This window comes from Nocardioides panacis, from assembly GCF_019039255.1.
Taxonomy (GTDB): Bacteria; Actinomycetota; Actinomycetes; order Propionibacteriales; family Nocardioidaceae; genus Nocardioides_B; species Nocardioides_B panacis.
Window position 1 is genome coordinate 3,274,018 of record NZ_CP077062.1, and the last position, 54,975, is coordinate 3,328,992.

The following is a 54,975-nucleotide window of genomic DNA, read 5'->3' on the forward strand; positions in this document are numbered from 1 at the left end:
CGAAGACGGTCTTCACGTTCGCGTCGGACACCACCAGGACCTGCGCGGAGTCGGGGTCCAGGCTGGCCACGGCCGAGCTGAGCACCTCCCCCTTGGAGGTCATCTTGGCCTGCTTGACCGAGGTCACGATGTCGCTCATCGCCTTGTCGAACTCGCCCTTGAACTTCGGCGACAGCAGGGGCGTGATGCCGGCCTGGTACTCGTCGACGGAGGCGACGTCGTAGTTGTTGACCTGGACCGCGAACCGCTCCGCGGCCCGGACCACGTCGGACCGGGCGTCCTGGTCGGCCTGCACCTGCTCGGACCTGGGACGCAGGCTGGCCACCTCCACGACGACGGCGACGAGCGCGAGCACCGCGACGACGGCCAGGAAGGCGGCCACGGCGCGGCGCAGGCCGGGGCTGGAGCCCTGGTCGGGGCGTGGCTGTGCAGCGGGGTCCTGCGGGGTGTGGTCGGTCAAGCTGTCACTCCTGCCCGGCCAGCGGCTGCATCAGCAGCCACTTCCAGGACTGTTCTCCCATGAGGGCCGCGGCGCCGCCGGTGTAGGTCACGTCGCCGCTCGGGTTGCGGTCGGTGTACTTCAGCTTCCCCGTGCCGCGATCGTACGACCCGACGACCGGGGCCCGGTACGACGGTCCCGCACGGCGGGGGGTGTTCTGCGCCCCGCGCGCGTTGCTCTGGCTCGCGGGCTCGGTGCACCGCGCGTCCTCGTTCATCGGCAGGTCGCCACGGTCGCTGTTCGGGTCGCGCTGACGGGTGGTGTAGCCGGCCTTGCAGACCTTCGGGTCCTGCTGCAGGATCAGGCCGAAGTGGGCGTCGTACAGGCCGGTGGAGCTGTCCTTGGCGACCACCGTGTAGCCGCCGGCCACCACGTAGGGGTAGACGACCAGGATCATCTCGGTGCCGTCGAGGTGCCGGCCGGTGACCTCGCCGGTGGTCACCAGGTTGTTGATCAGCTGGCCGAGGTCGACCTTGTTCTCCTCCAGGAACGACCGCAGCTGGTTCGCGGTGGCGCTGCCGTTCTCGATCACCGTGCGCAGGTCCGCGTCGCTGTTCGCGACGGTGGTGGAGAACAGCGCCAGGTCGCGGGAGAAGCTCTTGATCGCCGAGGTCTTGTCGATCTGGGTGGACAGCACGGTGTTGCTGTCCTCGAGCAGCGCCGTGGTGATGTCGAAGTTGTCGTTCGCGGCCCGGATGAACGAGTCGGAGGTGTCCACGATCCGGCCGAGGTCGGGTCCGGTGCCCTTGAAGGCGGCGCCGAGCTCGTCGACGACCGTGGTCAGGGACTTCTTGTTCACCGAGTTGACCGTCGTGTCGAGGTCGGTCAGCAGCTTGGTGGTCTCGATCGGCGTCCGGGTCATCGCGTTCGGGATCTCCGACCCGTCCCCGAGGTAGGGCTGCTGCTTGGTCTCCGGCTGCAGGTCGACGTACTGCTCGCCGACCGCGGACCGGTTGGCGACGACCGCCTTCGTGCGGCGCGGGATGTCCTCGTACTTCTTCTCGATGTTGAGCACCACGTCGACGCCCCGGTCGGTCAGCCTCATGTCGCTGACCTGCCCGACCGTGACCCCGCGGTAGGCGACCTCGGCCCCGGTGAAGATGCCGCCGGACTCGGTGAAGTGCGCCGTGACCGCGTAGGACTTGTCGAAGACCAGACGGTCCAGACGCGCGTAGCGGGCGCCCACGAAGGACACGCCGATCATCGTGATCAGCGCGAAGATGACGAGCTGGATCTTGGTCCGCCTGGTGATCATCGCTGCACCATCCCCCACACGAGAAGGGCCCCGAGATCGGAGTCCGCGCCGGTCGTCCTGCCTGCAGCACCGCTGCCCGAGCCGCTGCCGGCGCCGAACCCGGGCCGGTTGAGCAGCCCGCCGACGTTGGGCAGGCTCGGCGTCGGCAGCGGCACGCCCGGGACCGTCGGCACCGGGACCGGCAGCGGGGTCGACGGCTGCTGGCGCAGCCGGCACACGAGACTGTCCTTGTAGCGGGGGTCGGCGCAGGCCGCGTCCAGGTTCGCGACGCCGCGGCAGGCCGCGCTCGTCGGGTCACCCGAGGCGAGGCACCGGTCGAGCTGGGTCAGGATCGGTCCGGTCGGGAGCTGGCCGCAGATGTCCGGGAACTGCTTGGGCACGTTGTCGCAGACCGACGTCACCAGGCCCTGGGTGCAGTCGCCGAGCTTGCCGGCGGCCAGCTTGTTCACGCAGGCCAGGGCGGCGTCGAGGGCGTCGCCGCAGAGCTTCTTGCCGAGCTCCGGGACGATCTGGCAGACGACCGTGGGGTCCACCGGCAGCTTGAGGCTCCCGAGGTCGAGGTCGAGCTGCGCCGACAGGTTGGTGTAGTCGCCCATGTGCAGGTTGCGGGCCTGGGCCGGGTTCGTGCCGACCACAGCGTCCACGAACGGGTAGGTGAGGAACACCTGCAGCGCCTTGGGCAGGGAGTCGCCGGCCTCGGCCAGCTTGGTCAGGGTCGGGGTCAGCGACCGCAGGCTGTCGACGGTGGCCGTCTTGGAGTCCCGGATCACCTGGGTGCCCACCGCGCTGAGGTCGCTGAGCGCCTTGAGCATCTTCACCAGGTCGTCGCGCTGCCGGTTGATGGAGGCCACCGCGCGGGGCAGCTGGTCCAGTGCCCGGGTGATCGCGGGCTTCTGCTTGTTCAGCGAGATCGCGAGCCGGTTGAGGCTCTCGATGGCCCGGATGATCTGGCCCTTGTTGGTGTCCAGCTGGCCCATGAACACGTCGAGCTGGGAGAGCACCGAGCGGACGTCGCTCTCGCGGCCCCCGAGAGCCTTGTTGAGCTCGGTCGAGATGGTCTTGAGCTGGGCCACCCCACCGCCGTTGAGCAGCAGGGAGAGGGCGCCGAGGACCTCCTCGACCTCGGGGTTCCGGCCGCTGTGCGCCAGCGGGATGGTGTCCCCGTCGCCGAGGCGGCCGCTGGAGGCACCGGTGGCCGGGGCGGCCAGGGAGACGAACTTCTCGCCCAGCAGGCTGGTCTGCCGGATGGTGGCCTCGGCGTTGTCCGGCAGCTTCACGCTCTTGCGCAGCAGCACCGTGACGACGGCGTGGTAGCCGTCGACCTCGATGGTGTCGACCTTGCCGACCGTCACGTCGTCGACCTTGACCGACGTCTGCGGGACCAGGTCCATCACGTCGCGGAACTCGACGGTCACGGAGTAGGGGTCGTCGCCCAGGTCCGCGCCGCCGGGCAGCGGCAGGCTGTAGACGGAGAAGTCGCAGCCGGTGAGCAGCAGCGCACCGACCACGGCGAGGGTCGCCCACCGCACCACGCGGGTGGCGGCCCGCACGGTCCGGCCCGGCGTCGTCCGCGCGGTCACGACCGGACCTCCAGGATCCCGCCGAGCGACCGGTCCACGCGTTCGACGTCCGTGGGCCTGGCGGCGCTGGCACTGCCGCCGCCCAGCGGCGCCGACCGGGGCAGGATGTCGCGCAGCTGGGAGCAGGCCTTGCCCGCGTCGCTGTTCGCGCCGGCGGAGATGATCCCGCACAGCGCGCCGAGCGGGTCACCGGTGATCTTGCTGATGTTCTCGCCCACGTTCGTGCGCGTGTCCAGGGTGCCGGTCGCCGGGTTGTAGGTGTGGAACAGGTTGCTCAGCGCGGTCGGCGCGACCTGCAGGATCTCGTCGAGCGCACCGCGCTGCTTGACCAGCACCTTCGAGACCCGGTTGAGCCCCTTGATGTTGCGCGAGAGCGCGCCGCGGTTCTCCCTCACGAAGCCCTCCACGGCCTTCATCGCCACGCCCAGGTTGCGCAGCGCGGCGGCCAGGTCGCCCCGCTCGTCCTTGAGCAGGTCGGCGGCCGAGGCCAGCGAGTCGTTGAACCGGCGCACGGTGCCGTCGTTCCTGGACAGCGCGCCCACGAACCGCTCGATCTCCCGCGCGGTGCCGAACAGCTCTTCCTTGTTGTTGTCGAGCGTCGTGGTGAGCCGGCTGAAGTCCGCGATGGTCTGGTGGAACTTCTCGCCCTGACCCTCGAAGTTGCTCGCGGTCGAGTCCAGCAGGTGGGTCAGCGCGCCCTTGCTGTTGGCGCCGTCGGGCCCCAGGGCCACGGTCAGGTCGTCGATGCTCTGGTAGATCTCGTCGAGCTCGAGCGGCGTCGAGGTGGACGCGGTGGTGAGCACCGCGCCGTCCGCGAGCACCTTGTCCCCCTTGCCCATCACCGGGGTGAGCTGGATGAACCGGTCGCCCACGATCGCCGGCGAGATGATCAGCGCCTTGGCGTCGGCGGGGACGTCGTACTTCGCGTCGTACCACATCTTCACGGTCACGTCGGTGCCCGCGGGGCGCACCGTCTCGACCTTGCCGACGGGGACGCCGAGGATCCGCACGTCGGATCCCTCGTAGAGGGAGACCGTGCGCGGGAACGACGCGGTGAGGTACTTCTTCTGCTGGCTGGGGAGGGCCACGATGACCAGGGCGGTCACCACGGCCAGCACGGCCACGACCGAGAGGACCCGGGTGAGCCCGCCCCTGCTCGAGAGCATGCTCGCCATCTCAGCCTCCCAGCTTGAGGTTGGGGACGGGCGGGAGGTTCTGGATGTAGGTGTCGAACCAGGGGCCGTTGCCGAGCGTGTTGGCGAAGACCCGGTAGAACGGCGCCATCAGCCGGAGGCTGTTGTCGAGGTTCTGCTGGTTCTTGTTGAGCACGTCGACCACGTTGCCGAGGTGGTCCAGGGCCGGCTTGAGGTCGGCGCGGGTGTCCCGCACCAGGCCGGTCAGCTGGATCGAGAGCTGGCTGGTCGCGACGAGCAGGTTGTGCACCGAGTCCCGGCGGGCGGCCAGCGCCCGGAACAGCTTGTCGCCCTCGCGCATCAGCACCACGATGTCGCTGCTGCGGTCGCCGAGCACCGTGGACACCTTCTTGGTGTTGCGCAGCAGGGTGTTCAGCTGCTGGTCGCGGGCGGCGATGTTGCGCGAGAGGTCGGACAGGCCGCCCAACGCGGAGCGGAACTCCTCCGGGGTGTTCGCGGTGAGCTGGCCCAGCGTGTTCAGCGAGCGGGCCAGCCGGTCGGTGTCGATGGACTCGGAGCGCTCGGCCAGGCCGGAGAACGCCTCGACGACGTCGTAGGGCGACGTGGTCCGCTGCACCGGGATCTCGGCGCCCTTCTTCAGCTGGCCGCGGCCGGACGGCTCGAGGCCGAGGTACATGGCGCCCAGCAGCGTCTTGACCTTGATCGCGGCGGCGGTGTCCCGCCCGAAGTCCACGCCCTTCTGGACCTTGAACGTGACCCGGACGTGGTCGCCGGCCAGGTCCACGGTCTGCACCTTGCCCACCCGGACGCCGGCGATGCGCACCTCGTCGTTGGCCTTGAGGCCGCCGGCCTCGGAGAACGCCGCGTAGTAGGTGTCGCCGCCGCCGATCAGCGGCAGGTCCTCGGCCTTGAAGGCGGCGAGGATGAACGCGACGATCACGGCGAGGCTGACCGCGCCGATGACCACCGGGTTCTTCTCGCGGAACGGAACGCTCATCCGAGATCACACCTTGGCGAGTTGATGGCGTAGTCGAGCGGGAGCTCCTTGATGGGCGAGCCCGCCGGGAACTTGACCGCTCCCTTGAAGTTGCAGAGGTAGAAGTTGAAGAAGGAGCCGTACGTCGCCGTACGCCCGACCTTGGTGAGCTTGATCGGCAGCACCTGCAGGGCCCGGTCGATCTCGGCCTTGTTGCGGTCCAGGTTGCCCGCCACGTTCTTGAGCTGCCCGACGTCGGCGGTCAAGGAGGGACGGATGTCGGTGACCAGCCCGGAGGTCTGCACCGCCAGCGCGGAGATCGAGTCCAGCGAGCCGAGGATCGCCTGCCGGTCGTCGGAGAGGCCGGAGACGAACTGGCGCAGCTTGATCAGCAGGTCGGACAGCTGGGCGTCCCGGTTGCCGATGGTCACCATCACCTGGTTGAGGTTCTCGATCAGCGAACCGATCACCTTGTCGCGGCTGGCCAGCGTGCTGGTCACCGAGGCGGTGTGCGAGAGCAGGCTCTCGAGGGTGCCGCCCTCGCCCTGGAAGACCGTGACGATCTCGTAGGACAGCTTGTTGATGTCCGCCGGCGACAGCGCCGCGAACAGCGGCTTGAAGCCGTTGAACAGCACGGTCAGGTCGAGTGCCGGGTTGGTCCGCGCGAGCGGGATGGTGTCGCCCTCCTTGAGGACGTCCGGCCCGCCGACGCCCTGGGCCAGGGAGATGTAGCGCTGGCCGACGAGGTTGCGGTAGCGGATCGTCGCGTTGGTGGCGTCGGTGAGCTTCTGGTCCTCGTCCACCTTGAAGGTGACCAGGGCCCGGGTGCGGTCGACGATGTCGACCCCCTTCACGCTGCCGACCTTGACGCCCGCCACCCGGACGTCGTCGCCCTTGGTCACCCCGGTGGCGTCGCTGAACACCGCCTTGTAGTCCTTGCTCGCGGCGAAGGAGATGTTGCCGATGGTGACCACGAGGAAGCCGGTGGCGATCGTGGTGACCAGGATGAAGATCAGCAGGCGTACGGCGTCCCCGGCGGTCTTCTTGTCCAGCAGGCTCATCGGACGCTCACCTCCGTCCCACGCACGATCGGTGCGAGCAGCAGGGAGGCCAGGTCGGGCACGTCATCTTCGGAGACTCCCATCACCGGGGCGGCGAACGCGTTGACGAGGGACCGCTCGGAGGCGGTGCCGGCGTAGCCGGAGGACGGGTCCACGGCGGGGGCGCTGCGCGGCCGGAACTTGCCGTGGCCACCGCTCACCCCGTCGTCGACCGCGGAGATCGGCGGCTGCGGGTTGAGCGTCTTCTGGTCGTACGGCGGGTTCGGCAGCATCTCGCAGTGCGGGCCGTTGTGGGCGCCGTACTTCGGGGTGTCCGCCGCGGTGTAGCCCGTCGGGGAGTTCGGCAGCACCTCGAGGTTGATGTGCAGCGTGTAGTTCCGGTAGGCCTGCTCCATGTGGGGGGTCCAGTTGACCATCCCCTGCAGGAGGCAGGGGTACTCCGGGGCGTACTTCGCCAGCAGCGGGAGCTGGGCCTGGCCCTGCCGGCTCAACCGGATGATGTTCGACCCGTTCTGCTCCAGGAAGTCCTTGCTCGTCGAGGAGAGCCCGGCCACGTCGTCGAACAACGCCTGCACCTTCGCCTCCTTCTCCACGAACGTGTGGCCGGTCTTCACGCTGTTGCGCAGCACCGTCGCCAGCTCCGGCACCACCGAGGCGTACGTGTCCGACACCGTCGCCAGCTTCCCCAGGTCATCGACCAGCAACGGGATCTTCGGGTTCATCCGCTTCAGGTAGTCATCGAGCACCACCAGGCTCGAACCCACCTTGTCGCCGCGGCCCTCCAACGCGTCGGCCAACGCCGTCAACGTGTAGTTCAGCTGCGCCGGCTGCACCGTGCGCAGCAACGGGTAGATGTCGGAGAGCACCTTCTCCACCTCGATCGCCACCCGCGACTCCGAGATCACGTCCCCCGCCCGGATGCTCCGCGCCGAGGGCCGCGCCGGCACCTGCAACGCGACGTACTTCTCACCGAACAACGTCTTCGGCACGATCCGCGCCGACACGTTCTCCGGGATCAGGTGGGCCTGCGCCGGGTCGATGGCGAGGGACAGCGTGGCGCCCTCCCCGTCGGACTCGATGCGGCGGACCTCGCCGACCAGCAGCCCGCGGATCTTCACGTCCGCCAGGGCCGGCAGCTGCAGGCCGACCTTGGAGGTGGTCAGCCGGACCGGCACGTAGTCGACGAACTTCTGGGTGAAGATCGCGTAGGTGACGTAGACGAACAGCAGCAGCATCACCAGGAAGCCGACACCGAAGAGCTTGTTGCGGCCCGCCAGGCCGCCCGTGCGTGCGCTCATCCGAGGCTCACCCGCGAGCCGCGGGCCAGCGGCCCGAACAGCAGGGTCGCGACGTCGGGGACCCGCTGGGCGGGCACCCCGAGGGCCGGGGCGGCGAGGGAGCCGACGACGTCCCGCTCGGAGGCGGTGCCGGCGTAGCCGGAGGACAGGTCGAGGCGCGGGGCCGCGCGCTTCTTGCCGAGGGGGGAGCTCACGCCATCCTTCAGGGGGGAACGAGGGAGTCGGGGGGCAGGTTGCCCTGGCCGTAGACGCCGTGGACCGCGGCCTGGCACTGGTCCAGCGGCACGCGGTTCTCGCCGCGCTCGGCGTAGACCGGCTGGTCGGCCGCGGTGTAGCCGCGGGGCTGGCGCGGGAGCGGCTCGAGGTTGATGTGCAGCGTGTAGCCGCGGAAGGCCTGGGCCTCGAGCGGGATGGCACCGACGATGCCGCCGAGCAGGCAGGGGTACTCCGGGGCGTACTTCTCGAACAGCGGGAGCTGGGCCTGGCCCTGCCGGCTCAACCGGATGATGTTCGACCCGTTCTGCTCCAGGAAGTCCTTGCTCGTCGAGGAGAGCCCGGCCACGTCGTCGAACAACGCCTGCACCTTCGCCTCCTTCTCCACGAACGTGTGACCGGTCTTCACGCTGTTGCGCAGCACCGTCGCCAGCTCCGGCACCACCGAGGCGTACGTGTCCGACACCGTCGCCAGCTTCCCCAGGTCATCGACCAGCAACGGGATCTTCGGGTTCATCCGCTTCAGGTAGTCATCGAGCACCACCAGGCTCGAACCCACCTTGTCGCCGCGGCCCTCCAACGCGTCGGCCAACGCCGTCAACGTGTAGTTCAGCTGCGCCGGCTGCACCGTGCGCAGCAACGGGTAGATGTCGGAGAGCACCTTCTCCACCTCGATCGCCACCCGCGACTCCGAGATCACGTCCCCCGCCCGGATGCTCCGCGCCGAGGGCCGCGCCGGCACCTGCAACGCGACGTACTTCTCACCGAACAACGTCTTCGGCACGATCCGCGCCGACACGTTCTCCGGGATCGTCCGCCGCTCGCCCGGGTAGAGGCCCAGGCGCAGGTCGACGCCGTCGCCGTCCCGCCGCACCGTTGTCCCGAGCACCTCCCCCACCTGGACGCCTCGGATCTTCACGTCCGCCCGGGACGGCAGCTGCAGTCCGAGGTGCGAGGCGCGCAGCGTGACGTCGTCGTACGACGCGAAGGACTTGTCGAAGATCGCGTAGGTGAGCCCGCCGAGCACGACGACCAGCACCACGAACCCCGCCCCGAGGGCGCGGTTGCGGAGACCTCCGAGGAGGCCGCCGGTGCGGCTCACGTGCTGGCTCATGGTGCTACCCCGCCAGCCTGACGGTGGTGGTGGTGCCCCAGATGGCCATCGACAGGAAGAGGTCGATGACGTTGATCGCGACGATCGAGGTGCGCACGGCGCGGCCCACGGCCACGCCCACGCCGGCCGGCCCGCCCGAGGCGTTGTAGCCGTGGTAGCAGTGGATCAGGATCACCACGACGGAGAAGATCAGCACCTTGCCGAACGACCAGAGCACGTCCCCGGGCGGCAGGAACTGGTTGAAGTAGTGGTCGTAGGTGCCGGTGCTCTGCCCGAAGAACTGGGTGACGGTCAGCCGGGTCGCGAAGTACGACGACAGCAGCCCGACGACGTACAGCGGGGTCACGGCGACCAGCCCCGCGATGATCCGGGTGGTGACCAGGAACGGCAGCGACGGGATCGCCATCACCTCGAGGGCGTCGACCTCCTCGGAGATCCGCATCGCGCCGAGCTGCGCGGTGAAGCCGCAGCCCACGGTCGCCGCGAGCGCGATGCCGGCGACGAGCGGGGAGATCTCGCGGGTGTTGAAGTACGCGGAGACGAACCCCGAGAACGCGGCCGTGCCGATCTGGTTGAGCGCGGCGTAGCCCTGGAGGCCGACCTCGGTGCCGGTGAAGAACGCCAGGCCGGTGATCACCCCGACCGTGCCGCCGATCACTGCGAGCGCGCCGGAGCCCAGCGTCACCTCGGCGAGCAGCCGGAGGATCTCCTTCTTGTAGCGCCGGATCGTCCGCGGCGTCCAGGCGAGCGCGCGCACGTAGAACGCGAGCTCGGCGCCCAGGTTGTCCAGGAAGCCGAGGGGCTTCTGGTAGACCGCTTTCACGTTGGCCATGTCCGCTCCCTCAGCCTGTCTTCGGTGGGACGAGCTGGAAGTAGATCGCGCTCATCACGAAGTTCGAGACGAACAGCAGCATGAAGGTGATGACCACCGACTCGTTGACGGCGTCGCCGACGCCCTTGGGACCGCCCCCGGCGTTCATGCCCTTGTAGGACGCGACGATGGCGGCGATCAGGCCGAACACCAGTGCCTTGACCATGCCCTGGTAGAGGTCCGGGAGCTGGGCGAGCGCGGTGAAGCTCGCTAGGTAGGCACCCGGTGTGCCGTCCTGCAGCACCACGTTGAAGACGTAGCCGCCGGCCACGCCGACGACGCTGACCAGGCCGTTGAGGAAGACCGCGACCACCATGCAGGCCAGCACGCGGGGTACGACGAGCCGCTGGATCGGGTCGATGCCCAGCACCATCATGGCGTCGAGCTCCTCGCGGATCTTGCGGGCGCCGAGGTCCGCGGCGATCGCCGAGCCGCCGGCGCCGGCGATCAGCAGGGACGTCGCGATCGGTCCCGCCTCCCGGACCACGGCGAGCACCGCCGCCGAGCCGGTGAAGGACTGGGCGCCGAACTGCTTGATCAGCCCGCCGACCTGGAGCGCGATGACCGCTCCGAACGGGATGGCGACCAGCGCGGTCGGCACGATCGTGACCGAGGCGATGAACCAGGCCTGCTGCAGGAACTCGCGCAGCTGGAAGGGCCGCCGGAACAGCCCCCGGAAGACGTCGAGGCCGAAGGCGAAGAGCTTGCCGGCGGTGCCGATGGGCGCGAGGACGCGCGAGGACGTCAGGGAGGACATCTCAGAAGGCTCCCGGGGCCATGGACATGTTCTCGTCGAACGACCCGGGGGGCGGCGTGACGCCGTTCTCCCGGCACCACAGGCCGGGCTCGCGCTGGCTGCGGCGGTGGATGCCGTTGGACGGGTCGAGCTGCATCGGGATCGGGGGCAGCGGGGGCAGCTCCTGGCCCTTCTCGCTCTCGAGCTCGTCGGCGTCCTTCTCCTCGCTCATCCCGATCGGCCCGATCATCTGGGCGTTCAGGAACTGCCGCACGACCGGCTCCTCGGAGGACAGCAGCATCTCGCGGGGGCCGAACATCGCCAGGTGCTTGTGGTAGAGCAGGCCGATGTTGTCCGGCACGGTCCGGGCGGTGTTCACGTCGTGGGTGACGATCAGCATGGTGGCGTCGATCTGCGCGTTGAGGTCGACGATGAGCTGGTTGAGGAACGACGTACGGACGGGGTCGAGGCCGGAGTCCGGCTCGTCGAAGAGCACGATCTCCGGGTCCAGCACCAGCGCGCGGGCCAGCCCGGCCCGCTTGCGCATGCCGCCGGAGATCTCGCCGGGGAGCTTGTCCTCGGCCCCGACCAGGCCGACCAGCTCCATCTTCTCCATCACCACGGCGCGGATGTCGGACTCGGTCTTGCGGGTGTGCTCGCGCAGCGGGAAGGCGACGTTGTCGTAGAGGTTCATCGAGCCGAACATCGCGCCGTCCTGGAACAGCACGCCGAACAGCTTGCGGATCTCGTAGAGGTCCTTCTCCGAGCAGGAGGCGATGTCGGTGCCCTCGATGACGACGCTGCCGTAGTCCGGCTTGAGCAGACCGATCAGCGTCTTGAGCAGCACCGACTTGCCGGTGCCGGAGGGGCCGAGCATCACGCAGATCTCGCCGGCCGGGACGGTGAGGGAGACGTCCTTCCAGATCAGCGAACGGCCGAAGGACTTGGTGAGGTCCTGGACCTTGATTTCGACGCCCACGAACGCCCTCCCTGTCTGTGTCCCGCGGGACACGCCGTGCCCAGGCGCGAACGCCACGAATGTGCCCGGGATTACCAACGAGTAAACAATGGGGAGGTTACGGCACGAACTGTGACGAGCAACACTTCGTGTCACCCCGTGTTCGGACATCTGGACCAGTGCGGCGCCGGACGTGGGCGCGGCGGGTCCGGACATGCAGGACGGCGGCCCTCCCCGAGGGGAGGACCGCCGTCCGGTGCTGCGGGTGCGCGGCCGGTTCCGGAGGTGCAGGTCCGGCTCGCGCGGATGGTTACTGGAGCAGCGTCACTTGACCGAGACGCTCGCGCCGGCGCCCTCGAGGGAAGCCTTGGCCTTCTCGGCGGCCTCCTTGGTGACCTTCTCCAGGACGGCCTTCGGAGCGGCCTCGACCAGCTCCTTGGCCTCCTTGAGACCGAGGCTCGTGAGGGCGCGCACCTCCTTGATGACGTTGATCTTCTTCTCGCCGGCAGCCTCGAGGACGACGTCGAACTCGTCCTGCTCGAACGCCTCCTCGGCGGCACCGGCGCCACCGGCGGCCGGGGCGGCAGCCACGGCGACGGGGGCGGCGGCGGTCACGCCGAAGGTCTCTTCGAACTGCTTCACGAACTCGCTCAGCTCGAGGAGGGTCATCTCCTTGAACGCGTCGAGCAGCTCGTCGGTGGTGAGCTTCGCCATGGTGGCGTTTCCTTCCGGTTTGCTGACCCGCACGGTCGCGCGGGTCTGACTGGTTGAGGGGGGTGAGCCGAAGCTCAGGCCTCGGTGGTCTCCGTGCTGGTCTCCGTGCTGGTGTCCGTGCTGGACTCCGCGTCGGCCTCGGCCGCGGCGGGTGCCTCGGCCTCGGTGCTCTCGGCGGCTGCGTCGGCCGGGGCCTCCGCAGACTCGGACTCCTCGGCGACGGCCGGCGTGCCGGCTCCGCCCCGGAGGACCGACGGGTCCTGCTCCGCCTTGGCCTGCAGCGCACCCGCGAGGCGGGCAGCCTGCGCGAGGGGCGCGTTGAGCAGGTAGACGGCCTGGCTGAGCGACGCCAGCATGCCGCCGGCGAGCTTGGCGAGGAGGACCTCGCGCGACTCGAGGTCGGCCAGCTTGGCGATCTCCTTCGCGTCGAGCGGCTTGCCGTCGAGGACGCCGCCCTTGATCACGAGAGAGGGGTTTGCCTTGGCAAAGTCACGCAGGCCCTTGGCCGCCTCGACCACGTCACCGCTGATGAAGGCGATGGCGGTGGGTCCGACGAGGAGGTCGTCGAAGCCTTCGACGCCCGCCTCCGTCGCGGCGATCTTGGTCAGCGTGTTCTTGACCACGGCGTAGTTGGCGTTCTCGCCGAGGGCTCGCCGCAGGTCCTGCAGCTGCTTCCACGGTGAGACCGCGGTACTCGGTCAGCACAGCACCCGCAGACTCCTGGAATGACTCCACGAGGTCTGCGACGTCGGCTGTCTTGTCTGGCCGCGCCATGGGTCTCCTTCCGGATCGGTCACTGATCAGTGGTTGATCAACGATGAGTCCGGAGACCGCCGTACGTCCTGAAGGGCCCGACTGGAGCCTGGAACGACGAACGCCCCGGCGCAGGCGCACGGGGCGGTCCCGACAAGATGCGGGCATCTCGACGAGTTCACTCGGTGTCACCTGCGCAGGCCGCCCGCTGAGCGGGACCTTCAGTCGACTTGCTCGATCCGTGGAACACGGAGCGGGCACGCCGACGACCGGCGGTCTCTGGTTTCAGCGGCCAATCTACGCGACCCCCGCCCGGGGCGCCAAATCCGCGCCCGGAGGGGTACCGGGCGGTCCGACCCGGGCCGTCCCGTTCGGAGGGTTTCGCGGCGAATCCCCTCCCCCGGTCCGGGCGCGGTGCTCCAATGATCGCGTGGATCTCTCCCTGGAACCCCTGAGCGACGTCCTGGAGAAGGCCGAGCACGCGGCCCGGGCCGGCGCGCACCCGATGTCGCGCGTGTGGCCCACCGGGTTCGACCTGCTCGACCAGACGCTGGCCGGCGGCATGCGCTCCGGCGAGCTGGTGCTCCTCGGCGGCCCCCAGGGCCTGGGCAAGACCACCTGGGTGCTCCAGGTGGCCCGCAACACCGCCCGCTCCGGGCGCCCGGTCGTGGTGTTCTCCTTCGAGCACGACACCCAGACGCTGCTGGTCCGCCTGGTCGCCCTCGAGGCCGGCCAGCTCGGCGGGCTCGCGGCTCCCAACGTCGCCCGGATCCGGGCCAGCTTCGAGTCCTCGGACGGCCGGACCGGCTCGCTCGCCGACCGGCTCAAGGACACCGAGGGTGGCGTCCAGGCGCTCGACGTCGTCCAGGAGTACGCCGACCGGCTGCACCTGCACCGCTCCACCGGCGCGAGCACGTCGCTGGAGGTGATCACCGCGGCCGTCGACCAGGTCCGCGCGCACACCGGCGAGGCGCCCCTGGTGATCGTCGACTACCTGCAGAAGGTGCACTCCCCGATCGCCGACCAGGAGGAGCGGATCACCGCGGTCACCGAGGGCCTCAAGGACCTCGCGCTGGACCGGGACGTCCCGATCCTGGCGGTGGTGGCCGCCGACAAGGAGGGCCTCACCGCGGGCCGGCGGATGCGGGTCAACAACATGCGCGGCTCCTCGGCGCTGGCCTACGAGGCGGACACCGTCCTGCTGCTGAACAACAAGTACGACGTCGTGGCGCGCCACCACCTCGTCTACAGCACGGCCAACGTGGAGAAGTTCCGCAACTGGACCGTGGTCAGCGTCGAGAAGAACCGCAACGGCCGCACCGGGCAGGACTTCGAGTTCCTCAAGCGCTTCGACCAGTGCCGCTTCGAGACGGCCGGCCGCTCGGTCGTCGAGCAGCTGGTCGACGACCGCATCTACCTGGAGTGACGCCGGAGTGCAGCGACCCGGCGGGTCTGGCGGAGGTTCTCCGCCGGACGCGCCGGGTCGTGGGTTCTGCGGGCGCCAGAAGCGCCGGGTGGGTCAGTCCTCGTTCTCGACCGCGACGTTCTTGACGCGGTTGGGGTCGACCTGGATGCCGGGGCCCATGGTCGTCGAGAGGGTGACCTTCCTCAGGTAGCGGCCCTTGGAGCTGGCCGGCTTGAGCCGCAGCACCTCCTCGAGCGCCGCGGCGTAGTTCTCCGCGAGCTGGGCCTCGGAGAAGGAGGCCTTGCCGATGATGAAGTGCAGGTTGGCGTGCCGGTCGACGCGGAACTCGATCTTGCCGCCCTTGATGTCCGTGACGGCCTTGGCCACGTCGGGGGTGACCGTGCCGGTCTTCGGGTTCGGCATGAGGCCGCGGGGGCCGAGCACGCGGCCCAGGCGGCCGACCTTGCCCATCATGTCCGGGGTGGCGACGACGGCGTCGAAGTCGAGCCAGCCGCCGTTCACCTTCTCGATGAGCTCGTCGCCACCGACGAAGTCGGCGCCCGCCTCGCGAGCCGCGTCCGCCTTCTCGGCGTTGGCGAAGACCAGGACCCTGGCGGTCTTGCCGGTGCCGTGCGGGAGGTTCACGGTGCCGCGGACCATCTGGTCCGCCTTGCGGGGGTCGACGCCGAGGCGCATGGCCACGTCGACGGTCTCGTCGAACTTCTTCTTGCTGCCGGCCTTGGCGATCTTGATCGCCTCGAACGGGGCGTAGGGGAGGTCCTTGTCGAACGTCTCCGCCACCGCGCGGTAGGTCTTGCTGCGCTGCATGTCTGGTTCCTTCTGTTCTCGTGTTTCCAGAGTGTGGTCAACGGGCGCTCAGCTGCCCTGCCACGGTTCTTGGTGCTGCTGGGCCGACTCGGTCAGTCGGTCGTGATGCCCATCGAGCGGGCGGTGCCCTCGACGATTTTCATCGCCGCGTCGATGTCGTTGGCGTTGAGGTCCGGCAGCTTGGTCGTGGCGATCTCGCGCACCTGGTCCTTGGTCAGCTTGCCGACCTTCTCCTTGTGCGGGACGCCCGAGCCCTTCTGCAGGCCTGCAGCCTTCTTGATCAGCTCGGCGGCCGGCGGGGTCTTCGTGATGAACGTGAACGACCGGTCCTCGAAGATGGTGATCTCGACCGGGATGACGTTCCCGCGCATCGGTTCCGTCTGCGCGTTGTAGGCCTTGCAGAACTCCATGATGTTCACGCCGTGGGGACCGAGAGCGGTACCCACCGGCGGAGCAGGAGTTGCCGCCCCGGCCTGCAGCTGCACCTTGACCAGGGCAGCGATCTTCTTCTTGGGAGGCATGTTTCCTTGGGTCCTTACGTGGTTGTAGCTGGGTGTTTCGCGAGCTTCGTGAGGATCTCGGTCAGACCTTCTGGATCTGGCTGAAGCTCAGCTCGACCGGGGTCTCCCGGCCGAAGATCTCGACGAGGGCCTTGACCCTCTGGGACTCCGCGTTGATCTCGGTGATCGTCGCGTGCAGCGTGGCGAACGGGCCGTCGACCACCATGACCGAGTCGGACACGTCGAAGTCCGCGACCTCGACCTTCTTCTTCGGCGCGCCGGTACGGCCGCCGCCCTGGTCGGGCGCTGCGGCCTCGGCCTCGGCCTGGACGGCCGGGGCGAGCATGCTCTCGACCTCGTCGAGGCTCAGCGGCACCGGCTGGTGGCTGTGGCCGACGAAGCCGGTGACGGACGGCGTGTGGCGTACGGCGGCCCAGGACTCGTCCGTGAGGTCCATCCGGACCAGGACGTAGCCGGGCAGCACGGTGCGCCGGACCAGCTTGCGCTGGCCGTTCTTGATCTCCGCGACCTCTTCGGTCGGGACGATCACCTCGTGGATGTAGTCCTCCATGTTCAGGGACGTGATCCGGTTCTCGAGGTTCGCCTTCACCCGGTTCTCCATGCCGGAGTAGGTGTGCACCACGAACCAGTCGCCGACCTTGGCGCGCAGCGCCTCGCGGAACTCGGCGAGCACGTCGGACGGGGCGTCGTCGTCAGACTCCGCGGCGTCGGACTCGGAGGCCTCGTCGGTCCCGGACTCGGAGGCCTCGTCGGCATCGGACTCGGAGGCCTCGTCGGTCTCGGACGCGGACCCGGCGTCGTCGGTCTCAGCGACCGCGGCGTCCGTCTCGGAGTCGGCCGGGGCGTCCGTCTCGGAGTCGGCCGCTGCGTCCGCGGCGACCTCCTCGTCGGTGGGCAGGTCGTCGGGAAGGTCCGTCGACGCGTCCGTGGACGGGTCGACGACCGACTGCTCGGCGGCATCGGTCGAGGTAGCTCCCTGGAGCTCTTCGTCGTACTGCTGCGACACGGTTACTCAGTCACCTTCATCGTTGTGGGTCCTGCCTGGTGGTGCGGGCCGGAGGACCCGGTGTTGGCTAGCCGAAGACCTTGAAGACCAGCCGGCCGAACGCGAGGTCGAGCAGCGACACGATCGTCATGACTACGAGCACGAACACCAGGACCACGAGGAAGTACGTGATCAGCTGCTGCTGCGTCGGCCAGACGACCTTGCGGAGCTCGGCGACGATCTGGCGGTAGAACGTGGTCGGGGTCGTCCGCTTGCCGCTCGACGAGGTCGAGCCCACGGGGCGGCTCTGCGTCACGGTCCTCCACCTTTCGTTCCGTCCGGATCCGGTGTGCCCGGATCCGTTGGCTGGTCGGCCACCCGCCCGGATCCGGTCCGCGCGGGGTCTTGCAGGGCACGAGGGACTTGAACCCCCAACCTTCGGTTTTGGAGACCGATGCTCTGCCAGTTGAGCTAGTGCCCTCCGGGGGACCTCGTCCAGATGCGGGCATGCCGATCAAGGGTGAGATCCACCAAACGTGAAGCATACGGGCCGGTCCCAGGCGAAGTCGAACCGAGTGTGGACCCGGCAGGCACGAGACGGCGGGCAGTGCGAGCATAGGTTCATGAGCGAAGCCCTCCCCAGCACCGGTGCCGGCTCCGGCACCCGCCGCCGCATCTCCGCCCGCATCGGCGGCATCGCCGAGTCCGCGACCCTCGCGGTCGACGCCAAGGCCAAGGCCCTCAAGGCCGCCGGGCGCCCCGTGATCGGGTTCGGCGCCGGCGAGCCGGACTTCCCGACCCCCGACTACATCGTCGAGGCGGCCGTGGAGGCCTGCCGCGACCCCCGCAACCACCGCTACACGCCGGCGGGCGGCCTGCCGGAGCTCAAGAAGGCGATCGTGGACAAGACGCTGCGGGACTCCGGGTACACCGTGACCCCCGCCCAGGTGCTGGTCACCAACGGCGGCAAGCAGGCGATCTACGAGGCCTTCGCGACGATCCTCGACCCCGGCGACGAGGTGCTGCTGCCGGCGCCGTACTGGACGACCTACCCCGAGGCGATCCGGCTCGCGGGCGGCGTGCCGGTCGAGATCCTGGCCGACGAGACCCAGGGCTACAAGGTCACCGTCGACCAGCTCGAGGCCGCGCTGACCGACCGCACGAAGGCGATGCTGTTCTGCTCGCCGTCGAACCCGACCGGTGCGGTCGACGGCCCCGAGGAGGTCGAGGCGATCGGCCGCTGGCTGCTCGACCAGGGCCTGTGGGTGGTCACCGACGAGATCTACGAGCACCTCACCTACGGCGACACCGTCACCACCTCCCTGCCCGTCGTGGTCCCCGAGCTCGCGGACCGCTGCATCGTGGTCAACGGGGTCGCGAAGACCTACGCGATGACCGGGTGGCGGGTGGGCTGGCTGCTCGGTCCCGCCGACGTCGTCAAGGCCGCCACGAACCTGCAGTCGCACCAGACCTCCAACGTCAACAACGTCGCGCAGCGCGCCGCGATCGCGGCCCTGGAGGGCGACCTGACCGCGGTCGCCGAGATGCGCGAGGCGTTCGACCGGCGGCGCCGGACGATGGTCCGGATGCTCAACGAGATCCCCGGGGTCGAGTGCCCCGAGCCGACCGGCGCGTTCTACGCCTACCCCTCGGTCAAGGGCGTCCTCGGCCGCGAGATCGAGGGCCGGACCGCGAGCACCTCGGCCGAGCTGGCCGAGATCATCCTGGAGCAGGCGGAGGTCGCCGTCGTGCCGGGCGAGGCGTTCGGCGCACCGGGCTACCTGCGGCTGTCCTACGCGCTCGGGGACGAGGACCTGGTCGAGGGCGTGGCCCGGATCCAGAAGCTGCTCGGCTGAGTGGTCTCCCTTCGAGACGCCTCGCTCCTCGGCTCCTCGGGACGAGCGACAGCCACCACCCGGGCTGACGCGGCCCCCGCACGGGACCTGCGGACGCTGCCCAAGGCGCACCTGCACCTGCACTTCACCGGCTCGATGCGCCACGAGACGCTCGTCGAGCTGGCCGCCCGGGACGGGATCGTGCTGCCGGACGCCCTGGTGGAGGACTGGCCGCCGCGGCTGTCGGCCGCTGACGAGAAGGGCTGGTTCCGCTTCCAGCGGCTCTACGACGTGGCCCGCTCGGTGCTGCGGACCCCGGACGACGTCCGCCGGCTGGTCCGCGAGGCGGCCGAGGACGACGTGGCCGACGGCGGCCGGTGGCTGGAGATCCAGGTCGACCCGAGCGGGTACGCCGCGCTCTTCGGCGGGATCACCGCGTTCACCGACCTGGTGCTCGACGCCGTGCGGGACGCCTCCCGCAGCACCGGGCTGGGCATCGCGGTGGTGATCGCGGCGAACCGCACCCGGCACCCGCTCGACGCGCGCACCCTGGCCCGGCTGGCCGCGCAGTACGCCGACCGGGGCGTGGTCGGCTTCGGCCTGTCCAACGACGAGCGGCGCGGGACGACCTCCGACTTCGCGGCGGCGTTCGCGATCGCCGACCGGGCCGGGCTGCTGCTCGCCCCGCACGGCGGCGAGCTGCTCGGCCCGGACAGCGTGCGGGCCTGCCTCGACGACCTGCACGCCGGCCGCCTCGGGCACGGCGTCCGGGTAGCGGAGGACCCGCGGCTGCTGGACCGGGTCGTGGCCCGGGGCGTCGCGCTCGAGGTGTGCCCGGTGTCCAACGTCGCGCTCGGCGTCTACAGCGACCTGACCTCGGTGCCGCTGCCCACCCTGCTGGAGGCCGGCGCCACCGTCGCGCTCGGCGCCGACGACCCGCTGCTGTTCGGGTCCCGGCTGGCCTCGCAGTACGCCACCATGCGGGCCGCGCACGACCTCTCCGACGAGACCCTCGCCGAGCTCGCCCGGATGTCGCTGCGCGCCTCGCAGGCACCGCTCGACGTCCGGACCGCGGCGCTCGCCGACATCGACGTGTGGCTCTCGTCGGCAGGTGCCGGCGCCCCCTAGGCTGACCGCATGACGAACTCACCGGGGGACGGCCAGCCGCCGCAGGACCCGAACCAGCCACCGTCGGGCGAGCAGCCGGGCTACTGGCAGCAGCAGTCCGGCCAGCCGGGCCAGGACCCGTACGCCCAGCCGCCCTCCGGCCAGCAGCCCTACGGCCAGGTGCCCCCGGCGCCCTACGGACAGGCGCCGGGCTACCCGATGGCCTACGCCCCGGACCACCCGAGGGCGACCACCTCGCTGATCCTGGGCATCCTCGGCATCGTGATCTGCGGGATCATCGCGCCGTTCGCCTGGCGGATGGGCAAGCGCACGGTCGACGAGATCGACGCCTCGCACGGGCAGCTCGGCGGACGCGGGTCGGCGCAGGCCGGCTACATCCTGGGGATCGTCGGCACGATCCTGCTCGGCCTGGGCCTGCTGGTCGTGCTGGGCGCGATCGTGCTCGGGGTGCTCGGCACGGTGAGCAGCTCGTCCACGACGTACTGACGGCCCGGCCGGCGGCTCAGCCGGGCAGCGAGCAGCCGACCAGGGTGGGCTCGTTGACCAGCCACACCCCGAAGGCGTCGTGCACGCCGCGCCGGACCTCGCCGGCCAGCGCCAGCAGGTCCTCGGTGCGGGCACTCCCCCGGTTGGTGAGCGCCAGCGTGTGCTTGGTGGACAGCGACACCCGGTCGTTGCCGTAGCCCTTGGTGAAGCCGGCGTGCTCGATCAGCCAGGCGGCACTGGTCTTGACGGTGCCGTCCGGCTGCTCCCACCGCGGCGCGCCCTCGGGCAGGGCCGTCCCGGGCGCCAGGAACGGGTTGGTGAAGAACGACCCGGCGCTCCAGGTGTCGTGGTCCCCGTCGGCGAGCACCATGCCCTTGCCGCGACGCAGGCCGAGGACCGCCTCGCGCACCGCCGCCAGCGGGGCCCGGGCGCCCACCTCGACCCCGAGGGTGCGGGCCAGCTCGGCGTAGCGCACCGGCGCGGAGAGGTCGCCGAGCCGGAGCTGGAAGGTCACGTCGAGCACGACGTGCCGGTCCGGGTCCTGCTTGAACCGGCTGGTGCGGTAGCCGAAGCCGCAGTCGGCGGCCGCGAACGTGCGCTGCACCCGGTCCACGCGGTCCCAGCAGCGCACCGACGCGACCGTGTCGGCGACCTCCTGGCCGTAGGCGCCGACGTTCTGCACCGGGGTGGCCCCGACGCTGCCGGGGATGCCCGAGAGCGCCTCCACGCCGACCCAGCCCTCGCGCACCGCACGCTCTACGAACGGGTCCCAGGGCTCGCCGGCCGCGACGGTCACCATCGCCCCGCCGCACAGGTCGCCCGCCGCGGTCACGCCGCGGGTCGCGACGTGCACGACGGTGCCGTCGAAGCCGCCGTCGCCGACCACGAGGTTGCTGCCGCCCGCGACGAGCAGCACCGGCGTGCCGGCCTCGTCCCCGCGGCGTACGGCGGCCAGCAGCTCGTCCTCGGTGGTCGCACGCACCAGCTCGCGGGCGGGTCCCCCGAGCCGCAGGGTGGTCAGGCCGGACAGGTCAGACACCCAGGACTGCCTTCGGCATGCCGAGCACCTTCTGGTCCCCGCAGGTGACCTCCAGGGCGATCTGCACGCCCTCGTCGGTGACGTTCTTGACGGTGCCGCGCACGACCACCTCGACGCCGTGCTCGTCGTCGGGCACCACGACGGGCTTGGTGAACTTGCAGCCGAGCTCGCGGACCCGGCCGGGGCCGCCGGCCCAGGTGTCCAGGGCCCGCGCCGCGAGGGCGAGGGTGTACATCCCGTGGGCGATGACGCCGGGCAGGCCGACCGAGGTGGCCACCCGGTCCGACCAGTGGATCGGGTTGCGGTCGCCGCTGGCGCCGGCGTAGCGGACCAGGTCGGCGCGGGTCACGGTGTAGGTCTGGGCCGGCAGCTCGGTGCCGGTCTCGAGGCCGGCCAGGGGGGTGCTCATGCGTCCTCCCCCCGGTGCATCAGCGTCGCGAAGGCGGTGCACACCGGCCGGCCCTCGGCGTCCACGATCTCGCTGCGGGTGCCGATGATGTCGGCGCCGCTGATCTGCCGCAGCGTGTCGACGGTCAGCGTCGCGGTCAGCTCGTCGCCGGCGACCACCGGGCGGGTGTAGGTGAACCGCTGCTCGGCGTGCACCACGCGGTGCAGCGAGATGCCCACCGACGGGTCCTCCATCAGCGCGGTCATCGCCCCGAACGCCACGACGATCGGGAACGTCGCGGGCGCCGCTCCTCCGTCGTACGTCGACCCGGTGGCGTGCGCGAACTCCACGAGGCGCTCGCGGGTGACGACGTACGGCTCGGTCGGCGGGAAGGTCCGCCCGGCCAGGGATGCCTCGACTGTCATGGCGGAGAATCTACTCGGCCCCACACGCGAAACGGCCCCGGGAGACCCGGGGCCGTTCGGCGAAGCGAGGGGAGAGACGCGTCAGCGCGTCTCGCGGTGCACGGTGTGCCTGCGGTCGCGGGGGCAGAACTTCTTCATCTCCATGCGGTCCGGGTCGTTGCGCCGGTTCTTCTTGGTGATGTAGTTGCGCTCCTTGCACTCCACGCAGGCCAAGGTGATCTTGGGGCGAACGTCTGAGCTCTTGCTGGCCACGGGACTGCCTCTACTTTCGGAACTACGGTCAATGCGTCTGACGACGTGCGGTACAAGTCTGCCCTACCACACCAGCGAACGTCGAACCCGGTCGGATCGTGCAGTAGCGGGGGCGGGGGTCGAACCCGCGACACCACGATTATGAGTCGTGTGCTCTAACCACCTGAGCTACCCCGCCTCAGGAAACGGACCCCCCACCCTCGCGGGTGGGGGTCCACAACCCAGAGCCCCTTTACGGAATCGAACCGTAGACCTTCTCCTTACCATGGAGACGCTCTGCCGACTGAGCTAAAGGGGCAAGCAGCAAGGAAGGATACACACGCCGCGAGCCGATCATGAAATCGGTTCTCCGGCTGTGCTCCGGGCCACTCCCGCGGGGTCCGGCGGCCCCCGGCATGATGGCCGGTGTGCAGCCCTTCTACGTCCCTGACGGCCCCGCCACGTTCACCTCCACGCCCTCCACGGCCGGCCCCTGGGGCCCGGACAGCCAGCACGGCGGGCCCCCGGCGGCGCTGCTGACCCGGGCGGTCGAGCGGCTCGAGCGGGCCGGCGCCGCACGCGTCGTGGGCCGGTTCACCCTGGAGCTGCTCGGGCCGGTGCCGGTCGGCCCGCTGCGCGTCGAGGCGTCCGTCGTGCGCCCCGGACGGACGGTGGAGATGTGCGAGGCGACGGCGTACGACGTGCGCCGCGACCGGCCCGTCGCCCGGGCCACCGCCTGGATGTTCCCGGCGCACGAGGACGGCCCCGTCCAGCAGGGCGAGCCGCGCCCGCACTCCCCCGCGGACGGCGTCCCCAAGCCGCCGCCGGAGTCCTGGTCCGGTGGCTACCTCGACGCCGTCGACTGGCGCTGGATCAGCGGCGCCGTCACCGAGCCGGGCCCGGGGGTGGTGTGGATGCGCCCGACGGTCGGGCTCGTCGAGGGTGAGCCGCTCGGCCCGGTGCAGCGGCTGATGGCCTGCGTGGACTCGGCCTCCGGCGTCTCGGCGGCGCTCGACCCCGCGGAGTGGAACTTCCTGAACACCGAGCTGACCGTGCACGTGCTGCGCCCGCCCGTCGGGGAGTGGGTGTGCGTCGAGGCGGAGACCTCGCTGGGGTCCGGCAGCGTCGGCGTCGCCACCTCCCGGGTGTACGACGCCCAGGGCCTCGTCGCGAGGTCGGCGCAGGCGCTGCTGGTCGTGCGTCGCTGAGGGCTCAGAAGGTCCAGGTGGCGACGAAGTAGCTGACCCCGAACGGGTCGTCGCGGTAGGTCATCTCCGCGACCGGCGTCGACCCGCCGGCCGCCGCGACCGCCCCGAGCAGCCGCAGGGCGGTGCTGCCGCCCACCATCAGCTCCGCGGCGAGGCCGGCGTCCAGGTCGCGCAGCGCGGCGGCGTCCCCGCCGGCCAGGGCTGCGGCGACCGCGTCGTCGAACCCGAACGCCCGCTCGTCGAGGTACCCCGGGGCCTTCTCGCCGCGCCGCGCGCTGCCGTCGCCGAGCACCAGCAGCACCGTGCCGTCCGGTCGGTCGCCGAGCCGCTCGGCCAGGGCCGCCACCGGGTCGGGGCCGGCGTGCCACCTCGCCGCGACCAGCTCGACGGGGCCGTCCCAGCCGGCCTCCTCGAGCAGCCTCCGGCCGACCCCGAGGGACGCCGGCAGCCCGGGGCGGGTCGGGTGCGTGCCTGTCGTGCCGAAGCGGCGGACGTCGACGGGGAGGTCCGCGGACCAGTCGCCGGCCTCGTCGTGGCCGCCGACGACGACCACCGCGGAGGCGCCGGCCACCGCGGCCTTCACCGCGCCGACCGCGGCCTCGCGGAGCGCCGCCACCGGGTCCTGGGCACCGCCGAGCTCCCGCAGCAGCAGCGGCGGGTGCGGCACCAGCACGGCGGCGGAGATCACAGGCCGACAGTAGCCGTGCGGCCGGCGGGGCTCAGGCGAGCCCGCGGACGACCCGGGACGGGGGGCGCGTGCCGCGGATGCTGGCGACCATGTCGAGCACCTGCCGGGTCGGGGCGACGTCGTGCACGCGGTAGACCTGCGCGCCGTGCCAGGCGCTGACGGCGGTGGCCGCCAGGGTGCCGACCAGCCGCTCGTCGAGGCCGGCGTCGAGGGTCTCCCCCACGAAGTCCTTGTGGGACAGGGAGACCAGCACCGGCCAGCCGGTCGCGACCATCTCGTCCAGCCGCCGGGTGAGCTCGAGCGAGTGCCAGGTGTTCTTGTCGAAGTCGTGTGCCGGGTCGATCAGCACGCTCTCGCGGCCCACCCCGAGCGAGACGGCCCGCTCGGCGAGCGTGACCGTGTCCCGGATCGCGGCGGCCACCACGTCGTCGTACGACGGGCGGTGCGGGGGGTGCGCGGGGTGGCGCCGTTGGTGTGCGTGCAGACGAGGGCCGCGCCGTGCTCGGCGGCCACCTCGGCCAGCGCCGGGTCGAACCCGCCCCACGCGTCGTTCAGCAGGTCGGCGCCGACCCGGCAGACCTCGCGGCCGACCTCGGCCCGCCAGGTGTCCACGCTGATCACCACGTCGGGGTGCTCCTCGCGCACGGCGGCCACGAACGGCACCGTGCGCCGGATCTCCTCCGCGACGTCGACGACCTCGCCGGGCCCGGCTTTCACCCCGCCGATGTCGACGATCTCGGCGCCCTCGGCGACCACCGCCCGCACCCGCTCGAGCGCCTTGTCCTCGGCGTAGGTCGCACCGCGGTCGTAGAACGAGTCGCGCGTCCGGTTGACGATCGCCATCACCAGCAGGTCGGTGTCCGCGAAGGTCCGGTGTCCGAGCGTCAGCACGCTGGCGAGGCTACCCGGGTCGGGCTAGTCAGAAGGGATCACGACAGACCGCGACCGGTCGGGCGATCCTGACCTCGGGGGTCCGGGCGTGCTGCCCGAGAGGAGCGGAGCCATGAGATCGGTCTACCGGGTGCTGGCGTTCGTCGTCGCAGCCGAGGTGGTCGTGCAGGCCGCGGCCATCGCGTTCGCGGTCTACGGCCTGGGCAAGTGGGTCGACGACGGCGGCAGGCTCGACAAGGCGCTGCTGGCGCGCGAGGACAGCGCCGTCGGCGGGGCGGCCGGCTTCGCGGTCCACGGGGCGAACGGGACGATGCTGGTGCCGCTGGTGGCGCTCGTCCTGCTCGTGGTGTCCTTCTTCGCCGGGGTGCCCGGCGGGGTGAGGTGGGCCGGCGTCGTCTTCGCCCTGGTGGTGGTCCAGGCGGCGCTGGGCTTCCTCGGGCAGGGCGTGCCGGCGCTCGGTGCCCTGCACGGCGCCAACGCGCTGGTGCTGTTCGGTGTCGCGGTGATGGCCGGGAAGCGGGTCGGCTCGACGACGGTGCCCGAGCAGCTCGGCGCCACGCGCGGCTGAGGGCGATCGCCGCCACCGAGGCCTCCGCGGGGGTGCTCCTCCTGGCCGAACCGTTCCGTCCCGCGGGACGCGACGAAGGTCTGCACGCGCCCGTCCGCCAGGGTGCGGCACCGGGACATCCGTCCCCACCTATCTCCCTCCCGGGGACCGCGCCAAACCAGCCGGGAATGCGGGGGCGGGTCCGTCGGTTGTGAGATGTAGTTGAATCTTGAACAAGACTAGGTCGGGAGCACGACATGCAGTTCGGCATCTTCACCGTCGGGGACGTCACCACGGACCCCACCACCGGCGCCACCCCCAGCGAGCACGAGCGCATCAAGGCCACCATCGCGATCGCGAAGAAGGCCGAGGAGGTCGGGCTGGACGTGTTCGCCACGGGTGAGCACCACAACCCGCCGTTCGTCCCGTCCGCGCCCACGACCACGCTGGCCTACATCGCCGCGCAGACCGAGCGGCTGCTGCTGTCGACCGCGACCACGCTGATCACCACGACCGACCCGGTGCGGATCGCCGAGGACTACGCGACCCTGCAGCACCTCTCGGACGGCCGCGTCGACCTGATGATGGGGCGCGGCAACACCGGCCCGGTCTACCCGTGGTTCGGCAAGGACATCCGCGACGGCATCCCGCTGGCCATCGAGAACTACCACCTGCTGCGCCGGCTCTGGCGCGAGGAGGTCGTGAGCTGGGAGGGGAAGTACCGCACCCCGCTGCAGGGCTTCACCGCGACGCCCCGTCCCCTCGACGACCTCCCACCGTTCGTCTGGCACGGCTCGATCCGCTCCCCCGAGATCGCCGAGCAGGCGGCGTACTACGGGGACGGGTTCTTCGCGAACCACATCTTCTGGCCGGCCTCGCACACCCGGCAGATGGTCGACCTCTACCGCCGCCGCTTCGAGCACTACGGGCACGGGTCCGCCGACCAGGCCATCGTCGGCCTCGGCGGCCAGGTGTTCATGCGCAAGAACAGCCAGGACGCCGTCCGCGAGTTCCGGCCGTACTTCGACAACGCGCCGGTCTACGGCCACGGGCCGTCGCTGGAGGACTTCACCTCCCAGACGCCGCTGACCGTCGGCAGCCCGCAGGAGGTCATCGAGCGCACCCTCGGCTTCCGGGAGTACGCCGGGGACTACCAGCGCCAGCTGTTCCTGATGGACCACGCGGGGCTGCCCCTCACGACCGTGCTGGAGCAGCTCGACATCCTCGGCGAGGAGGTCGTGCCCGTGCTGCGCAAGGAGTTCGCGGCGCTGCGCCCGGCGCACGTCCCGGACGCCCCCACCCACGCCTCGATGCTCGCCGCCCGCACCGCCACCCAGGAGGTCTCCGCATGACCGGCCGCACGATCGTCGTGGTCACCGCAGGGCTGAGCCAGCCGTCGTCGTCGCGGCTGCTGGCCGACCAGCTCGCCACCGCGACCGACCGGGCCCTGCGCCTGGGCGGCGTCGAGGTCGACGTGGTGACCCTGGAGCTGCGCGACCTCGCGCACGCGCTGACCGACCACCTGCTCACCGGGTTCCCGTCCGGCGCGCTGGCCGAGGCCCTGCGGGCGGTGCGCGACGCCGACGCCCTGATCGCCGTGACGCCGATCTTCAGCGCGTCGTACAGCGGGCTGTTCAAGACGTTCTTCGACGTCCTGGAGGACGGCACCCTCGAGGGCAAGCCGGTGCTGCTCGGCGCCACCGCCGGCACCGCCCGGCACTCGCTGGCCCTGGAGTTCGCGGCCCGCCCGCTGCTCGCCTACCTGCGCGCCGACGTCGTGCCGACCGCCGTGTTCGCGGCCAGCGAGGACTTCGGGTCGACCGGGCCCGGCGGCGGGCTGTCCGAGCGGGTCGAGCGGGCCGGGCGCGAGCTGGCCGACCGGGTGCTGGGCCGGCAGCCCGGCACGCGCGTCGACCCGTTCACGAACCCCACGCCGTTCGCGGACCTGCTCGGCCCCCACGCCGGTTGAGGTGCGGGCACGGCGCGGTCCTGACCGCCCCGGGTTTCCCGCACGCCCGTCGAGGTACTGCCCCACTGACGACGAATCGACCCTGGAAGGGGACGCATGAGTGAGCACGGCTACGTCGAGGACGACTTCGCCCGCGACACCGACTACATCGAGGACCGGATCACCGCGGACGGCCGGGACGGCTGGCCGGTCGAGGCGGACCGCTACCGGCTCGTCGTCTCCCGGGCCTGCCCCTGGGCCAACCGCGCGATCATCGTGCGCCGGCTGCTCGGCCTGGAGGACGTGCTCGGCATGGGCGTGTGCGGACCGACCCACGACGAGCGGAGCTGGACCTTCGACCTGGACCTCGACGGCCGCGACCCGGTGCTCGGCATCGAGCGGCTCCAGGACGCCTTCCTCGCCCGGTTCCCGGACTACCCCAAGGGCATCACGGTCCCCGCGATCGTCGACGTGCCGACCGGAAAGGTCGTCACCAACGACTTCCCGCAGATGACGTTGGACCTGTCGCTGGAGTGGACCGCGCACCACCGGGACGGCGCCCCGTCGCTGTACCCCGAGGCGCTGCGCGAGGAGATCGACGAGGTCAACGCGTGGGTCTACACCGACGTGAACAACGGCGTCTACCGCTGCGGCTTCGCCGGCCGGCAGGCGTCGTACGAGCGGGCCTACGACCGGCTGTTCGGGGCGCTGGACCGGCTCGAGGAGCGGCTGACGGACCGGCGCTACCTCGTCGGCGACACGATCACCGAGGCCGACGTACGCCTGTTCACCACGCTGGTGCGCTTCGACCCCGTCTACCACGGCCACTTCAAGGCGAACCGCAACAAGCTCGTCGAGATGCCGGCGCTGTGGGGCTACGCCCGCGACCTGTTCCAGACGCGCGGGTTCGGCGACACCGTCGACTTCGAGCACATCAAGCGGCACTACTACGTCGTGCACTCCGACATCAACCCCACCCGGATCGTGCCGAAGGGGCCGGACCTGGCCGGCTGGCTCACCCCGCACGGCCGCGAGGCTCTGGGTGGCCGTCCGTTCGGGGACGGGACACCGCCGCCGGCGCCGCGGAAGGACGAGCGGGTCCCGTCCGAGCACCGCGCCGCCTGAGCCGCCACACCACCAGCGCGGCGACCACCAGCACGACGGCGACCGCGGCACCGCCCTGGCCGAGGTAGTGCGCCACCCGCTGGTACGACGAGCCGGCGACGTACCCCGCGACGACGCAGCCGAGGCCCCAGACCAGGCCACCGGCCGCGTTGTAGGCCAGGAACCGCCGGTAGCGCATGCCGCTGAGCCCGGCGAGGCCCGGGGTGACGGCGCGCAGGAACGCGGTGAACCGGCCGACGAAGATCGCCGAGGCGCCGCGTCCGTCGAGGAAGCCGCGGGCGCTGTCGACCCGGCCCTCGTAGCGGCTGAACGCCCGGGTGCGCAGCAGCCGCGGACCGAAGCGCTTGCCGACCTCGTAGCCGACCGAGTCGCCGACGATCGCGGCGACGACCACCACCACGGCCAGCGCCACGACCGGCACCCGGCCGGTCGAGGCGAGGAACCCGGCGAGCAGCACGGCGGTCTCGCCCGGGAGCACGAAGCCCAGGAACACGGCGGCCTCACCGAAGACCAGGCAGCCGACCGCCGCGAGCACGACCAGGGCCGGTACGTGCGTCAGGAAGTCGAGGAACCCGGTCACGTCCTCACGCTAGTCCGGGCACCTGAACACAGCATGAAGGCGGTCTTGGGGCCGGTGGCAGACTCCCGGTCATGTCCCTGCGCACCTCGACCGTCGACATCGAGACCCCCCGACGGCACCGCCGACGCCTACCTCGCCGCTCCCGAGGGCGACGGCCACCACCCCGGCGTGATCCTCTACATGGACGCGTTCGGCCCGCGCCCACGGCTCGAGGAGATGGCGGACCGGTTGGCGGCGGAGGGCTACGTCGTCCTCGTCCCGCACGTGTTCTACCGGCAGGGCCGGGCGCCGCTGATCGACACGTCCTCGCTGCAGGACCCGGACGCCCGTCGCGAGCTGTTCGCGCAGATCGGTCCCTGGATGGCCGCACTGACCCCGGAGCTGGCGATGCGGGACGCGGACGCCTACGTCGACTTCCTGCGCTCCCACGACCAGGTCGGCAACGGCCCGATCGGCGTCACCGGCTACTGCATGGGCGGGGCCCTGGCGCTGCGCACCGCGGCCGAGCACCCCGGCGACGTCGGCGCCGCCGCCGCGTTCCACCCGGCCCGGCTCGCCACCGACGCCCCGGACAGCGCGCACCTGCTGGCGGACCGCCTGACGGCCGAGGTGTACGTCGCCGCCGCCGACCAGGACCAGGGCATGCCGCCCGAGCAGCAGGAGCGGCTCGACGCGGCCCTCACCGCGGCCGGCGTCACGCACACCTGCGAGCAGTACGACGGCGCCGCGCACGGCTTCCACGATGTCCGACACGGCCGCCTACGACGAGCAGGCGACCGAGCGGCACTGGGCGGCCCTGACCGACCTGTTCCGGCGCGCGTTGCAGGAGTAAGCCACCAGGGCCGTGGGTACCAGTGCGGCCATGGCTACGAGCAAGCTCCTGCGCACCAAGGACGTCGACGACGTCATCCGGCAGAACGACGACCCGGTCGGCGGTGAGGCGCACCACACCCGGCTCAGCAAGCGGCTCACGGCGTGGGACCTGATGGGCTTCGGGATCGGGATCGTGATCGGCACCGGCATCTTCACGCTGACCGGGATCCAGGCGAAGAACAACGCCGGCCCGGCGATCGTGGTCTCGTTCGCCATCGCGGGCGTGGTCAGCCTGCTCGCGGCGCTCTGCTACGCCGAGCTCGCGGCCGCCGTACCGACTGCCGGCAGCTCCTACACCTACGCCTACACGACGATCGGCGAGATCTTCGCCTGGATCATCGCCTGGGACCTGATCCTGGAGTTCGCGCTCGGCGCCGCGGTGGTGTCGCGGGGGTGGTCGGGCTACCTCCAGGACGCGATGAACCTGCCCACCACGTTCTTCGGCGAGGAGTCGAGCATCAACCTCGGGGCGATGGCGATCGCGCTGGTGCTCGGGGTGGTGGCGATGATCGGCATCCGCGAGTCCAAGTGGGTCACCAACGCGCTGGTCGTCGTGAAGGTCTCGGTCTGCGTGTTCGTGATCGTGCTCGGCATCTTCTTCGTCAAGGCCGCCAACCTGACACCGTTCGTGCCGTCCTCGCGCCCGGTGCCGGACGGCGCGGCGCTCAGCGGCCTCAAGCAGCCGCTGTGGCAGTGGGTCAGCGGCGTCGACGCCACCGCGTTCGGCTTCACCGGCGTGTTCGTCGCGGCGGCGGTGGTGTTCTTCGCCTACAGCGGCTTCGAGGCGGTGGCCAACCTCGGCGAGGAGACGAAGAACCCGGCCAAGGACATGCCCCGCGGCCTGCTCGGCACGCTGGCGATCTGCACCGTGCTCTACATCCTGGTCTGCCTGGTGATCACCGGGATGGTCAGCTACACCGACCTGTCCGAGGGCGCCCCGATCTCCGACGCGTTCGACCAGGTGGGCATGGGCTGGGCCAGCATCCTGATCGCGGTCGCCGCGATCGCCGGGCTGTCCTCGGTGATCCTCGTCGACCTCGTGGCGATGGGCCGGATCGGCTTCGCGCTCTGCCGCGACGGCCTGCTCCCGGCCTGGATCGGCCGGGTCCACCCGAAGTGGGAGACGCCCTACCGCGTCACCATCGGCACGACGGCCGTCGTCATGCTGCTGGCCGGCTTCATCCCGCTCGACGCCCTCGCCGAGATGGTCAGCATCGGCACGCTGTTCGCGTTCCTGGTGGTCTCCATCGCGGTGGTCGTGCTGCGCCGCACCCGGCCGCGGATGAAGCGGCCGTTCCGGACCCCGTCGGTGCCCCTGCTGCCGGTGGTCTCCGCGCTGTGCTGCGTCGGGCTGATGACCAACCTGGCCATGGAGACCTGGCTGCGGTTCCTGGTCTGGCTGGTGATCGGCCTGGTGATCTACGGGTTCTACGGCCGCAAGCACTCCAAGCTGGAGGGCGCCTCGGCGTCGGCGGAGACCACGCCGGTCGGCTGAGGCCCGGGCTAGAACCCGATCGGGAGGCCGGCGTAGTTCTCCGCGAGACCCGCCGCGCCGGCCTCCGAGCTGGTCACCCACCGCAGCTGGGACAGCTGCAGCTGCTGGTCGAACTCGTCGCCCTGGCCGGGCGGCGGCGTGTGCAGCATCGAGGTCATCCACCACGAGAAGTGCGTGCACCGCCAGACCCGGCGCAGGGCGTCGTCGGAGTAGGAGTCCACGAGCGTCGAGGAGCCCTCCACCAGCCACGCGGTCAGCGCCCGGGCGAGCAGCGTCACGTCGGCGATCGCGAGGTTCAGCCCCTTGGCGCCGGTCGGCGGCACGATGTGCGCCGCGTCCCCGGCCAGGAACAGCCGGCCGTGCCGCATCGGCGTGGACACGAAGCTGCGCATCGGCAGCACGCTCTTCTCGGTGACCGCCCCCTGCTGCAGCGTCCAGCCGTCGATGCCCGCGCCGAGCCGGGTGGCCAGGCCGTCCCAGATCCGGTCGTCGGACCACCGCGAGACGTCCTCGTCGGGCGGCACCTGCAGGTAGAACCGGGAGACGCTGGCCGAACGCATCGAGTGCAGCGCGAAGCCGTCCGGGTGCCAGGCGTAGATCAGCTCGTCGGTCGACGGGGGGCACGTCGGCCAGCACGCCGAGCCACGCGAACGGGTACACCCGCTCCCAGGTGTGCTGCACTGCCGACGGGACCGCCGTACGGCTGGGGCCGTGGAAGCCGTCGCAGCCGGCCACCGCGTCGGCCTCGATGCGGCGCGCGACGCCGTCCCGGTCGACGAAGCTCACCGACGGCCGGTCGGAGGCGAGGTCGTGCAGGGCGACGTCGGAGACCTCGTAGTAGGCCTGCCGGCCGGCCGCCTCCCGGGCCGCCATCAGGTCCTTGGTGACCTCGGTCTGCCCGTAGATCCACACCGAGCGGCCGACGTGGTCGACGAAGTCGAGGTGGTGGCGCTCGCCGGGCCACTGCAGGTAGATCCCGCGGTGCTCGTCGCCCTCGGCCGCGATCCGGTCCCCGAGCCCGACGGAGGTCAGCAGGTCGACCGAGGAGGACTCCAGGACCCCGGCGCGGATCCGGCCGGCGACGTACTCCGGGGAGCGGTTCTCGACCAGCACCGACTCGATCCCCGCGAGGTCGAGCAGGTGCGAGAGCAGCAGGCCGGCCGGGCCGGCGCCGACGATCACGACACGGGTGCGCATGGGTCTCCCTACTGGGTCCGGGACAGGTCGGTCTCGATCTCGGTGACCGCCCGCAGCAGCGCGGGCAGCAGCTCGTCGCGGGCCTGCTCGCGGGTGACCCGGCTGACGTGCGAGGAGACGTTGACGGCGGCGACCACGACGCCGTGCCGGTTGCGGACCGGGGCGGCGATCGAGCGCAGGCCGTGCTCGAGCTCCTGGTCCACGAGCGCGTAGCCCTGCTCGCGGGTCTCGTGGACCAGGGCCCGCAGGTCCTCGACGGTGCCGACCGTGTGCTCGGTGAACGGCTCGAGCTCCAGGGCCGCGAGGTGCGCCTCCAGGGCCTCGTCGTCCAGGCCGGCCAGCAGCACCCGCCCCATCGAGGTGGCGTACGCCGGGAAGCGGGTGCCGACGTTGATGGCGACGGTCATGATCCGCGAGGTCGGGACCCGGGCGACGTACACGATCTCGTGGCCGTCGAGCACCGACATCGAGGAGGACTCGCGCACCTCGCGGACCAGCCGCTCGAGGTGCGGCTCGGCGATCCCCGGCAGGGACAGCGCCGAGAGGTAGGCGTAGCCCAGGGTCAGCACCCGCGGGGTGAGCCGGAACAGCTTGCCGTCCTGCCGGACGTGCCCGAGGTCGACCAGCGTGAGCAGGAACCGGCGGGCGGCGGCCCGGGTCAGGCCGGTCGCGCGGGCCACGTCGCTGAGGCTGAGCTCGGGGGTCTCCGGGCCGAACGCGGTGATCACCGAGAGGCCGCGGGCCAGGGACTGCACGTAGTGGCTCTCCCGCTCGGTCACGCCGGCCCTCCTCACGGTCCGTGGGCGGGGCGGACGGACCCACCCCGCGGACGAATGTGCGCCATGTTAACGCAAGTTCGCATCACGCACACGCACGCCCACCCGGCGGCTCTGGCGGTCGCCGACCCGCCGACCCGGCGCGTCTGGCGGCCCCGCGCACGCTGACCCGGCGACCGTGGCGGGCCTGTGGACGACCGGCGACGCGAGCGGGCCGACCTCACGACCCTGGTGGGATGACCGACCGCGTCCTCCACCTCCCGCTGCTCGACGGCTCGTTCCCGCTGCCGGTCGACCGGCCCTTCACCTTCGGCCAGGCCGTCGCCGCGGGAGTCTCCCGGCACCGGCTCCGGCGGCTCGAGGAGGAGGCGCTGGTCCGCCGCGTCCTCAAGGGCGTGTACGTCGCGGCGCAGGTGCCCGACTCCCTCACGCTGCGGACGCGCGCGCTGCGCCTGGTGGTGCCCCGCGACGCGGTGGTGACCGACTGGACGGCGTGCTGGTTCCACACCGGGGTGCTCCGCGCCGGGCAGCACGTCGAGGTCCCGCCGCTCAGCGTGTTCCGGCCGGCCGGGCACGACCGGCTCCGCAACACGCTCTGCGCGAGCGGCGAGCGCGGCTTCGCGCTCGGCGACCTGACCCACGTGGGGGGTCTGCGGGTCACGACGCCGCTCCGCACGGCGTGGGACCTGGGCAGGCTGGCGCACCGCGACCGGGCCATCGGCGCCCTGGACGCGCTGCTGCGGCACGGCTCGTTCACCCGCGGCGAGCTCGTCGCCGGGGTCGAACGCTTCACGGGCATGCGCGGTGTCGTCCAGCTGCGGGCCCTGGCGCCGCTCGCCGACGCCCGCGCGGAGTCACCCGGCGAGTCGACGCTGCGCCTGCGCTGGCTGGACCTCCCGAGCCTGCCGCCGCCCACCCCGCAGGTCTCGATCACGGTCGGGGCGGTCGAGGTGTACCGCGTCGACCTCGGCGTGCCCGAGCTCCGCTACGGCTGCGAGTACGACGGGGAGGAGTTCCACGGCGCGGCGCACGAGGCGCACGACCTGCGCCGGCGCGCGGACCTGCGCGGCCGGTTCGGGTGGGACGTGGACGCGGTCCGGAAGCGGGACGTCTCCGGCCCCACGCGCGACGTCGAGCGCGTGCTGGTCGAGGGGATCCGTCGGGCTCGTCGGGCGGGCGGCGGGTCGACGTACCTCGGGTGAGGCGGCAGAGGCGCCGGCTCGGCGGGGTTCGGGCCGCCAGACGCGCCGGGTCGGCGGGTTCGGGCCGCCAGACGCGCCGGGTCGGCGGGGTTCGGGCCGCCAGACGCGCCGGGTCGGCGGGTCAGGGGCGGCCGCGGCGGGAGCTGAGGTAGTCGGCGACGACGTACTCCCCCAGCCGCGACAGGTCGGGCGTGAACACCCGGCCGGCGGCCCGGCGGGCCATCGCGTCGACGAACCGCCGCAGGCCCGGGTCGTCGCCGAGCATGAAGAAGTTGATCGCCGCACCGAACCGGGTGAGCTCGTCGACCTGGCCGACGGTCGCGCGCAGCGCCTCCTGCGTGGTCGGCCAGTGGAACTCCGGGTTGCCGTCGGCGCGGATGTGCGCGGTCGGCTCGCCGTCGGTGACCACCAGCACCACCGGCTCGGCGTCCGGGTGCCGGCGCAGGTGCCGCTGGGCGAGCATCAGCGCGTGCTGCAGGTTGGTGCCCTGCCGCCACTCCGGCTCCACGTCGGCGAGCTGCAGCGGGGTGAGCCGCCGGGCGGTCAGGTCGAAGCCGATGATCTCCAGCGCGTCCTGCCGGAAGCGCGTCTCGACGAGGTGCGAGAGCGCCAGCGCGGTCTGCTTCATCGGCCCCCAGCGGCCCTCGGTCACCATCGAGAACGAGAGGTCCACGCAGACCGCCACCGCCGCCGCCGTACGTCGCTCGGTCTCGACCACCTCGAAGTCCTCGACGAGCAGCCGCCCGGGGATGCCCGCGCCGCGCCGCAGGGCGTTCGAGACCGTCCGGACGGCGTCGATGGGCAGCTCGTCGCCGAACACCCAGGGCCGGGTGGTGCCGACGAGCTCGTCGGCCGACCCGGTCCGGTGGTCCTGGTGGTCCCCCGCGCCGGACGCGTCGATCTGGGCGAACACCCGCTTCAGGGCGCTCTCCCCCAGCCGTCGCACGGCACGCGGGGTCAGCTTGAGGCCGTCGTCGCTGCGCTGCACGAAGCCCTGCCGCTCGAGCTCCTGCTCCAGCTCGCGCAACGCCTCGAAGTCGGTGGCGGCCCCGGCACCGAGGTGCTTCTCCAGGGTCTCCACGTCGACGTCGTCGAGGGTCGCGCCGGCACCGGTCTGGCCGAGCGCCTGCTCGAGGGCCTCGAGGTCGGCGAGCTCGGCGACCGCCTCGACGGCGTCGCTGTACCCCATCGGCTCGCCGCCCTCGCGCATGTTCACCGGCCCGCGGTCCAGACCGGGCCGCAGCGCGCGGAGGTTGTCGGAGAGCTGCGCCATCTGCGAGGCCAGGTCGGCGTCGGCCATCGCGTCGCTCATCAGCTGGCCGAGCTGCTCGCGCTGCTCCGGGGAGAGCGAGGCCAGCATCCGGTCGGCGGCGGCCTGCCGGCGGGCCAGCGCGTCGATCAGCTCGTCGACGTTCTCGGGGTTCTCCGGGAACAGCTCGCCGTGCTTGTCCATGAAGTCGCGGAACCGGTCCTCGGTGTCCTCCCCGCGCGCGTGCGCGGCCAGCAGCCCGTTGAGGTCGGCGAGCATGTCCTTGACGGCCTGCATCGCCTCGGGGTCGGGGTCCTCGAGCGCCTGCTTCAGCCCGGCGAACTGCGCGTCGAGCACCTCCCGCTGGAGCATCTGCTGGATCGACTCGTACGTCGCCCGGGCCTCCTCCGAGTGCCAGTCGTACGTCGCCAGCGCGCGCACCGCGCCGGCCGCGTCGTCGGGGAGCGTCGCGAGCTCCATCTCGGCCCAGCGTGCGTCGTCGTCGTCCTCTCCGGCGAGGGTGTCGCGCTCCTGGGCCAGGGCCTGGTCGAGCGCGGCCCGCACCTGGTCGAGCGTGCCGCCGAGGTCGCCGCGCCGGCGGGCCGCCTCGCGCATCCGCCGGACTTTCGCGGCGAGCTCGTCGAGGCCCCGGTTGCCGTCGAAGCCGCGTCGGAGCAGGTCGGACAGGGCGTCGCGCATCGAGCCGCCCGCGAGCACGTCGCGGCCCAGCTCGTCGAGGGCCGCCCGGACGTCGTACGGGGGCGCGAGCGGGTCGGGACCGTCGTGCCAGGGGCCGTAGCGGAACCGGCTCATCCGGGGTCCCCCCGGCGTTGTCCGGTGGAGCAGTGAAGCGGGGGGAGCCGGGGAACGGCGTGGGGTGTTCATCAGACCCCGTAGACCGAGCGCCCGGCCACGGACTCCTTGTCGATCCGCCGGGTCAGGTGCAGGCCCTCCAGCACGAACTCGATCGCCGCGGCCACCTCGCCGGGCGACGCGTCGTCGCCGTGCCCGAGCCGGTCGAGCACCTTGGACAGGCCGGGCACCGTGCCGACCTGCTCCAGGAGGTCGCCGGCCGGCACCAGCTCGCCGGTCTCGACGGTGCCGCCCTCGGCGAACAGCCCGGTGAAGCCCGATACGTCGAGGCCGACCAGCCGGGCCCGGAACGTCTCGGCGACGGCCACCCGCAGCAGGTGCTGGACGACCTCGCCCTCGCGGCCCTCCTCGCCCATCTCGAACTCGATCTTGCCCAGCAGCGTGGGCACCACGGTGGGCACGTCGCACACGCGCGCCACCGCGAGGCCCTCGCCGGACCGGGCGCCGCGGCGCAGCGCGGAGGCGGCGACCCCCTCGGCCGCGGCGATCGCGAACCGGGCGCTGACCCCGGATCGGTGGTCGACCGCCGGCGACTCGCGCAGCCCGCGGGTGAGCCGGGCGACGACCTCGAGCAGGTGCTCGGGGACGTCGGAGACGAGCTTCGCCTCCTGGGCGATCAGCGCGACCTCCTCCTCGACCTCGCGGGGGTAGTGCGTGCGCAGCTCGGCGCCGAAGCGGTCCTTGAGCGGGGTGATGATCCGCCCGCGGTTGGTGTAGTCCTCGGGGTTCGCCGACGCCACCAGGAGCACGTCGATCGGCAGCCGCAGGGAGTACCCGCGGACCTGGATGTCGCGCTCCTCGAGCACGTTGAACATCGCGACCTGGATGCGCTCGGCGAGGTCGGGGAGCTCGTTGATGCCGAAGACGCCCCGGTTCGTGCGGGGCAGCAGGCCGTAGTGCACGGTCTCGGGGTCCCCGAGCGTGCGGCCCTCGGCCACCTTGACCGGGTCCACGTCGCCGACCAGGTCGCCGACCGACGTGTCCGGGGTGGCGAGCTTCTCGACGTACCGCTCGTCGCGGTGCTTCCACGCGACCGGCAGGTCGTCGCCCACCTCGGCGGCGAGGCGCCGGCAGCGGGAGCAGACCGGCGCCATCGGGTCGTCGTTGATCTCGCAGCCCGCGACGACCGGGGTCCACTCGTCGAGGAGCCGGCTGATCGTGCGCATCAGCCGGGTCTTGCCCTGGCCGCGCTCGCCGAGCAGGACCAGGTCGTGGCCGGCCAGCAGGGCGCTCTCGAGCTGCGGCAGCACCGTGTCGTCGAAGCCGACGATGCCGGGGAACGCGGTCTCGCCGCTGCGCAGCCGGTCGAGGAGGTTCTCGCGGATCTCGGTCTTCACCGACCGGGAGCGGTAGGAGGTGTCACGAAGGGCACCCAACGTCGTGGGTTGGCTCATGGTCCGAGCCTAGGACGTCGGCTGAAACGGCTCAGGTCGCGGAGGTTTCCCACTCGTAACGCACGCCGGTGAGGTCCTCGCTGACCGTCCAGAGCTTGCCGGCCAGCGACTCGTCGGAGGCGAGCCGGCCCAGCCGGGCCGGGCCGGGTCGCCCGCGCGACTCGCGGAGCGTCTGCGGGCCGGTGTAGGAGCCCGGAGTGGCGGCCGTGGCGGCGTACAGCGTCGGCAGCGCGCCCGCCTTCGGGGACTGGAACGCGATCTTGAGGAACAGCGGCGCGAGCAGCTTGACGCCCGGGAGGGCGCCGAGCCCCTGCTCGCTGGTGACCAGCCGGGTGGAGGCGACCCCGGGGTGCGCCGCCGTCGAGGTCAGCGCGGCCCCGGCCAGCGACGCCCGCCGCTGCAGCTCCAGCGCGAAGAGCAGGTTGGCCAGCTTGGAGTTGCCGTAGCCCGCGGCCGGGTTGTAGCGCTCGGGCGGGTTGCCCTCGACCACGTCGGTGCGGCCCTGGTGGTGCGCGATCGAGGAGACCGTCACCACCCGGGGCTCCGGGGCGGCCAGCAGCGCCGGCAGCAGCCGCCCGGTCAGCGCGAAGTGACCGAGGTGGTTCGTGCCGAACTGCAGCTCGAACCCGTCCTCGGTCGCCTGGTAGCGCGGCGGCGCCATCAGCCCGGCGTTGTTCACCAGCAGCCCGAGCGGGCCGTCCCAGGCCTCGGCGAACTCCTGCACCGAGGCCAGGGACGCCAGGTCCAGCCGGGCCACGCGTACGGCGCCGGTGGCGCCCTCCCGCATCGTGGCCGCGGCCGCCTCACCCTTGTCGAGGTTGCGGACCGCGAGCGTCACGTCGGCGCCGTGCCGGGCCAGCTCGGCGGCCGTGTGCCAGCCGATGCCCGAGTTGGCACCGGTGACCACGGCCGTCGTGCCGACCAGCGACGGGATGTCGGCGGGGCTCCACGCGTAGGCAGACATGTCCCGACCCTACGAGCGGGGCTTGCGCAGCACGACGACGGACCGGTCGGCCACCTCGAACTCCAGACCCGGCAGCAGCGGCGCCGCGTCGTCGAAGAACGAGACGCTGCCCGCGGCGTCGTCGTTGGTGTCGAGCACCACGACCCAGCCCTCGCCGTACACCTCGTTGGGGATGGTGAACGGCATCGCCTTGTCGCTGGCGTTCATCGCGATCAGGAACGAGTCGTCGACGACCGGCTCCCCGCGACGCCCCGGCTCCGGGATGCCGTCGCCGTTGAGGAACACCATGAGCGCCTTGGACTCGTCGTCGCTCCAGTCGTCGGGCTCCATGTGGGTGCCGCCCGGGGTGAACCAGACCAGGTCGGCGACCCCGTCGCCGGCACGGGTCACCTCGCCGGCGAAGAACCGCCGGCGCCGGAACACCGGGTGGTCGTTGCGCAGCTTGACCACCCGCCGGCTGAAGGCGAGCAGCTCCTTCTGCCAGTCCTCGAGGTCCCAATTCATCCACGACAGCTCGTTGTCCTGCGCGTAGACGTTGTTGTTGCCCTGCTGGGTGCGGCCGAGCTCGTCGCCGTGCAGCAGCATCGGCACGCCCTGGGACAGCATCAGCGTGACCAGGAAGTTGCGCTGCTGGCGGGCCCGGAGGGCCAGCACGTGCTCGTCGTCGGTGGGTCCCTCGACACCGCCGTTCCACGAGCGGTTGTGGCTCTCGCCGTCGTTGTTGCCCTCGCCGTTGGCGTCGTTGTGCTTCTCGTTGTAGGACACCAGGTCGCGGATCGTGAAGCCGTCGTGCGCGGTCACGAAGTTCACCGACGCGATCGGCTTGCGGCCGGAGTGCTCGTAGAGGTCGGAGGAGCCGGACAGCCGGGAGGCGAAGTCCCCCATGCTGCCGGGCTCGCCGCGCCAGTAGTCGCGGACGGTGTCGCGGTACTTCCCGTTCCACTCGGTCCACAGCGGCGGGAAGTTGCCCACCTGGTAGCCGCCCTCGCCGATGTCCCAGGGCTCCGCGATCAGCTTCACCTGGCTGACCACCGGGTCCTGCTGCACGAGGTCGAAGAAGGCCGACAGCCGGTCGACCTCGTGGAACTGGCGGGCCAGCGACGACGCGAGGTCGAAGCGGAAGCCGTCCACGTGCATCTCGGTGACCCAGTAGCGCAGCGAGTCCATGATCAGCTGCAGCACGTGGGGGTGCTTCATCAGCAGCGTGTTCCCGGTGCCGGTGGTGTCGTAGTAGTGCTGCTTGTCCTCGTCGACCAGGCGGTAGTAGGCCGCGTTGTCGATGCCGCGGAAGGACAGCGTCGGCCCGAGGTGGTTGCCCTCGGCGGTGTGGTTGTAGACCACGTCGAGGATCACCTCGATGTCCGCCTCGTGCAGCGACTTGACCATCGACTTGAACTCCTGGACCTGCTGGCCGCGCTGGCCGGTCGCGGAGTACGCGTTGTGCGGGGCGAAGAAGCCGATCGTGTTGTAGCCCCAGTAGTTCGCGAGGCCCTGGTCCACCAGCGTGGTGTCCTGGACGAACTGGTGCACCGGCATCAGCTCGATCGCGGTGACGCCGAGCTCCTTGAGGTGGTCGATGATCGCCGGGTGCGCGAGACCGGCGTACGTCCCGCGGATCTCCTCGGGGACGTCCGGGTGGGTCATCGTCAGGCCCTTGACGTGCGCCTCGTAGATGACGGTCTCGTGGTACTCGTGCTCCGGACCGCGGTCGCTGCCCCAGTCGAAGAACGGGTTGATGACGACCGACAGCATGTTGTGCCCGAGGCTGTCCTTGTCGTTGAACGACTTGGTCTTGTTGAACTTGTAGGAGAACAGCGACTCGTCGCCGTCCATCTGCCCGTCCACCGCCTTGGCGTAGGGGTCGAGCAGCAGCTTCGCCGGGTTGCAGCGGTGGCCGTTCTCGGGATCGAACGGCCCGTGCACCCGGTAGCCGTAGCGCTGCCCCGGCTGGACGCCGGGCAGGTAGGCGTGGTGCACGAACGCGTCGGTCTCGACCATCTCCACGCGGGTCTCGGCCCCGTCCTCGTCGATCAGGCAGAGCTCGACGGTGTCGGCGACCTCGCTGAAGAGCGCGAAGTTGACTCCTGCCCCGTCGTACGTCGCACCCAACGGGTACGGGCGTCCTGGCCAGATCTGCATGCAGCTCCCTCTCGCGATGATGGTTCCCGGACCGCCGTCGGACGGCGGGGGGTGCTTCCCGGTGCCCCAGAAACCTACCTGCCTCACATGTCGGGCCGATGTCGGGCGGAGAACGACGGAATCCGCACTTTTTCGGCGGCCTCCCGCGTGGAAGCATGGGTCCATGGCCATTGCGACGACTGACCCCAGGACCGGACAGGTCCTCACCACCTTCGACGAGCTCACCGACGACCAGCTCGAGGACCGGCTGGCGCGCGCCGCTGCGGCCGCCGACTCCTACCGGCTGACCACCCACGAGCAGCGTGCCGGGTGGCTGCGGAGCGCCGCCGACATCCTCGACAAGCGCACCGAGGAGGTCGCCGAGCTGATGACGCTCGAGATGGGCAAGACCAAGAAGGCGTCGGTCGCCGAGATCGGCAAGTGCGCGGCGGTGCTGCGCTACTACGCCGACAACGCGGCCGGCTTCCTGGCCGACGAGGAGGTCGACGCGGCGAGCGTGAACGCCTCCAAGGCCTACGCCCACTACCTGCCGATCGGGGTGGTGCTGGCGATCATGCCGTGGAACTTCCCGCTCTGGCAGGCGATGCGGTTCGCGGCCCCGGCGCTGGCCGCCGGCAACGTCGGGCTGCTCAAGCACGCCAGCAACGTGCCGCAGACCGCGCTGTTCATGGAGGAGCTGTTCCGCGACGCGGGCTTCCCCGACGACGCGTTCCAGACCCTGCTGATCGGCAGCGGCAAGGTCGACGCCGTGCTCCGCGACGACCGGGTCGCCGCCGCGACGCTGACCGGCAGCGAGGCCGCCGGGGTCGCCGTCGCGCGGACCGCCGGCGAGGTGCTCAAGAAGGTCGTCCTCGAGCTCGGCGGGTCCGACCCGTTCGTGGTGATGCCGTCGGCCGACCTGGCCGCCGCGGCGAAGGTCGCCACCACCTCGCGCTGCCAGAACAACGGCCAGTCCTGCATCTCGGCCAAGCGGTTCATCGTGCACACCGACGTGTACGACGAGTTCGTGGAGCTGTTCGCCAAGGAGATGGCCGCGCTCGTCGTCGGCGACCCGATGGAGGACGGCACCGACGTGGGGCCGCTGGCCAACGAGCAGGGCCGCGAGGACGTCGAGGCGCTGGTCAAGGACGCCGTCGACAAGGGCGCGACCGTGCTGGTCGGCGGCGAGCGCCCGGACCGGGACGGCTGGTGGTTCCCGCCCACGCTGGTCGCCGACGTCACCGAGGAGATGGACATGTACCTCGAGGAGGTCTTCGGCCCGGTCGCCCAGGTGCACCGCGCCACCGACATCGAGGACGCGGTCCGGATCGCCAACGTGACCCGCTTCGGGCTCGGCTCCAACGCCTGGACCAACGACCCCGAGGAGCAGGCGGTGTTCGTCCGCGACCTCGCCGCCGGCCAGACCTTCATCAACGGGATGGTCGCGTCGTTCCCGGCGCTCCCGTTCGGCGGCGTCAAGGCCTCCGGTCACGGGCGCGAGCTGGCCGCGCACGGCATCCGCGAGTTCACCAACATCAAGACGGTCTGGGTCGGCAAGTAGACCCGCGCGGCGTGCGGGCGGGTCGGCCGGTCAGGACCGCCGGTCGATCAGCCCGCGCACGTAGGCGGCCTGCCCGGCGTGCTGGGTGGTGTCGTTGAGCACGCTCATCAGCCGGACGCCCAGCGTGACCGGCGGGTCCCAGCGCTCGTCGACGACCCGCTCGTAGTCCTCGTCGGCCAGCGTCGCGACGTAGTCGACGGTCGCGCTGTGCACCGCGTCCTGGTAGCCGGCGAGCAGCTCGGCGGTCGTGCGCAGCTGCCCCACCTCGTCCGGGCCGTGCCCGTAGCCGGTCGCCCCGACGTCGTACGGCAGCCGGAAGCGCTCGACCCAGCCGCCGACCGTCCACAGCTGCTCGGAGCCGGCGACGTCCGCGACGTGGTCGTCCTGGACCCGGGTGAGGTGCCAGACCAGCCAGGCGACGGAGTTCGCGTCCCGGTCGGGGCGGTAGCCGAGCCGGTCCGGGTCGAGACCGCCGACGACCTGTTCCACGGTCTCCCGCACCCGGTCGAACCCGTCGGCGAGCAGCACGTTCGCAGTTCCCATGCCCGCGACGCTACCCCCGATAGTCCGTGACGAACCTGCTGTCCCAGGAGCCCTGCGACGACAAGTACGTCACGGACTATCGGGGGGTCAGGTGCGGGGGCCGCCGGCGACGTACAGGACCTGGCCGCTGACGAAGCCGGACCTCGGCGAGCAGAAGAACGACACCGCGTCCGCGACGTCCTCGGGGCGGCCGGGCCGGCGCACCGGGATGCCGGCGACCCGGGCGGCGCTGAACTCCTCGAAGGTCTGGCCGACCCGCTCGGCGGTCGCCCGGGTCATCTCGGTGACGATGAAGCCCGGCGCCACCGCGTTGCAGGTGACGCCGTACCGGCCGAGCTCGTGCGCGACCGTCTTGGTGAAGCCCTGCAGGCCGGCCTTGGCGGCGGCGTAGTTGGCCTGGCCGCGGTTGCCGAGCGCGGAGGTCGAGGAGAGGTTCACCACCCGCCCGTACGACGCCGCCGTCATGTGCTTCTGCGCGGCGCGGGTCATCAGGAAGGTGCCGCGCAGGTGCACCTGCATCACCGTGTCCCAGTCGTCGGCCGACATCTTGAACAGCAGGTTGTCGCGCAGCACCCCGGCGTTGTTGACCAGCACCGTCGGCGCGCCGAGCCGCTCGCGACCTCGCCGACGACCCGGTCCACCGCCGCCTCGTCGCTGACGTCCGCGCCGAACGCCGCGGCCGGGACGCCGCGGTCGGCCAGCCGGTCGGCGGTGCCCCGCGCGGCGGGCTCGTCGATGTCGAGGCAGGCGACCGCCATCCCGTCGGCGCCGAGCCGCTCGGCGATCGCGGCGCCGATGCCGCGGCCGGCCCCCGTGACGATCGCGACGACCTGGGCGGGCGGGGGGTACGTGGCGTCAGCAGTCTCAGCAGTCATGGGGGGTCTTTCTACCGGCCGAGCCGGGCGCGACCGGCGTCGGTGACCACCCGGTCCTGCTTGTCGGTGGCGAGCAGCTGCGGCTCGGCGGTGTAGAGCCGGGCCAGCTGGGCGCGCTCGAGCCCGACCGACCGGGCGATCTGGTGCACCTCGAGCTTGTGCATCCGGCCGCCGGGGGCGTCGGCCACGGCCTGCAGCAGCGCGACCACCGGGTCGTCGGCGGCGACGACAGGCGGCTCGCCCTCGACGCCCTGCCAGGTGCGCTTGGGGAAGCGGTGGAGGTACTCCTGCTCCAGCTCGAGCATCCGCCGGGTGTGGGTGTCGAACTGCGCGGCGCTGCCGTGCAGGAACACCCAGTTGCGGCTGTCGTGCAGCTGCTTGCCCTGGGTCTCGAGCTCCTCGTCGGTGAGCTCGGCGGCCGGCCGGCCGGTGGGCACCTCAGTCATCCTCAACCTCCTGGGAGTGGTCGGCCGTGAGGCCGCTGTAGACGGCGGTGGCGTTGCCCCCGAGGACGGCGGCCACGGTCGCCTCGTCCAGCCCGAGACCGGCCACCGCGCGGGCGTTCTGCGCGGTGCCCGGCACGCCCGGCCAGTCGGTGGCGAAGATCCACCTGCGGGCCAGCCGGGCCAGGTCGAAGTTGCGGTAGTACTCCGGCAGCCGCTTGGGCGGCAGGCCGGACAGCTCGATCCAGACCGTCGGGTTGGACAGCGCCATGAACGCGGCCGCGTCGTACCACCAGCCGCGCCCGCCGTGCGCGAGCACCACGTCCAGGGTCGGGAAGTCCCGCACCACCGGCAGGAGGTACGCCGGGTCGGCGAGCTCGTTCATCGAGCCGGGGAAGGTGCTGGTGCCGCAGTGCACGACCAGGGGGACGCCGCGCTCGGCGAGCACCTGGTAGGCCGGGTAGAGCATCGCGTCGTCGCAGCGGAAGCCGCCGTGCACCGGGTGCAGCTTGAGCGCCGCCGCGCCGAGGTCGAGCTGGCGCCGTACCTCGTCGCCGATCGGGAAGTGCAGGTGCGGGTTGACGTTGGCGACCGGCCGGAAGCGCACGGGGTTGTGCTCGACGATCGGCAGCAGGTCGTCGAAGCGCTGGTAGCCGGTGGCCTTCGGGGAGTACTCGCAGAACAACAGCGCGTGGTCGACGCCCTGCTCCTCGAAGAGCGTGTCGAGCCGGTCCGGGCGGGGCACGCCGTCGGCGTCCCAGAGGTCCTCGAGGATGCCGTCGGGCCCGAAGTCGCGGGCCCAGTCGAGCCAGGCGGGCGCCAGCGAGCCGAGCACCGGCACGTGCACGTGCGCGTCGACGAGCAGGTGGCCGTCGAGGGTCATGACCAGGCCTGCACCAGCGGGGTGTCGGCGCCGAGCTCGCCGACCTTGCGGGCGCCGCCCGGCGCGCCGAGCGGCTCGTCGCGGCCGGGCAGCACCTCGGTGAAGAACGCCCGGTTGTCCTCGACGAACGCCTCGTCGCCCTCGGCGACCCGGCGGTCCTGGCTGATCGCCTCGACCGGGCAGACCGGCTCGCAGGCGCCGCAGTCGATGCACTCCTTGGGGTTGATGTAGCTCTTGCGGTCCCCCTCGTAGATGCAGTCGACCGGGCACTCCTCGACGCAGGACTTGTCGTTCACGTCGATGCAGGCGCTGGCGATGACGTAGGGCACGGGCTTCTCCGGTCTCGGTCTCGGGGGTCAGGCGGGGACGGGTACGTCGTGGGGCAGGTCGGTGGAGTGCCCGGGGAACACCGGGGCGTCGGGGTCGAGGTGCACGGCGGCGTTGTTCACGGCGGTCGCGACCTCGCCGAAGCCGACGGAGATCAGCCGGACCTTGCCGTCGTACTCGGTGATGTCGCCGGCAGCGAAGACGCCCGGCAGGTTGGTGCGCATGGCCGAGTCGACCACGAGGTGCCGGTTGTCGCGCAGCTCGACACCCCAGTCGCGCATCGGTCCGAGGTTCGCGGTGAACCCCAGCGCCGCGACGGCCCGCTGGCACGGCACGACGAGCGGGTCCTCGCCCTTGACGGTGATCTCGGCCTGCTCCAGGAGGTCGCCCCCCCGCGAGCCCGGTCACCTGCGCGTTGACGATCATCCGTACGTCGGAGGCGCGGACCTGCTCGACGCTGGCGCTGTGTGCGCGGAACGCCTCGCGCCGGTGCACCAGCGTGACGCTGGACGCGAGCGGCTCGAGCATCAGCGCCCAGTCCAGGGCGCTGTCGCCCCCGCCGACCACGACCACGTCGCGGCCGACGTACTCCTGGCTGCTGGGCACGAAGTACTCCAGCCCGCGGCCGAGGAACTCCTCGCCGGCCGGGAGCGGCCGCGGCGTGAAGGTGCCGATGCCGCCGGTGACGACCAGCGCGCCGCAGGTGACCTCGGTGCCCGCGCTGGTGGTGACGTGCAGCCGGCCGTCGGCGAGGGTGCGCAGCTGCTGGGCCTCCTGGCCGAGGAGGTACGTCGGACCCTGCGCGGCGGCCTGCGCGACGAGCCCGCGGACCAGGTCGCGCCCGGAGATCGCCGGGAAGCCGGCCACGTCGTAGATCTGCTTCTCGGGGTACATCGCGGTGACCTGGCCGCCGACCTCGGACAGCGAGTCGACGACGGCGACGGACAGCCCGCGGACGCCCGCGTAGTAGGCGCCGTAGAGCCCCACCGGTCCGGCCCCCACGATCAGCAGGTCGACCTCGCGCGTGCTCACGGGGCCACCTCGAGCTCGTCGGTCTGCGCCGGCGCCGGCTCGGCGGCGGGGTCGCCGCCGACGAGGTCGCGGACCTTGAAGCGCTGGAGCTTGCCGGTGGCGGTCTTCGGCAGGTCGCTGACGAACACCACCTTGCGGGGCGCCTTGAAGTGCGCCAGCCCGTCGCGGCACCAGGCGACCAGGTCGGCCTCGTGCAGGTCGGTCCCGGGTGCCACCACCACGACCGCGATCGGCTTGTCGAGGCCGTCGGCGTCGGGCACCCCGACCACCGCCGCCTCGCGCACCTCCGGGTGCTCCAGCAGCCGGCTCTCCACCTCGCCGGGCGAGACCCAGATGCCGCCGGCCTTGAGCATGTCGCTGTTGCGGCCCAGGCAGGTGTAGTAGCCCTCCGCGTTGCGGACGTAGGTGTCGCCGGTGACCAGCCACTCGCCCTGGAACACCTGACGGGAGGCGTCCGTGCGGTGCCAGTAGCCGAGCGCGATGGACTCGCCGCGCACGTGCAGCGCCCCGGGTTCGTCGTCGGGGACCAGCCGGCCCGCGGCGTCGCGGACCTCGACGTCGTAGCCCGGGACGGGCCGGCCGGTCGTGCCCGGACGGATGTCTCCAGGCCGGTTGGACAAGAAGATGTGCAGCGCCTCCGTCGAGCCGATGCCGTCGAGGATCTCCACCCCGAACCGGTCGGTGAAGCGGCGCTGCAGCGGGGCCGGCAGCGGCTCCCCCGCCGAGGCGCACATCCGCACCGACGAGAACGCCTCGGCCGGCACGTCGCTGGCGGTCAGCGCGGCGTAGAACGTGGGCACCCCGAAGAACAGCGTCGGCCGGGCGCCCTCCAGCCGCTCGCGTACGACGTCCGGGCTCGGCCGACGGGGCTCCAGGACGGTCGAGGCGCCCACCGAGAGCGGGAAGAACACCGTGTTGCCGATGCCGTAGGCGAAGAACATCTTGGCGACCGAGAACGTGGTGTCGTCGGGGGTGATGGCCAGCACCTGGGCGCCGTACGTCTCGCAGACGTGCCGGATGTTGGCGTGCCGGTGCATCGCCGCCTTGGGCAGCCCGGTCGTGCCGGAGGTGTAGAGCCACAGCGCCCACGAGTCGTCGACGGTCGGGGCGATGCTGCCGTCGCCGTCGCGCCCGAGCGCCGTCAGCTCGGCCCACGAGTGCCCGGCGACCCGGTCCGGCAGCACCAGGCGTCCCTCCCCCGCCAGCACGGCGTGCTCCACGTCCGGCGCGGCGGCGACCGCCTCGCCGACGGCGCCGGCGAACTCCGGGGTGGCCAGCACGACCCGCGCGCCGGAGTCGGCCATGATCTTGCCGAGCTCCGCGCCGGTGAACATCGTGGAGACCGGCACCGCGACCAGCCCGGCCCGGAACGCGCCCAGGATCCCGGTGAGCATCGGGACCTCGTCGCTCATCACCAGCATCACCCGGTCGTCGCGGCGCAGGCCGAGCCCGCGCAGGCCGGCGGCGGCGACCGCGGTGCGCTCGTCCAGGTCGGCGTAGGTCAGCGTCTCCGACGCGATCACCGCCGTGCGGTCGCCGGACCCGCTGGTGACGTGCCGGGAGACGAGGTACTCCGCCGCGTTGAACCCCATCGCGCTCACACCCGCTGGTAGCTGTAGCTGCCGCGCTGCCCGGAGCCGTAGCGCCGCAGCGCCCCCTCCGGTCCCGACGCGTTCGGCCGGATGAAGATCCAGTTCTGCCAGGCGGTCAGCCGCCCGAAGATCTTGGTCTCCATCGTCTCGGGGCCGACGAACCGGTGGTTGGCCTCCATGCCGGTCAGCGCGTCGGGCGAGAGCGAGGCCCGCTCCTCCAGCACGATCCGGATCTCGTCCTCGAAGTCGATGTCGTCCAGCGCCATCGTGACCAGGCCGGCGGAGTCCGCGGCCTGCGCGTCGAGCCGCTCGCCGGCGTGCGTGCGGGCGTTCTCGACCTGGTCGTCGTGGCCCCAGAACCGGGACTCCACGCGGGACAGCTCGTTGCCCATCGGGAAGCGCCCGTCGTTGCTGGCGGTGAGCACCAGGACGGCCGGCTCCGCGTCCGGGTCCACGTCCTCGTAGACGCCCTCGAGCATGTACTGCCGGTCGCAGGCCAGCGCGAGCTCGAGCAGGAACCCGGCGAAGCAGCTGCCCGGCTCGATCACGGCGACCAGGCTGCGGCTGGTGACGTCGAGCCGCTTGAGGGTGCGCTTGAGGTACTGCGTCGTCTCGTGCACGAACCAGTCCCCGGCCAGGTCGCCGAGCTGCGCGTCGTACGCCAGCACGCGGTCGACGTCGCCGCGGGTGCGCAGCACCCAGGTGCCGAGCTCCTGCTCGTTGGTGCGCAGCCGCAGCACCAGGTCGTCGAGGGCCCGGGTGACCGCGAACGGCCACCAGTCCACGCCCTGCGCCAGCACGGCGGCCGCGTCGCCCGGCGGTTCCTCGGCGGGGCCGTGCACGGTGATCTCGACCCGCCGGTCGGTCCGGGAGAGCTCGGCGGTGACGAACGGGTAGCTGATCGTGTCGCCGTCCTCGGTCCGGTCCAGCGGGGTCAGCGTGATGCCCTCGCCGGGGCGCCGGGACGAGGCGTCGGCGGCCTCCCGGGCCCGGCGCGCGATCTCCTCGTCCCAGCCCTGCCGGGCGACCGTGCCGTCGACGAGCCCCCACTCGACGGCGGTGGCCCCCCGGTAGCCCTCGGACTTGGTGGCGAACAGGTCGGCCCGGTCCTTGCGGACGTGCCGCTTGTCGACCACCCGGGTCAGGCCGCCGGTGCCGGGCAGCACGCCGAGCAGCGGGACCTCCGGGAGCGAGACGGTCGAGGCGCCGTCGTCGATCAGCACGATCTCGTCGCAGGCCAGCGCCAGCTCGTAGCCGCCGCCGGCCGCGGTGCCGTTGAGCGCGGCGATCCAGGTCTGCCCGGACGTGTCGTGCGCGTCCTCGATGGTGTTGCGGGTCTCGTTGGTGAACTTGCAGAAGTTCACCTTCCAGGCGTGGCTGGACTGCGCGAGCATCCGGATGTTCGCGCCGGCGCAGAACATCTTCTCCAGGCCGCCGGTCATCACGACCGCCTTGACCCCGGGGTGCTCGAAGCGCAGCCGCTGCACGGCGTCGTACAGCTCGATGTCGACGCCGAGGTCGTAGGAGTTCATCTTCAGCGCGTAGCCCTCGACCAGTCCGGCGTCCTCGTCGACCTTCAGGGTCACCGTCGCGACGTCGCCGTCGACGTCGAGCCGCCAGTGCCGGTAGCGGTCGGGGGCGGTGTCGAAGTCGACCACCGGGATCGCGGGGGCCTGCTGGTCGGCTTCCGGGGTGTCCAGAACAGTCACGGCGTGCACCTCATCCTTGGCGTGTGGTGCACAACACTCTACGCTGGACTCGAAGATCGTCAAGACTTTGTCGACTGTCATTCCCAGGGACCGGCGGCGTCCGGTGCGACAATTCGGGGCGGCCGGTCACCGGACCGGCCGACGTCGCCCGCGACCGCGTCGCCGACCGGAGAGGAGCCGCCGTGTCCGAGCCGAGCGTCGCCTCCTCGCGCCGCCGCGAGGTGGGCTCCGCCAGCGCCCGCTCGCTGCTGCTGACCGTGCTCGGCGAGTTCGTGCACCCGCGGCACTCCTCGGTGTGGACCGCGACCCTGCTCGAGGCACTGGGCAGCCTCGGGGTGGAGGAGAAGTCCGCCCGCCAGGCCCTCTCCCGTACGGCGAGCGAGGAGCTGCTGGTCTCCTCGCGGCACGGCCGGCGGGTGCTCTGGGAGCTCACCCCTGCCGGGGCCGAGCTGCTCGAGGAGGGCACCGCCCGGATCTACGGGTTCCTGCGGGAGCGGCACCCGTGGGACGGCCGCTGGCTGGTGCTCAGCGTGCCGATCCCGGAGACCCAGCGGCAGCTGCGGCACCGGCTGCGCACCCGGCTGACCTGGCTCGGCCTCGGCTCGCCCACCTCCGGGCTGTGGGTCAGCCCCGACGCCACCAAGGCCCACGACGTGCACGAGGTGGTCCGGGACCTCGGGCTGGAGGCGCAGGCCTTCGCCTGGGTGGGCCCGGCCAGCGGCGTCGGCGACGAGAGCCGGCTGCTCGCCGACGCCTGGGACCTCGCCGACGTCGAGGACCGCTACCTCGGCTTCCTCGACGCGTTCGCGACCCGCGAGGCCGGCTCCCCCGCCGACGCGTTCGCCGCCCAGGTCGAGATGGTCCAGGAGTGGCGGCGCTTCCCGTTCCTCGACCCGGACCTCCCCGGCGAGCTGCTCGACCACGACTGGCCCGGGCCGCGCGCGGGCGCCGCCTTCCACGACCGGCATGCCGCCTGGCACGCCGCGGCACAGGCCGAGTGGGACCGGATGGACGGCGCGGCCGGCCCGCGGCCCTCGGCGACCTGACCCGTCCCGGCCCGTCCGGGCGGACGGCACGCCCGGGGCGCGGATGAACCCGGCCGAGGTCGGGACGTGCGCCGGAGCCTGCTGAGCCGCACCTGCCGGGCGGTCTAGTGACCCTGGACACGGCCGCTTGTGTCACCTAAGTTCGAAACGTCGGGTTGGGAGGTCAGCCTGTGGCCGTTTTCTCAGGCCGCGAACCCTCCTGACCAAGGGAGATCGGACATGTCGGTCAACCACCACTTCGACACCGATGCCCCCCCGGCCGGTCGGCGACCGGCTGCTGGACTCGCTCCACCAGTGGCGCTACGCGGACCTGACCGACGGGCCGGAAGCCCTCGACCACGAGCTTCGGGCCATCGACGCCCACCGCCCCGTCATCGAGCACGCCAAGGGCGCGTTGATGCTGCGCTACGGGATCGACTCCTACCAGGCGTTCGCGGTGCTGGTGCGCTGGGCCCGGGTGACGCACACGCCGGTGCACACGGTCGCCCACACGCTGGTGCACGGCATCTGCGAGGGAAGTCCGCGCACCGAGGCGCTCCAGGGGCCGTTGATGCGGTGGATGGAGAACCGGCTCCGGGTCCACGACCCGGAGCCCGCGGGGACCCCGGAGCCGTCCGACTGGTCACGCAGCGACGACTGAGACTCGCGCCCGCCTACTCCGGCGTCTGCCGGGTGCGCACCAGCTCGTCGGCCACCAGGTGCAGCCGGACGTTGCGGTGCTGGGAGACCCGGCGGAGGACGGCGAAGGCGTCCGAGGCCGAGAGGTCGAACCGCTCCATCAGGATGCCCTCGGCCCGGCCGATCACCGTCCGGTTGTCGATCGCGGTCTCGAGGTGCTCGACGTTCTCCGCCGCGGCGAGCGCGACGGCCACGTGAGCGGCCAGCGCGTGGCCGTCGTAGACGTCGTCGGCGTTGAACGCGTCGAGCTTCCTGGCGTAGAGGTTCAGGGCACCGAGCGTGTCCGCGGTCGTGAAGAGCCGGAAGCTCACGATGCTGAGCGCCCCGACCTCCGAGGCGACGAGCGGTCCCCAGCGGGGCCAGCGGGGGTCCCGGGCCAGGTCGCTGCTGCACACCGTCTCGTGGTTCCGGAGCGTGTCGAAGCAGGGCCCCTCCTTGAGCTCGAACTGCAGCTCGTCGACCCGCCGCAGCACCTCGTCGCTGGCGGCGGGGGTGTCGATGCCGGTGCGGTGGACGAGGGAGATGCCGACCAGGTCGCACCCGTGGATCAGCTCGGTGGCGACGGAGACGACGCGGTCGAGCGTCTCCCGCGTGCTCGACGAGCCGTGCATCGCGCGCGCCGCGTCCGCGAGCTGGGTCGCGAAGCCGGCGGTCGGGTCCATTCTTCGGATCCTCCGCTGGTCCCGGGGTGCGGGCAAGCCCGCGGGCACCCGGCTAGACACCGCCCGGCGGACGGCCGCTCGCCCGCAGCGTCCCGGCGCCCGGACCGAGGGCCGACCACGGCGCCGGTACGTCGAGCACGGCCAGCGCCGAGGTGGGCAGCCGCACGTGCTCTCCGGTGAGGTGCTCGACGAGCTCCTCCAGACCGGGGTTGTGGCCGACCAGGAGCACCGTCGCCGTGGCCTCGGGCAGGTCGGCGAGCACCGCGAGCAGCTCGGCCGGCGACGCGGCGTACACCCGGTCCTCGACGCGGGTCGGCGGCGTCCCCGGCAGCTCGGCCGCGACCAGGTCCCACGTGCGGCGGGCGCGGACGGCCGGGGACACCACGACGAGGTCCGGGACGGGACCGTGCTCGGCCAGCCACCGCCCGGCCTCCGGCGCCTGGCGTCGCCCCCGGCCGGACAGCGGGCGGTCCCGGTCGGGCTGCCCCGGCGTCGACCAGTCGGACTTGGCGTGCCGCAGCAGGACGAGGGTGTGGCGGGTGCTCACGGCCGGGTCCCGCTCAGTACTGGTGCTCGTCGACGTCGACGTAGCCGCCGGACTCCTCGTGACCGGGCGCGCGGTCCCCGTCGGCGGAGGGGTCGTAGGCGCGCGACGGCGCGGGCTCGGCCTTCGAGGGCCCGCCGCCCGGGGCCGGGCGCTGGTCGTCGGCCCCGACCCGCTTGCGCAGCGTGGTGTCCGTCGTGGAGCCGCGGTAGCCGCGCACCGCCAGCCAGTCGTGCACGTCGTCGCGCTGCGGGTGGGTGCCGCGGACCGTGTTGTAGACGTAGTTGAGGCCGCGTCGGGCCGCCTCGTCCTCGAGCCGGTCGAGCACGAAGGAGCCGACGCCGCGGCGCTGCGCCGTGGCGTCCACGGCGAGCAGGATCTCCGCGTCGCCGCCCCAGGTCGCGTCGAGCCAGCCGTAGCCGACGACCACGCCGTCCGCGGTGCGTGCGTCCCACCAGTCACCCGGCAGCTCGGCCCCGTCCGGGTAGGACACGTCGAGCGCCCCCGCGGGGGCCGAGCCGATCACGCGCTGCTTGTCGGCGTCCCAGGTCGGGCTCGGCTCGTGGTGCCAGGTCAGCTCGCTCACGCCACCCCCTCCTCGGCGAGGTGCACGTAGTCGAACTCGACAGGCTGGTCGTTGATGCCGGCCTGCGGCGGCGCGATCCAGCCGGCGAACTTGCCCAGCTCGTACTCCGGCACCATCAGCGCGGCGACGGCCGCCCGGTCCTCGGCCGACGGGAGGTAGCCGTCGACGACGGCCTGCCACGCGGCGTCGTCGAGCACCTCGCCCTCGGGGCTGACGTGGTGCTGGGCGTAGACGCCGACCCGGCGGTTGAACCCCTCGTGCGGCAGGATCAGCCGCTCCTCGAGGCCGGCGTCCTCCAGGGCCTGGTTCCAGCGACGTACGCCGTTGGCGCAGTCCGCGACGTACTCGTCGCGCAGGTCGAGGTTGAGCGCGGACAGCGTCGGCACGGTCCGCTGCCGGATCTCGCCGTCCTCGACGTAGTTCATCTCGCGGGTGTCCTCGAGCAGGACGTGGTCGTCCTTGCGACGGGTCTCCTGCCAGCGGCCCTTGAGCCCGGAGGAGTAGTAGTTGCCGGCGTTGGTGGACTGCTCGGAGCCGAACAGGTCCATGGACACCGAGAACTGGAAGTTGAGGTACTTCTGGACGACCGAGAGCGGGATGCCGCCGTGCTCCCAGATGTCGTCGGTGCCGTGCTCCTTCATCAGCTCGGCGGTCCGCTCCACCACGCGCTGCACGCCGGTGGTGCCGACGAACATGTGGTGCGCCTCCTCCTTGAGCATGAACTCGCAGGTCCGGGCCAGCGGGTCGAAGGCGGACTCCTTCAGCGTGCCGAGCTGGTACTTGCCGTCCCGGTCGGTGAAGTAGGTGAACATGAAGAACTGCAGCCAGTCGGTGGTCTCCTCGTTGAAGGCACCGAGGATCCGCGGGGCGTCGATGTCGCCGCTGTTCCGCTTGAGCAGCTGCTCGGCCTCCT

Annotated in this window: 56 protein-coding genes, 3 tRNA genes and 4 pseudogenes (2 of these 63 cut by a window edge); 15 read left to right on the plus strand and 48 right to left on the minus strand. The window is 71.8% G+C overall.

Translation table 11 applies throughout. The annotated features are described in order from the left end of the window. The 14 genes and pseudogenes from KRR39_RS15965 to rplJ form a co-directional block, all read right to left on the minus strand. On the minus strand, positions 1-460 hold the 5' portion of the coding sequence (locus KRR39_RS15965; RefSeq protein WP_216938444.1) for an Rv1363c family protein. The gene continues 89 nt to the left of window position 1, outside the view; the window shows 460 of its 549 coding nt (coding positions 1-460); the start codon lies at positions 458-460; its stop codon lies beyond the left edge, outside the window. A gap of 4 nt (positions 461-464) precedes the next feature. Then, positions 465-1,754: an MCE family protein gene (locus KRR39_RS15970; RefSeq protein WP_216938446.1), complete on the minus strand. Its 1,290-nt coding sequence runs from the start codon at positions 1,752-1,754 to the stop codon at positions 465-467. Further along, positions 1,751-3,334 carry an MCE family protein gene (locus KRR39_RS15975; RefSeq protein WP_254185185.1) on the minus strand — a complete coding sequence of 528 codons (1,584 nt, stop codon included), beginning with the start codon at positions 3,332-3,334 and terminating at the stop codon, positions 1,751-1,753. Before KRR39_RS15975 ends, KRR39_RS15970 begins: the two co-directional genes overlap by 4 nt. Then, the gene (locus KRR39_RS15980; protein WP_216938447.1) at positions 3,331-4,500 is read right to left on the minus strand and encodes an MCE family protein; all 1,170 of its coding nucleotides are present in this window, start codon (positions 4,498-4,500) and stop codon (positions 3,331-3,333) included. The genes KRR39_RS15975 and KRR39_RS15980 overlap by 4 nt, the downstream gene beginning before the upstream one ends. 10 nt (positions 4,501-4,510) lie before the next feature. Continuing rightward, positions 4,511-5,485, minus strand: a complete 975-nt coding sequence (locus KRR39_RS15985; protein WP_216938450.1) for an MCE family protein — start codon at positions 5,483-5,485, stop codon at positions 4,511-4,513. Next, positions 5,482-6,525 carry an MCE family protein gene (locus tag KRR39_RS15990; RefSeq protein WP_216938457.1) on the minus strand — a complete coding sequence of 348 codons (1,044 nt, stop codon included), beginning with the start codon at positions 6,523-6,525 and terminating at the stop codon, positions 5,482-5,484. The genes KRR39_RS15985 and KRR39_RS15990 overlap by 4 nt, the downstream gene beginning before the upstream one ends. Further along, positions 6,522-7,823 (minus strand): MCE family protein, encoded by a 1,302-nt coding sequence (locus KRR39_RS15995; protein ID WP_216938459.1) that lies wholly within the window; start codon positions 7,821-7,823, stop codon positions 6,522-6,524. Before KRR39_RS15995 ends, KRR39_RS15990 begins: the two co-directional genes overlap by 4 nt. Next, complete coding sequence (locus tag KRR39_RS16000; RefSeq protein ID WP_216938461.1) at positions 7,820-8,017, minus strand: hypothetical protein; 198 nt, start codon at positions 8,015-8,017, stop codon at positions 7,820-7,822. The genes KRR39_RS15995 and KRR39_RS16000 overlap by 4 nt, the downstream gene beginning before the upstream one ends. An 8-nt stretch (positions 8,018-8,025) precedes the next feature. Next, on the minus strand, positions 8,026-9,150 hold the full coding sequence (locus KRR39_RS16005) for an MCE family protein (RefSeq protein WP_216938463.1): 1,125 nt from the start codon (positions 9,148-9,150) through the stop codon (positions 8,026-8,028). A 4-nt stretch (positions 9,151-9,154) separates the two neighbouring features. Beyond that, complete coding sequence (locus KRR39_RS16010; protein ID WP_216938466.1) at positions 9,155-9,982, minus strand: MlaE family ABC transporter permease; 828 nt, start codon at positions 9,980-9,982, stop codon at positions 9,155-9,157. Positions 9,983-9,992: 10 nt separating this feature from the next. Continuing rightward, positions 9,993-10,778: an MlaE family ABC transporter permease gene (locus tag KRR39_RS16015; protein WP_216938468.1), complete on the minus strand. Its 786-nt coding sequence runs from the start codon at positions 10,776-10,778 to the stop codon at positions 9,993-9,995. Between the two features lies 1 nt (position 10,779). Further along, positions 10,780-11,736 carry an ABC transporter ATP-binding protein gene (locus KRR39_RS16020; RefSeq protein WP_216938470.1) on the minus strand — a complete coding sequence of 319 codons (957 nt, stop codon included), beginning with the start codon at positions 11,734-11,736 and terminating at the stop codon, positions 10,780-10,782. A gap of 303 nt (positions 11,737-12,039) precedes the next feature. Then, complete coding sequence (gene rplL, locus KRR39_RS16025; protein ID WP_216938477.1) at positions 12,040-12,429, minus strand: 50S ribosomal protein L7/L12; 390 nt, start codon at positions 12,427-12,429, stop codon at positions 12,040-12,042. Between the two features lie 74 nt (positions 12,430-12,503). Continuing rightward, a pseudogene (gene rplJ / locus KRR39_RS16030) lies at positions 12,504-13,203 on the minus strand (50S ribosomal protein L10). A gap of 409 nt (positions 13,204-13,612) precedes the next feature. On the opposite strand from rplJ, the gene KRR39_RS16035 reads away from it, so the two are divergent. Next, positions 13,613-14,608 carry a DnaB-like helicase C-terminal domain-containing protein gene (locus KRR39_RS16035; protein WP_216938479.1) on the plus strand — a complete coding sequence of 332 codons (996 nt, stop codon included), beginning with the start codon at positions 13,613-13,615 and terminating at the stop codon, positions 14,606-14,608. Positions 14,609-14,701: 93 nt separating this feature from the next. On the opposite strand, the gene rplA is transcribed toward KRR39_RS16035, so the two are convergent. From rplA to KRR39_RS16060, 5 genes are all read right to left on the minus strand, one after another. Beyond that, entirely contained in the window at positions 14,702-15,415 is a 714-nt protein-coding gene (gene rplA / locus KRR39_RS16040; RefSeq protein ID WP_216938480.1) for a 50S ribosomal protein L1, read from the minus strand. A 92-nt stretch (positions 15,416-15,507) separates the two neighbouring features. After that, positions 15,508-15,936, minus strand: coding sequence for a 50S ribosomal protein L11 (gene rplK / locus KRR39_RS16045; protein WP_216938482.1), 429 nt, complete (start codon positions 15,934-15,936; stop codon positions 15,508-15,510). Between the two features lie 61 nt (positions 15,937-15,997). Then, positions 15,998-16,942, minus strand: a complete 945-nt coding sequence (gene nusG, locus KRR39_RS16050) for a transcription termination/antitermination protein NusG (protein ID WP_216938484.1) — start codon at positions 16,940-16,942, stop codon at positions 15,998-16,000. Positions 16,943-17,009: 67 nt separating this feature from the next. Next, positions 17,010-17,237 carry a preprotein translocase subunit SecE gene (secE, locus tag KRR39_RS16055; RefSeq protein ID WP_216938486.1) on the minus strand — a complete coding sequence of 76 codons (228 nt, stop codon included), beginning with the start codon at positions 17,235-17,237 and terminating at the stop codon, positions 17,010-17,012. A 92-nt stretch (positions 17,238-17,329) separates the two neighbouring features. Then, a tRNA-Trp gene (locus KRR39_RS16060) sits at positions 17,330-17,402 on the minus strand. A gap of 142 nt (positions 17,403-17,544) precedes the next feature. Here KRR39_RS16060 and KRR39_RS16065 point away from each other — a divergent pair. From KRR39_RS16065 to KRR39_RS16075, 3 genes are all read left to right on the plus strand, one after another. Further along, positions 17,545-18,777, plus strand: a complete 1,233-nt coding sequence (locus tag KRR39_RS16065) for a pyridoxal phosphate-dependent aminotransferase (protein ID WP_216938488.1) — start codon at positions 17,545-17,547, stop codon at positions 18,775-18,777. Positions 18,778-18,864: 87 nt separating this feature from the next. Beyond that, positions 18,865-19,884 (plus strand): adenosine deaminase, encoded by a 1,020-nt coding sequence (locus KRR39_RS16070; RefSeq protein WP_216942709.1) that lies wholly within the window; start codon positions 18,865-18,867, stop codon positions 19,882-19,884. 9 nt (positions 19,885-19,893) lie between these two features. Then, positions 19,894-20,370: a DUF4190 domain-containing protein gene (locus KRR39_RS16075; RefSeq protein WP_216938491.1), complete on the plus strand. Its 477-nt coding sequence runs from the start codon at positions 19,894-19,896 to the stop codon at positions 20,368-20,370. Between the two features lie 16 nt (positions 20,371-20,386). On the opposite strand, the gene KRR39_RS16080 is transcribed toward KRR39_RS16075, so the two are convergent. The 6 genes from KRR39_RS16080 to KRR39_RS16105 all read right to left on the minus strand — a co-directional run bounded on the left by KRR39_RS16080 (position 20,387) and on the right by KRR39_RS16105 (position 22,772). Next, a complete protein-coding gene (locus KRR39_RS16080) occupies positions 20,387-21,409 on the minus strand; it encodes a UDP-N-acetylmuramate dehydrogenase (protein ID WP_216938493.1) in 1,023 nt (340 codons plus the stop codon). After that, positions 21,402-21,818 carry a MaoC/PaaZ C-terminal domain-containing protein gene (locus KRR39_RS16085; RefSeq protein WP_216938495.1) on the minus strand — a complete coding sequence of 139 codons (417 nt, stop codon included), beginning with the start codon at positions 21,816-21,818 and terminating at the stop codon, positions 21,402-21,404. Before KRR39_RS16085 ends, KRR39_RS16080 begins: the two co-directional genes overlap by 8 nt. After that, complete coding sequence (locus KRR39_RS16090; RefSeq protein ID WP_216938497.1) at positions 21,815-22,222, minus strand: FAS1-like dehydratase domain-containing protein; 408 nt, start codon at positions 22,220-22,222, stop codon at positions 21,815-21,817. Before KRR39_RS16090 ends, KRR39_RS16085 begins: the two co-directional genes overlap by 4 nt. Before the next feature lie 81 nt (positions 22,223-22,303). Continuing rightward, positions 22,304-22,474 carry a 50S ribosomal protein L33 gene (gene rpmG / locus KRR39_RS16095; protein ID WP_216938500.1) on the minus strand — a complete coding sequence of 57 codons (171 nt, stop codon included), beginning with the start codon at positions 22,472-22,474 and terminating at the stop codon, positions 22,304-22,306. A 104-nt stretch (positions 22,475-22,578) separates the two neighbouring features. Further along, positions 22,579-22,652: transfer RNA gene (locus KRR39_RS16100), tRNA-Met, on the minus strand. A 47-nt stretch (positions 22,653-22,699) separates the two neighbouring features. Continuing rightward, positions 22,700-22,772 (minus strand) — tRNA-Thr (locus tag KRR39_RS16105). A 109-nt stretch (positions 22,773-22,881) separates the two neighbouring features. On the opposite strand from KRR39_RS16105, the gene KRR39_RS16110 reads away from it, so the two are divergent. After that, on the plus strand, positions 22,882-23,661 hold the full coding sequence (locus KRR39_RS16110; protein ID WP_216938502.1) for a thioesterase family protein: 780 nt from the start codon (positions 22,882-22,884) through the stop codon (positions 23,659-23,661). 4 nt (positions 23,662-23,665) lie between these two features. Here KRR39_RS16110 and KRR39_RS16115 read toward each other — a convergent pair whose 3' ends face one another. Genes KRR39_RS16115 through KRR39_RS26230 form a run of 3 tightly spaced genes read right to left on the minus strand, consistent with a single transcriptional unit; the run spans position 23,666 to position 25,240 of the window. Further along, positions 23,666-24,349, minus strand: a complete 684-nt coding sequence (locus KRR39_RS16115) for a class III extradiol ring-cleavage dioxygenase family protein (protein ID WP_216938503.1) — start codon at positions 24,347-24,349, stop codon at positions 23,666-23,668. A 31-nt stretch (positions 24,350-24,380) separates the two neighbouring features. Continuing rightward, a complete protein-coding gene (locus tag KRR39_RS26225) occupies positions 24,381-24,770 on the minus strand; it encodes a dihydropteroate synthase (RefSeq protein WP_254185186.1) in 390 nt (129 codons plus the stop codon). Further along, positions 24,692-25,240 carry a dihydropteroate synthase gene (locus tag KRR39_RS26230; protein WP_254185187.1) on the minus strand — a complete coding sequence of 183 codons (549 nt, stop codon included), beginning with the start codon at positions 25,238-25,240 and terminating at the stop codon, positions 24,692-24,694. Before KRR39_RS26230 ends, KRR39_RS26225 begins: the two co-directional genes overlap by 79 nt. Before the next feature lie 112 nt (positions 25,241-25,352). Here KRR39_RS26230 and KRR39_RS16125 point away from each other — a divergent pair, with 112 nt between their 5' ends. The 4 genes from KRR39_RS16125 to KRR39_RS16140 all read left to right on the plus strand — a co-directional run bounded on the left by KRR39_RS16125 (position 25,353) and on the right by KRR39_RS16140 (position 28,860). Continuing rightward, positions 25,353-25,808: a hypothetical protein gene (locus KRR39_RS16125; protein WP_216938505.1), complete on the plus strand. Its 456-nt coding sequence runs from the start codon at positions 25,353-25,355 to the stop codon at positions 25,806-25,808. 236 nt (positions 25,809-26,044) lie between these two features. Next, positions 26,045-27,139 (plus strand): LLM class flavin-dependent oxidoreductase, encoded by a 1,095-nt coding sequence (locus tag KRR39_RS16130; RefSeq protein ID WP_216938507.1) that lies wholly within the window; start codon positions 26,045-26,047, stop codon positions 27,137-27,139. After that, the gene (locus KRR39_RS16135) at positions 27,136-27,756 is read left to right on the plus strand and encodes an FMN reductase (RefSeq protein WP_216938509.1); all 621 of its coding nucleotides are present in this window, start codon (positions 27,136-27,138) and stop codon (positions 27,754-27,756) included. Before KRR39_RS16130 ends, KRR39_RS16135 begins: the two co-directional genes overlap by 4 nt. 96 nt (positions 27,757-27,852) lie before the next feature. After that, entirely contained in the window at positions 27,853-28,860 is a 1,008-nt protein-coding gene (locus KRR39_RS16140; protein WP_216938511.1) for a glutathione S-transferase family protein, read from the plus strand. Here the strand turns inward: KRR39_RS16140 and KRR39_RS16145 are convergent. Continuing rightward, a complete protein-coding gene (locus KRR39_RS16145; RefSeq protein ID WP_216938513.1) occupies positions 28,751-29,440 on the minus strand; it encodes a DedA family protein in 690 nt (229 codons plus the stop codon). The genes KRR39_RS16140 and KRR39_RS16145 overlap by 110 nt on opposite strands. A 33-nt stretch (positions 29,441-29,473) precedes the next feature. On the opposite strand from KRR39_RS16145, the gene KRR39_RS16150 reads away from it, so the two are divergent. Then, complete coding sequence (locus tag KRR39_RS16150) at positions 29,474-30,379, plus strand: dienelactone hydrolase family protein (protein ID WP_216938515.1); 906 nt, start codon at positions 29,474-29,476, stop codon at positions 30,377-30,379. Next, positions 30,303-31,808: an APC family permease gene (locus KRR39_RS16155; protein ID WP_216938517.1), complete on the plus strand. Its 1,506-nt coding sequence runs from the start codon at positions 30,303-30,305 to the stop codon at positions 31,806-31,808. Before KRR39_RS16150 ends, KRR39_RS16155 begins: the two co-directional genes overlap by 77 nt. 8 nt (positions 31,809-31,816) lie before the next feature. Here the strand turns inward: KRR39_RS16155 and KRR39_RS16160 are convergent. Continuing rightward, positions 31,817-33,005: pseudogene (locus KRR39_RS16160) on the minus strand (4-hydroxybenzoate 3-monooxygenase). Between the two features lie 8 nt (positions 33,006-33,013). Continuing rightward, on the minus strand, positions 33,014-33,784 hold the full coding sequence (locus tag KRR39_RS16165) for an IclR family transcriptional regulator domain-containing protein (protein ID WP_216938524.1): 771 nt from the start codon (positions 33,782-33,784) through the stop codon (positions 33,014-33,016). Positions 33,785-34,017: 233 nt separating this feature from the next. Between KRR39_RS16165 and KRR39_RS16170 the strand changes: the two genes are divergently transcribed. Beyond that, complete coding sequence (locus tag KRR39_RS16170; protein ID WP_216938526.1) at positions 34,018-34,983, plus strand: type IV toxin-antitoxin system AbiEi family antitoxin domain-containing protein; 966 nt, start codon at positions 34,018-34,020, stop codon at positions 34,981-34,983. 121 nt (positions 34,984-35,104) lie between these two features. Here KRR39_RS16170 and KRR39_RS16175 read toward each other — a convergent pair whose 3' ends face one another. The 4 genes from KRR39_RS16175 to glgX form a co-directional block, all read right to left on the minus strand. Next, complete coding sequence (locus tag KRR39_RS16175) at positions 35,105-37,045, minus strand: VWA domain-containing protein (RefSeq protein ID WP_216938528.1); 1,941 nt, start codon at positions 37,043-37,045, stop codon at positions 35,105-35,107. A 71-nt stretch (positions 37,046-37,116) separates the two neighbouring features. Then, a complete protein-coding gene (locus tag KRR39_RS16180; protein ID WP_216938530.1) occupies positions 37,117-38,499 on the minus strand; it encodes a sigma 54-interacting transcriptional regulator in 1,383 nt (460 codons plus the stop codon). Between the two features lie 31 nt (positions 38,500-38,530). Further along, a complete protein-coding gene (locus KRR39_RS16185) occupies positions 38,531-39,463 on the minus strand; it encodes an oxidoreductase (RefSeq protein ID WP_216938532.1) in 933 nt (310 codons plus the stop codon). A 9-nt stretch (positions 39,464-39,472) separates the two neighbouring features. Further along, positions 39,473-41,602, minus strand: coding sequence for a glycogen debranching protein GlgX (gene glgX, locus KRR39_RS16190; protein ID WP_216938534.1), 2,130 nt, complete (start codon positions 41,600-41,602; stop codon positions 39,473-39,475). Positions 41,603-41,765: 163 nt separating this feature from the next. Between glgX and KRR39_RS16195 the strand changes: the two genes are divergently transcribed. Next, positions 41,766-43,142 carry an NADP-dependent succinic semialdehyde dehydrogenase gene (locus tag KRR39_RS16195; protein WP_216938537.1) on the plus strand — a complete coding sequence of 459 codons (1,377 nt, stop codon included), beginning with the start codon at positions 41,766-41,768 and terminating at the stop codon, positions 43,140-43,142. A 30-nt stretch (positions 43,143-43,172) separates the two neighbouring features. Here KRR39_RS16195 and KRR39_RS16200 read toward each other — a convergent pair whose 3' ends face one another. From KRR39_RS16200 to boxC, 9 genes and pseudogenes are all read right to left on the minus strand, one after another. Beyond that, positions 43,173-43,685, minus strand: coding sequence for a mycothiol transferase (locus KRR39_RS16200; protein ID WP_216938539.1), 513 nt, complete (start codon positions 43,683-43,685; stop codon positions 43,173-43,175). Positions 43,686-43,772: 87 nt separating this feature from the next. Further along, a pseudogene (locus KRR39_RS16205) lies at positions 43,773-44,560 on the minus strand (SDR family oxidoreductase). Positions 44,561-44,571: 11 nt separating this feature from the next. Next, on the minus strand, positions 44,572-45,006 hold the full coding sequence (locus KRR39_RS16210) for a DUF6158 family protein (RefSeq protein WP_216938547.1): 435 nt from the start codon (positions 45,004-45,006) through the stop codon (positions 44,572-44,574). After that, complete coding sequence (locus KRR39_RS16215; protein WP_216938549.1) at positions 44,999-45,886, minus strand: amidohydrolase family protein; 888 nt, start codon at positions 45,884-45,886, stop codon at positions 44,999-45,001. The genes KRR39_RS16210 and KRR39_RS16215 overlap by 8 nt, the downstream gene beginning before the upstream one ends. Next, the gene (gene fdxA / locus KRR39_RS16220; protein WP_216938550.1) at positions 45,883-46,215 is read right to left on the minus strand and encodes a ferredoxin; all 333 of its coding nucleotides are present in this window, start codon (positions 46,213-46,215) and stop codon (positions 45,883-45,885) included. Before fdxA ends, KRR39_RS16215 begins: the two co-directional genes overlap by 4 nt. A gap of 27 nt (positions 46,216-46,242) precedes the next feature. Then, on the minus strand, positions 46,243-46,548 hold the full coding sequence (locus tag KRR39_RS25020) for an NAD(P)/FAD-dependent oxidoreductase (protein ID WP_254185189.1): 306 nt from the start codon (positions 46,546-46,548) through the stop codon (positions 46,243-46,245). A gap of 115 nt (positions 46,549-46,663) precedes the next feature. Continuing rightward, positions 46,664-47,245, minus strand: a pseudogene (locus KRR39_RS25025) (NAD(P)/FAD-dependent oxidoreductase); the annotation flags it as partial. Beyond that, positions 47,242-48,837: a benzoate-CoA ligase family protein gene (locus tag KRR39_RS16230; protein ID WP_254185750.1), complete on the minus strand. Its 1,596-nt coding sequence runs from the start codon at positions 48,835-48,837 to the stop codon at positions 47,242-47,244. The gene KRR39_RS16230 and the pseudogene KRR39_RS25025, both read right to left, overlap by 4 nt. Positions 48,838-48,842: 5 nt before the next feature. After that, positions 48,843-50,546 carry a 2,3-epoxybenzoyl-CoA dihydrolase gene (boxC, locus tag KRR39_RS16235; RefSeq protein ID WP_216938552.1) on the minus strand — a complete coding sequence of 568 codons (1,704 nt, stop codon included), beginning with the start codon at positions 50,544-50,546 and terminating at the stop codon, positions 48,843-48,845. A gap of 182 nt (positions 50,547-50,728) precedes the next feature. On the opposite strand from boxC, the gene KRR39_RS16240 reads away from it, so the two are divergent. Next, complete coding sequence (locus KRR39_RS16240) at positions 50,729-51,592, plus strand: PaaX family transcriptional regulator (protein WP_216938553.1); 864 nt, start codon at positions 50,729-50,731, stop codon at positions 51,590-51,592. Between the two features lie 247 nt (positions 51,593-51,839). Next, on the plus strand, positions 51,840-52,232 hold the full coding sequence (locus KRR39_RS16245) for an ANTAR domain-containing protein (RefSeq protein ID WP_216938554.1): 393 nt from the start codon (positions 51,840-51,842) through the stop codon (positions 52,230-52,232). Positions 52,233-52,245: 13 nt separating this feature from the next. Here the strand turns inward: KRR39_RS16245 and KRR39_RS16250 are convergent, their stop codons facing one another. The 4 genes in view from KRR39_RS16250 to boxB are tightly spaced (at most 52 nt apart) and all read right to left on the minus strand, a layout consistent with a single transcriptional unit that may run on beyond the window. After that, positions 52,246-52,932 (minus strand): GAF and ANTAR domain-containing protein, encoded by a 687-nt coding sequence (locus KRR39_RS16250; RefSeq protein ID WP_216938555.1) that lies wholly within the window; start codon positions 52,930-52,932, stop codon positions 52,246-52,248. Between the two features lie 52 nt (positions 52,933-52,984). After that, a complete protein-coding gene (locus tag KRR39_RS16255) occupies positions 52,985-53,479 on the minus strand; it encodes a SixA phosphatase family protein (RefSeq protein WP_216938556.1) in 495 nt (164 codons plus the stop codon). 13 nt (positions 53,480-53,492) lie between these two features. Further along, positions 53,493-54,062, minus strand: a complete 570-nt coding sequence (locus tag KRR39_RS16260; protein ID WP_216938557.1) for a GNAT family N-acetyltransferase — start codon at positions 54,060-54,062, stop codon at positions 53,493-53,495. Next, positions 54,059-54,975 carry the 3' portion of a benzoyl-CoA 2,3-epoxidase subunit BoxB gene (boxB, locus tag KRR39_RS16265; protein WP_216938558.1) on the minus strand. Its footprint extends 577 nt past the window's final position, so 917 of the gene's 1,494 nt are visible here — the last part of the coding sequence; its start codon lies beyond the right edge, outside the window; its stop codon occupies positions 54,059-54,061. Before boxB ends, KRR39_RS16260 begins: the two co-directional genes overlap by 4 nt.

Bases quoted from the DNA above. Each gene is read 5' to 3' on its own strand.
- KRR39_RS15970 (WP_216938446.1), bottom strand. From the start codon at position 1,754: ATGATCACCAGGCGGACCAAGATCCAGCTCGTCATCTTCGCGCTGATC.
- KRR39_RS15980 (WP_216938447.1), bottom strand. From the start codon at position 4,500: ATGCTCTCGAGCAGGGGCGGGCTCACCCGGGTCCTCTCGGTCGTGGCC.
- KRR39_RS15985 (WP_216938450.1), bottom strand. From the start codon at position 5,485: ATGAGCGTTCCGTTCCGCGAGAAGAACCCGGTGGTCATCGGCGCGGTC.
- KRR39_RS15990 (WP_216938457.1), bottom strand. From the start codon at position 6,525: ATGAGCCTGCTGGACAAGAAGACCGCCGGGGACGCCGTACGCCTGCTG.
- KRR39_RS15995 (WP_216938459.1), bottom strand. From the start codon at position 7,823: ATGAGCGCACGCACGGGCGGCCTGGCGGGCCGCAACAAGCTCTTCGGT.
- KRR39_RS16005 (WP_216938463.1), bottom strand. From the start codon at position 9,150: ATGAGCCAGCACGTGAGCCGCACCGGCGGCCTCCTCGGAGGTCTCCGC.
- KRR39_RS16010 (WP_216938466.1), bottom strand. From the start codon at position 9,982: ATGGCCAACGTGAAAGCGGTCTACCAGAAGCCCCTCGGCTTCCTGGAC.
- KRR39_RS16015 (WP_216938468.1), bottom strand. From the start codon at position 10,778: ATGTCCTCCCTGACGTCCTCGCGCGTCCTCGCGCCCATCGGCACCGCC.
- rplL (WP_216938477.1), bottom strand. From the start codon at position 12,429: ATGGCGAAGCTCACCACCGACGAGCTGCTCGACGCGTTCAAGGAGATG.
- rplA (WP_216938480.1), bottom strand. From the start codon at position 15,415: ATGCAGCGCAGCAAGACCTACCGCGCGGTGGCGGAGACGTTCGACAAG.
- rplK (WP_216938482.1), bottom strand. From the start codon at position 15,936: ATGCCTCCCAAGAAGAAGATCGCTGCCCTGGTCAAGGTGCAGCTGCAG.
- KRR39_RS16065 (WP_216938488.1), top strand. From the start codon at position 17,545: ATGAGCGAAGCCCTCCCCAGCACCGGTGCCGGCTCCGGCACCCGCCGC.
- KRR39_RS16075 (WP_216938491.1), top strand. From the start codon at position 19,894: ATGACGAACTCACCGGGGGACGGCCAGCCGCCGCAGGACCCGAACCAG.
- KRR39_RS16085 (WP_216938495.1), bottom strand. From the start codon at position 21,818: ATGAGCACCCCCCTGGCCGGCCTCGAGACCGGCACCGAGCTGCCGGCC.
- KRR39_RS16090 (WP_216938497.1), bottom strand. From the start codon at position 22,222: ATGACAGTCGAGGCATCCCTGGCCGGGCGGACCTTCCCGCCGACCGAG.
- KRR39_RS16125 (WP_216938505.1), top strand. From the start codon at position 25,353: ATGAGATCGGTCTACCGGGTGCTGGCGTTCGTCGTCGCAGCCGAGGTG.
- KRR39_RS16130 (WP_216938507.1), top strand. From the start codon at position 26,045: ATGCAGTTCGGCATCTTCACCGTCGGGGACGTCACCACGGACCCCACC.
- KRR39_RS16135 (WP_216938509.1), top strand. From the start codon at position 27,136: ATGACCGGCCGCACGATCGTCGTGGTCACCGCAGGGCTGAGCCAGCCG.
- KRR39_RS16140 (WP_216938511.1), top strand. From the start codon at position 27,853: ATGAGTGAGCACGGCTACGTCGAGGACGACTTCGCCCGCGACACCGAC.
- KRR39_RS16150 (WP_216938515.1), top strand. From the start codon at position 29,474: ATGAAGGCGGTCTTGGGGCCGGTGGCAGACTCCCGGTCATGTCCCTGC.
- KRR39_RS16155 (WP_216938517.1), top strand. From the start codon at position 30,303: ATGGCTACGAGCAAGCTCCTGCGCACCAAGGACGTCGACGACGTCATC.
- KRR39_RS16170 (WP_216938526.1), top strand. From the start codon at position 34,018: ATGACCGACCGCGTCCTCCACCTCCCGCTGCTCGACGGCTCGTTCCCG.
- KRR39_RS16175 (WP_216938528.1), bottom strand. From the start codon at position 37,045: ATGAGCCGGTTCCGCTACGGCCCCTGGCACGACGGTCCCGACCCGCTC.
- KRR39_RS16180 (WP_216938530.1), bottom strand. From the start codon at position 38,499: ATGAGCCAACCCACGACGTTGGGTGCCCTTCGTGACACCTCCTACCGC.
- KRR39_RS16185 (WP_216938532.1), bottom strand. From the start codon at position 39,463: ATGTCTGCCTACGCGTGGAGCCCCGCCGACATCCCGTCGCTGGTCGGC.
- glgX (WP_216938534.1), bottom strand. From the start codon at position 41,602: ATGCAGATCTGGCCAGGACGCCCGTACCCGTTGGGTGCGACGTACGAC.
- KRR39_RS16195 (WP_216938537.1), top strand. From the start codon at position 41,766: ATGGCCATTGCGACGACTGACCCCAGGACCGGACAGGTCCTCACCACC.
- KRR39_RS16200 (WP_216938539.1), bottom strand. From the start codon at position 43,685: ATGGGAACTGCGAACGTGCTGCTCGCCGACGGGTTCGACCGGGTGCGG.
- KRR39_RS16210 (WP_216938547.1), bottom strand. From the start codon at position 45,006: ATGACTGAGGTGCCCACCGGCCGGCCGGCCGCCGAGCTCACCGACGAG.
- KRR39_RS16215 (WP_216938549.1), bottom strand. From the start codon at position 45,886: ATGACCCTCGACGGCCACCTGCTCGTCGACGCGCACGTGCACGTGCCG.
- KRR39_RS16230 (WP_254185750.1), bottom strand. From the start codon at position 48,837: ATGGGGTTCAACGCGGCGGAGTACCTCGTCTCCCGGCACGTCACCAGC.
- KRR39_RS16245 (WP_216938554.1), top strand. From the start codon at position 51,840: ATGCCCCCCCGGCCGGTCGGCGACCGGCTGCTGGACTCGCTCCACCAG.
- KRR39_RS16250 (WP_216938555.1), bottom strand. From the start codon at position 52,932: ATGGACCCGACCGCCGGCTTCGCGACCCAGCTCGCGGACGCGGCGCGC.